A 56,588-nucleotide genomic window follows, 5' to 3' on the forward strand; every position below is an offset into this window, starting at 1 on the left:
CCAAAATGGCCGATATGGTTTATATAACGGCCGCTGTGTCCGTTGCGAGTGCACTGCGCCACTGTAGAAGCGTCGCCCTTGATTCACTTCGACTCAATCGCGCCCTCCGTCCATATGCGCCGCATAATATCCAAAGCCGTTTCCTCCGGAGTTTGCTCCGAGGTATCCAGCCACAGCCCGATCCGCGGGGTTTCGCCCCGCAGCACATCGTCCAGCTCCTGGACGGTCCATATGCCGTAGCCCTTTTTCTCCCGGCCCGCTTCTCTCTGCGCCACGACCTCCGGCCGCGGGCAAAGCACGGCCGTGTACAGCGGCCGATGCGCCACAAGCCGGACAAACTCGCTCAGCAGCCGGCCGACGATCACATCCTGAACGATGACGGTAAAGCCGTCGGCTGCATAAGCATCGGCCGCCTGCGCGGCCAGCCGGTATCGCAAGCGCAGCTGCGCAAGATCGGCGTCGGCCGAATCCGGGCGCACCTCCTGGCGGTTGTTGACAATCATCTTGCGGAATGTATCGCCGCGCAGATGGACCGACTTCTCGAACCGCTCCGCCAACAGCTGCGCTACCGTCGATTTACCGCTCGCCATAATTCCGGTTACGATAATGATGCAAGGTTGATCCACGGTCCAATCACCTTCCCTTCTGACCGTCACTTTACTTCATTGTAACTCGTATCTGCCGTCGTAGAAGGGAAAGTTTCCTTGTAGTCAAGTCCTCGTTTACACCTTAATCTGCTTGACGGCCTCCCGCATATCGTGCGTCATCCCGCTTAAAGCCGCCGCCGAATCGGCGATCTGCTTGACGACATCCAACTGCGTATCGGTCAATGCGCGAATTTCACGCGTCTGATCGGATGAGGCTTTGGCGATATCGGCAATGCCGACGACCGACGCGGCGACCTCCTCCGATCCGGCGTACATCTGCTCCGTGGCGGCGGATATATCGTGAATCTGCTCCGAGACGAATCGGAACATTTCCACCACCCGGGTAAGCGATTCTTCCGCCGCCCCGGACAATTCGGTACCCGCCTTTATTTCGCGGGCCCCGCTTTCCATCGCTTCGCTGATTCGAAGCGATTCGTTCTGTACATTGTGCAGCAGCGTGGAGATCAGCTGCGCCGAATCGGACGCATCCTCCGCCAGCTTCCTCACCTCTCCCGCCACAACGGCGAAGCCAGCCCCGTGCTCGCCGGCCCTTGCCGCTTCGATGGAAGCGTTCAGCGCCAGCAGCTTTGTCTGATTGGCAATATCCGAAATGGCCGTGAGAACGCCTTCGATTTCGCGCGAGTGGTCGCGCAGCACGGTAACCCGACCCACCGTTTCTTCGGCAGCGGAGGCAATCGTATGAATTTGCCGATTCATCTGCCGGATCGTCTCTCTGCCCGTCTCGGCGTTCTCAAGCGCTTTCAGGGAAGCATCGGACACTGTTAGCGAAGCTTCCGATATACGCTGGATGGCTGTCGCCATTTCCTCCATGGAGCGGCTGCTTTCATCCGAGCTTAAGCTCTGGGCTTGCGCTCCGTCGGCTACCCGGCCTACGGCTTTATTGACGCGTGTGTTCATCTCCAGCACCTGCTGCGCTTCCGCGGTAAAGCGGTCCGAGGAGAGAACCAACTGCTCGGACGTCTGCGAGATGTTCGATACGATCTTGCCGATGATGGCGTTCAGGCCGGAAGACATCTGCGTCATCGCCTGATAGACCGCTCCAATCTCATCGGAGGAACGAACCGGATGATCCTGCAGCAGCTGGCTCGCCCGTCCCAGCTCCCCTACGGCAATGCTCTCGGCGCCGGATACGATCCATTTCAACGGGCTGAGCGCGCGGACCAGCACCCATGCGACCAAGCCAAGGCCCGCTAGCGTCATCAAGATAAGCAGTACATAATACGGGATGCCGTCCTTAATTACGCTGGCAGCAATCGAATCGACAACGGCAGCGTCCGTATCGATACCGAGCACCCCGATAACGCTTCCGTCGGCGCGGACAATAGGGGCATAGGACGATATATATTTGCCGTACTGCGGATTATCGATAATCGGGGAGCTGGTCGTCTCTCCCTTCAGCAGAACGTCTACGGATTCAGGGGAAATATCGGTAACTTCGTTAATCGGAGAAGCGGCGTCCGAATCCTTCGGTTGTCCGTCAATCATAATGAGCGGGCGCCGGCTTTCGTCGATACGAACGACATAAACGTATAGCGCTCCAATCTCCTTGCGGAACAGATCCATTTCCTGACGGATCGACCAATATGTATCATTTTCCTCGGGATTCTTCATGAACTGCTCCAGTCTAGCTGCATCCAGTTGCTTGGAATAGCTGTCTGCCATCCGGATGCCGTAACTGGCAATAACCTTCTCGGCTGCCGTTTCGGTATTACGGACTTGCATATACAAGTATCCCGCCGATAATACGATAATGACTGCCATCACCGCAGCGGCGATCCGCAATGCCAGCCTTTTTCTAATCGAAGCAAACCATTTCATTAGTTTTTTACGCTCCTTCTAGGTCGATATGACTACCATTTTCATCGCTTCGATTCAATTCGACATCATCTTCCAATCCCCTTCCCAATACAACAAAAAAGACCGTTATCGGTCTTCTCTCCGATTTCGGCCTTTCTCCCGGCGTCCTCATTATTCCTTCTACAGCCAGCTTACCGGCTTCGTATGCACTTTGGGAACCCTCATTTTACGTAAAAAGCTCTGCTTCTGCTTCTGTTCCAGAATCCGCTTGACTCCGTAAATAAGCAGCTTCGGCCTCATTTCATCCTGATAGCTGAGCTGCTGAAGCTCTTTGTAAAACTGCTGGTTAACATGATCCATCGTTTTCATCGTGTATGTTAACTCCCTCATGTTGTGACAATAAATTCGTCTTAGTTATAGTCGATAGCTGACGACAGTGGAATTTTCAGTACACTGCCTTCCTTAAGCGGATTATTTTCGTCCAAATGATTGAAGCTCGCAATAAACGACGCATGCTTGGCAGATTGATAATATTCCTTGGAGATGCTTGACAGTGTCTCGCCCTTCTTGACGGTATGATCGTGCACCGAGAAATCATAGTCCGGCAGCTTGATCGTTTTCTCTATGGGAAGCTGAGGAATCGTCAGCTTGTCTCCGGCCTTCAGATCGGCCGTTTTTTTGATGTGATTGCTGTCTGCGATCAAAGAAACGTATTGAGGCGAACGATAAAACTGGACCGACAGACTGAATAAAGTATCGCCTGCCTTGACGATATAGCTCGCAGGCAGCTGAACCGCTTTATCGGATTTGGACGCACTGTCCGTTTTCTCTGCGTTATCGGCGCTGCCGGGATTATCCGCTTTGGCCGTGTCGGAGGTCTGGAGCGATTCCTTCGAAAGCCCCTCTGCCTTAAGCGGAGCCTGCAATGAGGACGATGGCGATGGCGATGGTGACGGGGAAGGCGATGCCGGAGCTGCCTTCTCGGCGCTCTTGCTCTTGGCCTCCTTGGATTTATTGCCGGAAGCCCCTTCCGTAACGACGGTGTCTTTAGCGGGCTTATCGCTTTGAACCTGCTTCGGCTTCGCCTGAGACAGGTCGCGGACAACCGCGGAGGATTTGCTCCCGCCTTCTGCCGAGCGGACGGTCGATCCCGCTTCCTGCGCGCTGCCGACGGTCTGAACATCCGCTGCGTCTGCTTCCGCCTGCACTCTCGTCGGCTGGTAATCTGCGGTACCCGGCTGCTCCGATTCGGCAGAAGCGGCGTACGCCAGCGAGGAACCGGCCAATGTCTTCGTTCCGGTCTTGACGGGGGCTTGCTCGGCGGCTTCCGTCTTCGTCAGGCCCGATTCAGCGGAAACCATCGCAATAGCCCCACCGACAATCGCGGTTCCAAGCAGTACGGAGACCACCGTATATAACCGTCTCGATTTCTTTTTGGCATGCAGCACGGTTCGGCTTTGATCCGAAAGAAGCGCCTTTTCTTCCGTTAAGGATTCGACTGCCGAATGTTTGTGATTATTCTCCATCATTCCCTACCTCCATTATCGTAGCTGACCGAGCGTTAATCCCGCAGAAGGCCCCACAAAGCGGCTGCCAAGGCACCGACAAACAAAACAACGCCTGTCATGATCCAAAGAAACTCACTATTGCTCAAGGACCTCATCCCCCTAACCTGCTTTACCATCATCCTGCAATTGGAGACCGGTTCGACGCTCATATAGGACTTACGATCTATTCTTTTATTGATTATAACAAATAAATCTTAAAGAAATCTCAAAAACCGACATTTTGTGTCAAATTTAACAAAAAAACAGCCCGTTTTATAATTCCAACGTCCTATATTTAGACAAAAACCGAGTAGTCATAGGGATCTACGTCTTTTGATTCCAAGCATCGGCCAGACGATCCTTCAGCAGATACGGCGGTTCAATCCCCAATTCCTGAATGTAAGCCGCTTTAAAACGTTTGTAATGCTTCTCGGCTCGGTCTGTCCTGCCCAGCCTTAGGTAAAGCTCCACCATCTCCTGATTGATTTCCTCATGCAGAGGATAATTGTACAAGCAAGCCTGTATCCTCTTCTCTGCCTGCTTGAGATCGCCCGCGGACAAATCGCGCTTCACCAATGCCCGCACAAAAGCGATATATAATTCGCCGTAGGCTTCTTCCATTCGCGACTTCCAGAAGTACCCTTTCTTATCGAACAGAGGGCCCTTATACATAGAGTACAACCGCTCCATCAACGGATTCGCTTCCCCCTCTTTCAGACAGCCGTCCCCGTACTGCTGGAATTCCAGCAGGTCGTACAAATATGTTCCCGTATGCAGCATGTATCCGGTATTTTTCTTTTGAATCACCATTTCAATCTCATGCTCACGTAGTATCTTTTTCAAACGGTATATCGTATTGTGCAAGTTATGGGATGCCCTTTCTTCGTCCATATCCCCCCACAGCAGATCGGCCAGATGCCATTTGTTTAAAATCTGCCCCGGATGGCACAGGAAATAGGCGAATAGCTCCTCCGTTTTCCTTGTAGGCCAGCGAACGGGAATCCCGTCGGCATTGACAACCTCGAACCCTCCGAAGCATTGGATCGATACGGAACGCTTCATTTCGCCGGTCTGCAGCAAGCCCCTCTTCTTCGCCAGCCTTTGAGCAACCTTATCGATGGCTGCAGGGGTAACCGGCTTTAATAAATAGTCGAAGGCGTTCACTCCAAACGCATCCAGCGCATACTGTTTATACGCCGTTGTAAAGATAATTTCCGTTTGATCGGATATTTCGTTAATTTTTCCGGCAAGCTCCAAGCCGCTCATTTTCGGAATTTCCACATCAAGAAAAGCGACGTCCGGTCTCAAGCTCTCCCACTGGGCAAGAGCCTCCGCCGGGTTGGTAAAGACTCCGACAATCGAGTAAAACCCATTCTGAGAGATGATATGCTTCATCAAATCCAATATGGGCTTCTCGTCCTCCACAATAACGACACTAAACAGCTTTCTCCCTCTTCCCTTCATAATATGGCTCCCTCTAGCTCACCGAAATCGGTTAGAGGCAGCTGCATTCTAACCTTGGTCCCTCTGCCGGGCTCCGAGCTGATTTGGAGCGTCGCGCCGGGAATCCCTTCGAACCTCTTGCGAATATTGGGAATGCCGATACCCCGCCTCCGATGCCGCGTCTCGCTCACAGGCTCCGCCGGCTGGTCTGTCATACCGACCCCATCATCCTCTATTATAATGACCATCGTTTCGCCGACCGTCTCGATCTGAAGCAGGACCGTTCCATGCTCTTCTTTCTCGAACAAGCCGTGGCGAATGGCGTTTTCCACGAACGGCTGAATACAGAGGGAGGGCACGCTATGCATCTCCACCCCGTCCTCCACGACAATAAAAAAGTCAAACCGCTCCCCGAAACGGGCTTTCTCAATTTCAACGTAAGCTTCAACCAGCTCCAGTTCCCGGTGCAGCGGTACAAAAGAGGTCGGACGGCCGGCATCCAGAATATAACGCAAATATTGGCTGAGCATCGTTAACAGATGAGCCGCTTTTTCTCCGTCGGTATAGCAAAACGAGATCACGCTGCTCAGCGCGTTATACAGAAAATGCGGTTTTATTTGCGCCTGATGAAATGCCTGCTCATGGCGGACGGCTTCCTGCAAAGAAATTTTCCTTGAGATGAGCGTCTGTATTCTCGCCGTTAATGTCTGCGCATCAAAGGGCTTGGTAATATAATCGTTGGCTCCCGCCCTGTACCCGAGAGCGATATCCTGAGGAGAATCTTTGACCGTAGCGAATATAATCGGCAAATCGAGTACGGAATACTGCTTGCGCAGCATGCGGCACAGCTCGATACCGGAAATCTCCGGCATCATGACGTCGAGAAGAATCAGGTCGATGACAGCCGAATGCTTATGTACCTTCTCCAGAGCTTCCTTGGCGGAAAAAGCGACGACGACGTTATAATGATGCCGCCTCAGAATGTTGAACAAGATGTGGACATTCGCGGCTTCGTCATCGACCACCAGAATGGTGTGCCCCTGCTGCCCCAGCGCATCTTGTACGGCTTGCGGCTGTTCTACCCGCTCCTCGCCATAACGGAGCATACCGGCGCGAGCGGCATCGGAACAACCCGCGGGCTGCTGCGCAGCGGGCAAGCTAAAGGCAATACGGGCCCCGCGGCCCTCTTCCGACCAATCGACCCAAATTTCCCCTTGCATTCGCTCAATAAGGCTTCGGCTAATGTACAAGCCGACTCCCATACCTGAATAGCTGTCGCTGAATCGGTGCTCATCATGCTGCTCCAGAAATATCGACTCGAGCTTCTCCGCTCTGATTCCCGTGCCCGTGTCTTCGACGAAAATAATGATCTTCTCCCCATCAACCCTCGAACGGACTTGAATCCGGCCTTTGCTCGTATGCTTCATTGCATTATGCACCAGATTGTACATAACTTGGCGCAGCCTGTTCTCGTCCGCCTGCACCCAAATATCGTCGCCGACCCGATTGTCCAGCTGCACCTGCTTGCCCGCCAGCTCGAACCGGAGCACATCGAAGACGATTTGCACCAAAGGTTTCATATCGACCGCGGCGGGCTGCAGCCGGAGCTCCCCGTGCTTCAGACGGGACACATCGATCAAGTCGTGGATCAGCATGGACAGCTTGACCGAAATATCCTTAACCAACAGCAAATTCTGTCTTTGATGGGATGACAGCGGGCTGCCCTCTTCTTCTAACAGATGCGATACAATGTTCATGATCCCGTGCAGCGGCGTTTTGATTTCGTGAGAGGTTTGCGTCAAAAACTCGTCCTTTCGTTCATTCAAAGCCGTCATTTGCCGGGACAGCGTCTTGCTCTTCTCGTAGGCGTTAGCGAAGCGAAGCGCCAGCAGCACATTCATGCAAATAATAAAACCGATAATGCCCAGCTTGCCCATGATGTCGGATTTCAGCACATTTTCCGAATACAATATTCCATCTACCAGAAAACATATCAATCCGAAGATCGCCCCGAACAACAGCGCCAGCTCGCTTCGTCCCAGCGAATCTTGACGCTTAACCCCGTACAAGTAGACCATTCTCCCGATCATATAGAGACCTGCAAACCCCAAGTACAGAACGAAAACGTATTTCACTTCCGTCATCACGCCGTAAGGGAGCAAAATCACGGCAGCCAAATAGACGACCATCGGAGCTATCATCCATTTCATTTGGCGCGGCGACATCAACCGGGTATCGATCGTGCAGAAAAACATCGTACTGAAGATTCCGCTGAGAAATTCGCCGATTTCCAGCAGCTTGTAAAAAAAGCCGAACGGGAGCTCCGGGAATGTTCTTTGCAGCAGCTTTTCGCCGAACAGAAGCTGGCAAAGCAGCAGGGAGAGCAGATACAAGCCGCTGAGCAGATACGTCTTCTCCCTTCTCCCGAGGAAGTAAAAGCCGAGATGGTAAGCCCCGAACATACCGAGAACAAGGATCACGGCAATATCGGCGCCAAGCTGAATCGCATCAAGCTGCGCTATATCCGCAGGCAAACCGAGTTGGATGGAATTGACGATTCCCCCGGTTACATAGTCGTAGTTGGCCGCTTGAATAATGATTTCGAGATCGTGATTTTCGGTATGAAAAAAAGTGCTGTACGGGGTATTGGCCGGTCGATGCGCAGCCGGTTCCGCCGCAGGAACTCCGCTGCTCCCCAGCAGGCGGCCATCGATATATAACCGGTGCGACATTCGCACGCTCGCTACTTTCAGCCCCAGCATGTCTACCGAATCATCCAGCTTGACGGTTAACCTATAGGTTCCGAAGCCTTTTCGGCTCATTCCTCCTTCGGGCGTTTGGCCCCTCCATGTACCCGGCACGGTCAAATAAGCGGCTTCCGGACGCACCTTCCCGTTAAAGCTGGACGGCTCCAACAGCTCGCCTTCGTAGAACTCCCATTCTCCGTCAAGAGTGACACGGCCCTGACTTTGAAAATCCCATCCGGTGAGATCGAGAACTCCTTTCTTAGCCGGCATCGCTTGCCGATTCGGCATCGATTCGACATAAACGCTAATAAATACTAAAATAGACAGGGTGAAAAGAAGCATAATACCGAAGAGTCTGCGATTACTCCAAATGTTCAACGTCGATTCCCTTCCTTGCCTGACAGCAGTAGTGATTGTGATTGTATCATTTCATAAATAGAAGCAAGTCACAACCGTCAAAAGGGCGATACTTACCTCATTGTACCGAACAACACTCCCAAAATTCTCACAAAATCCCGGTATTCCCATAGAAACAACCCGTATTCCTCAGGAATACGGGTTGTTACGGGACTTTATACCTATTTCAATTGTTTCATAGCGTATGTATGCCGGTCGTTCTCCTTCTTCAGCTCGGCATTGTAATCCTCTTTCAGTTGGGAGAGCTGTTCCTTCAGCGATTCCAGCTGCTGCTGGGCCACTCCCTTGGCGTAAATCCGGTCGATCTCCGCCTGATTGTCCGTCAGCTGCTTCTCCAGCTCGGCCATGGCCGTCTCCGCGGCCTTGGAGCTGCTGGAGGTGAGAGCGTTGATTTTGTTTAAAATTTCCGTCTCCTTATCCCGCGCCTCAGCCAAAGCTTTATCATAGGTGGCCTGGCTGGAGTAAGCTCCCGGGTTATTCTTGCGGAGCTGAGCAACCTGATCGTCCAGTTCCTTCTTGCTTTGATTATAACGCTCCTTGATGTCGTTGACCGCCTGATCGTGACGCTCGTTCTCCTTATTGCGCGGATCGGTCGGCGAAGAAGGATTCGTATTGGGCAGCACGCTGGTTTCGTCGGTCATTTCGACTTTGCTTACCAGCACATCGTTCGTATATTCGCTGACCGAGAGCAGCGTGCCCTTCTTATCGTAATAATTGATCATGCCGTTTTTCATATCGTTTTTAAAATCGCCGACGACGGTCTCCCCCTTCGAGGTTGTGAAGGTTCCTTTGCCTTCCCGGACGCCCTCCGCGAAGTCGCCCTCGTAGGCATCGCCGTTTTTATAAACCAGTTTGCCGCTGCCGCTCGGCAGGTCGCTTGCGAAGGAGCCGGTATACTTGTCGCCGTTAGCGTAATATAAAGTACCGTTCACACGCTCGCCGTTCGAGAAGGTTCCGGAGAAGATCACGCTGCCGTCCGCGCCGACGACCTTCCCTTTGCCTTCAGGTACGCCGCCGACCAGCTGCCCCGTATACTTGTCGCCGTTCGGATACTCGTAATCCCCTTTCTCCGTCTTCGGGGAATCCGTTCCTCCGACCCCTCCCGAGCTCGTGCTTGAAGGACCGCCGTCGACCGAACCGGAGCTGGTACTGCTCGAGCCTTTGCGGCTTTTCAAATAGGCGGTTGAGCTGCTTTGAACCCAGTTCACATCCTTGCCGCTCGCCTCGCTGACGAATCTTAGCGGCACCAGCGTATTGCCTTCCACCAGCCGGGGCGCCAGCTCCAGCGTGCTCGTAACGTCGTTCACCGAAGCCTCCGTATCGTCGATCACAAGCCGGATCGTCAGCCCCTCCTTCGTTCCCGTTACCGTCTGCGTCTCTTCATCCCAGCCGACCTCCAGACCCAGCTTCTCGAAAATCGGCCGGAACGGAACCAGCGTCGTACCGTTCTCCAGCACCGGGTCGACTTCAAACTTAATTTGTTTGTTGTCGAGAAACACGCGGATCGGCTTGTCCGCCGCCGCGGCCTCCCCCGGCTTCGGCAATAGCAGCGCTCCCGATAACAAGCAAGCGGACAGCAAGGCATACCTGAGCTTCATGTCAATTCCCCCCCATATTGTTCCTTTGGCTACTATTTTACAATATTCTACAGATTGTGTCGAAAAAAGTATTGAAGCCGGCCGCTTTCCCAGTAGATTCGGCTTGTCATAAGACTCGCGGTTATGTCAATATCAATACTATCAGGTTACCAGAAGGGGTTAGGACCCATGAATTTTCAGCAGCTTGTCGCCGTCATTCCCGTTTTCGAACGAATCGAAACCCGCCGCGCCTCCGCAACCATCGAAAGCCCGCCGGATACCCATATGCTGATCGTCGTGCTCCGCGGACACGTTACTATCGCTTCCCGCGGCCGGGAACCCTTCGTCTTTACGCAAGGCTATGCCTGCCGTCCGGATTACGGCCCGCACACCGTTCAAGTGCCCAAAACCAAAGAAGCCGAATATGCCGTCATCTTCTACCGCGTGCTGCCGGAGAACAGCGAATGGTCGCTGCACGGCCCGCAGTATCATCGGGACCAAGCATCAGTGGCTGATTTCGCTTGCGGCTCTGATCGGAGCCGATCTGATGCTGCTGGGCGACTGCCTCGGCCGCATTCTGATCATCCCGCGCGAGGTTCCCGTCGGCGTCATGACCGCCGTCATCGGCGCTCCTTACTTCGTCTATCTGCTGCGCCGGGAACGCATGCGGCGGCTCCGGTAGACGAAGCATCGTCCGCCAGCCACAAGAGCGGGCTCGGGACGGGTACGTATCCGCCCCGGGACCCGCAAACAAAAGGCTCATGCCGCCCGTGACGATTCGGGGGCATGAGCCTCTTCGTGCTGCGCCTTAATCGGCATCCGTGACGATGCCGTGTTCCATCAAGTAATCCATCTCCAGATTAAGAATCGTATCGACGGTCAGCTCGTCCAGCTTCACATCGGGACGGGACATGACATAATCGACGATATCGTCGCTATCGATGTCGACCTCGCCTTTGGCGTTCGCCTTGGCCTTGTCGATAAAGGCTTGCTCGTGCTTCAGAACGAGCTTGATGGCTTTGACGTCGACCTTCGTTTTTTGGGCCAGAAATTGCAAGAGCTCCTGCTCGTTAAACGTTTCGCTCATGGGTGACTCCCCTTCCTGCTTATAAGCTTGGCTTCTATTTGCATGCGGCTGAAACCGTGACCTGCGGCGGTATTGCACACTTCGTCGTATTCCGCTCGGCGTCATCATTGTATCATACGGAGGCTCCGCCCGCTAAGCTAAGATTCGGCGGCGCCTCCCTGGCAGACGCGGAATAGAGAACAAACCGATTCAAGCCGCCTCACGGGCCGCTGACGGCTGCCCGTCCTTGCTTCTCGACAAGATCAGGTTCAGCGCAATCGCCGTTAGCGAGCCGGATACGATGCCGTTTTGCAGCAGCATTTTGGCGAAGTCCGGCAGCTGATCGAACATTTGCGGCAGCGTGGCCGAGCCGAGTCCGACGGCAATGCTGCAAGCGGCGATAAGCAGATTGCTTTCCTTGCGCAGATCGACCTCGGACAAGATCGAGATGCCGGAAGCCGCTACGGAGCCGAACATAACGATCATCGCCCCGCCCAGCACGGCGTTCGGAATGACCGTCGTTAGCGCCGCCAGCTTGGGCAGCAGGCCGAGAACGACCATGATGCCGCCGGCGGCGAAGATCACGTCGCGGGTTTTGACCTTCGTCAGCGAGATCAGCCCGACATTCTGGGAGAATGCGGTATAAGGAAATGCATTGAAGATCCCGCCGAGCATAATGGCAAGCCCTTCGGAACGAAGGCCGCTGACGATCTGCTTCGGCTCGACCTTCTGATCCGTCGCTTTGCCGACCGCAAAATAGACGCCCGTCGACTCGACCATGCTGACGATGTTGACGATAATCATCGTGAATATCGCGGTAATGCTAATTTGCGGAACCCCGAAGTAAAACGGCTGGGCGATGCTGACCCAGGACGCCTGCGATACCGAAGTGAAATGGACGATGCCCATCGCGTAGCCGGCGACGGTTCCGGCGACCAGACCGACGAGCACCGAGATCGAGCGCAGGAAGCCTTTGGCCAGACGGTTGACGAGCAGAATGACGACCAGCGTTCCGAACGCAAGCAGCAGGTTATGAAGCTGGCCGAAGTCCGGGGCTCCTTGACCGCCTGCGGCGTTGTTCATCGCAACCGGAATGAGCGACAGCCCGATAATCGTGACCACAGAGCCGGTGACGATCGTCGGAAAAAACCGGATCAGCTTGCCGTACAGAGGCGCCGCCAACACGACGAACAGCCCGGAAATGATGATGGCTCCGTAAGCGGTAGCCAGATTCGAAGCGGATGCGACCGCGATGATCGGCCCTACCGCCGTAAACGTACAGCCCAGGATCACCGGCAGCCTGCTGCCGAAATATCGGGTCCCGAGCACCTGCAGGATCGTCGCGATGCCGCAGGTGAACAAATCCGCTGCGATCAAATAAGCCATCTGGGCATCGCTCAGCTTGAGCGCTCCCCCGACGATAAGGGGCACGATCACCGCGCCCGCATACATCGCCAGCACGTGCTGGAAGCCCAGCGTAAGCACTTTTCGTTTATTTAACATCCGCATTCTCCTTGAGCCGATCGGCGCTGTCTTCCTCGATGAAATGAACCTCGCCCGGCGCCATCGAAGCGATTCGGGCCAGCGAATGGACGCGCACGCCCCGGCGTTCCAGCAGGCTGCGTCCTTCCTGGAAGCTCTTCTCGATCACGCAACCGACTCCCATCAGCTCAGCCCCCGCTTCCCTCACGATGTCGACCAGTCCGACCAGCGCTGCGCCGGTAGCGAGAAAATCGTCCACGATCAGCACTTGATCCCCCGGGCCCAAATACTTCTGCGAAATGCTCACCTGATACGTTTCTCCGCGGGTAAAAGAATGCACCGGCGCCGAATACACCTGCTCGGCGAGCGTAACGGCTTTCTTCTTCTTGGCATACACGAAGGGAACGTTCAGCGCGATTCCAGCCGCCATGGCGAACTGAATGCCGCTCGCTTCAATCGTGAGCACCTTGGTGATCGGCTTGTCTGCGAAAATCCGCGCAAACTCGCGCCCGATCTCCAGCGCCAGCTGCGTATCCACTTGATGGTTCAAAAACGAGTCGACCTTCAGCACCGTATCGGAGAGAATCAACCCTTCCTTGCGAATGCGTTCTTCCAGCAATTTCATTGTCCGTATACCGCTCCTTTTCCTCATGCAAAAAGGGACAGGCTCCTTGAGCTGTTTCTCTCAAGTGAAGCCTGTCCCTCCGGGCTTTTATCCCTTATGGTGTGGCACGGCAAGGTGCCTGCATCGCTCGGACCCGCCTTTCTTCCCGAAGAGGAAGAAACGAAAGTCCCGGATGCGCTGTCACTCATAGTCGGACAATTGCAGTGGTCGTCCGGTAGAAACTTATGGGCCATATCCCCAAAATTATACGAGTCGTTTGAAGTTATATACATGTATAGTACACACTCTTCAGCACCGTTTCAAGAGGAAATTATCGTTATTCCGACAATATTCGCGCTTTATCGCCCGTTGACTCCGAAAGTTTCGCTCCGCGCGCTGTCCAAGCGGCGAATACGCACCGGCCGCAGCGCGGCCAGCGGCCGGTCTCCGGCCTATTCGGGACGGTTCGCCGTCCCGCTTCCGGTGAGGAAAGGCGTCGTCACATTCTCGTACATCAGATGCATCGTCATACCCGACGCGGCGTGAGCGAGATTGTGGCAGTGATCCATCCAGATGCCGGGGTTATCGGCGCGAAACGCCACTTCATAGACATCCCCGGGCCGCACGTCCAGCGTATCCGACCACCAAGTCCCCTTCACAGGCCTGCCGTTATGCGAGAGCACCAGCATACGATGGCCGTGCAGATGCATCGGGTGATCGACCGCGCTTCGATTGATCAAGGTCGTCTTCACCAGATCGCCTTCGCTCACCATAAATGCGGGCGTATTCGGGAACACTTCTCCGTTCATCGTATACAGCATGTCGAACTGCCCGTTGTAGAAGCCGAGCTTATTATCCAAAATCATCGTGAACTGCCGGTCAAAATGACTGTTCGCATCAAACGGCGTCACAGCCTTATCGCCGTAATCGGACGGATCGAATACGGGCATCGTAGAGGCGCTTGCCGCCGTATCCGGAACGGCGCCTTGCCCGTCCGGGCTCAGGAACAGCCCGACCTTTCCTTTGGCCCCCGCGTCCAAAAACACCGGATGATCCGGCATCGTGAAGGTGACATCGTACCGGCCGCCTGTCGTCAGCGTCAGGAGCACATTCTCCATCAGGCCGGGCCGGTACAGGTCGGTGCCGTCGATAGAAGCGACCTGGAACGGCGTTCCCGCAAGCACGAACCGCTGCCTCGTCCAATCGTCGGTATTGATCAGCCTGAGACGCACGGGCGTCCCCGGCAGCACGCTTACCCGCTCAACCGTATCCGACGCGCCTACGGCTAACGTCTGATCCCATCGATGGGTCATCACCGTAAAATCATATACTTTGGGATCGGCGCCCGCACTCGGCTCGACGATCAAGGAACCGAACAGTCCCTTCTGCACCGCTTCCTTGGACTGCTGATGCGAATGATACCAGAAGGTGCCCGCTTGCTCCGCGACAAACCGGTACGTATGCGTCTGCCCCGGCATAACCGCATCCTGCGTCACTCCGGCCACGCCGTCCTCGGCATTCGGAACATCGAGCCCGTGCCAATGGATCGTTGCCCCCTGCTCGATATTTTTGTTCACCAGCGTAACTTCAACGAGCTCCCCTTGCTTCACCCGCAGCTCCGGGCCGGGAATTTGGCCGTTGTAGGTCCAAGCCTCCACCGTCTGGCCTGAACTGAGCCTGACCGTCTTTTTCTCCGCGGTCAGGGTGAACTTGCGGTCGGGCTCGCCGGTTCGCGGTCCGGTAAGCCCGGTGACGGACACCGTCCCCGCGAAGGCGGCGCTTCCCGACGTAGCGGTATAATGGGCGTGCCCGCCCGCCGCGGCCCAAGCCGGAGCCGCCCCTCCGCCGCCGTAATCGGCGGGCCCGGCCATCATATTGAAGCGCTCGGGCAGCAGACTGTTTAGCATCGCCAGATAGAGCAGCCCCGCTGCGGCCGCCGCCGCGACAGTCGTCATGCCCAGCGCCTTCAGCCCATGCAGCCAAGGGCGGAAGCGAAGCTCCGCATCCTCCCGGCTTGCGCTGCGCGAGCGGCTTCCGTGGCGTACGGCGAGCGCGGCGACAAGCAGAACATATACGGCCAGCGGAATCGCATCCGTCCACTCGAACGGGACCGGCGCCGTAAAGGCCATATAAAGCGCGGTCAACGCCCCAAGCGCCGCCGCCTGAAAGGGCAGGACGATGCCGGGGGCCGCGGCGAGCCCGCGCAAGCCGGGCTGAGGCGCTTCCTCCGGCGCCGGCTTAGCCTGCCTCCGGACGCGCCAGAGCATCGGCAGAGCGATGAAAAGAATCGACAGCGCCGGTATGCCGATTAACGGCGCATGCAGATACACCCGGTCCTGCCAAAATTCCGGCAGCATCGTCTGCATAGCCCAGCCGACGGCCGCCAGAACGCCGGAGGCGGCAAGCACAATAACGGCGGCCCATATCATGAGCCCGCCTGCCTTGCGGTGCAGCTCAAGTCCGGTGGCGCCGTATACGAGACGGTACGCTTTGCTTGCGGCTATCCAGCTTAAGAGCAGTACTATGAGCAGGCCCCCCGGCTCCGCCTGCATAATCATCGTATTCAAAGATAAATCCCCTTTCTTATGCCAACGCTTACGTTCATCTATTCCTGTCATTATTGTAACTGTATACGGAAAGCGCCAAAACCACCCCAGGTTGGAGCCCAACCTGGACTTAAGGCGAGGATGAGCTCCAGTCTTTGGTACGGCGGAATCGAACCATCAGACTTCCTGCGCCGCGGGAAGACGCCGTTTCATCATGAGGGACGGGCATTCTTTTTGTTTGACAATAAACGAATGATCGTTTAATATAAACGCATGAGACTAAAAGACGATAACAAAACCGAAGCAATTTTCGAAGCTACGATTCAGCTTCTGAACGAGATCGGCTTCGCCGAAACCTCCATGTCCAAGATCGCCAAGCGAGCCGGCGTATCGGCGGCGACCATCTACGTTTATTTTCAGAACAAAGAGGATATGCTCGGCAAGCTGTACTTGAATGTGAAGCAGCAGATGAGCCGCCGGATGTTTCAGGGCTTTGCCGACACCGCTCCCGTTCAGGAAGGCTTTGAGCTTGTCGTGCGGAACTATTTGGAGTTTATTTTGAACAACAAGGATGAATTTCTATTCATCGAGCAGTTCACCAACTCTCCGCTTCTGCAAAATCTTTGTCTGGAGGAGAGCGGGTCGTTGTTTAACCCGATTTATGAGCTGTTCGAGCAAGGAAAGCGGCAGGGACTGTTTAAACAAGAGGATACGCGGCTGCTCATTACTTACGCCATGTTCCCGCTGGCGCAGCTGGCCAAAGACCACTACAACGGAACCTTTCCTTTCGACCGCAGCAAGATGTCTACGGTGATTCAAATGAGTTGGGATGCTATCAAAGCATAACAACTTGTTTTTTATCCATAAATAAACGAACATTCATTCATTCATTAATTTTAACTCGGAGAGGAGCTTTTATCTATGTCTGCACAAAAAGTATGGTTAATTACAGGTACTTCTACCGGTTTGGGGCGCAGCTTGGCCGAAACCGTCATCGCCCGGGGCGATATGCTGGTCGCTACGGTACGCAATCAAGGGGCTGGCCGAGAGCTGACGGAGCTGGCTCCGGACCGCGTCAAAGTCGTCACGATGGACGTCACCGACGCCGCGGCTATCCGCTCGTGCGTTCAGGAAGCCTACCGCGCCTTCGGGAGAATCGACGTTCTCGTCAATAACGCAGGCTACGGCCTGTTCGGAGCCGTCGAGGAAATTACGGAGGAGCAAATACGCAGACAGCTGGAGACGAACTTGACCGGCTCGATCCTGATGACCAAGGAAGTTTTGCCTCGGATGCGCGAGCAAAGATCGGGGCACATCATTCAAATTTCCAGCGTCGGCGGGCAGCTGGCCACCCCGGGTCTGAGCATCTATCACGCCACCAAATGGGGAATCGAAGGCTTCTGCGAAAGCCTGGCGGGAGAAGTCGCCGCCTTCGGCATCAGAGTGACGATCGTCGAGCCGGGCGGTATCCGCACCGATTGGGCGGGCCGGAGCATGGATCACGGCGACATCCTCGCCGCTTACGAAGGCACTCCTATCGCCCAAATACGCCAAATGCGAGAGGAGCTCGTCCCTTCCGGAGATCCGGACAAGATGGCCCGCGTGATCGCCGGCCTGACGCTTCGCGACGATGCCCCGCTGCGGCTTACGCTCGGCAGCGACGCCTATACGTTATTGCAGCAAATTTTGCCGAAGCGTCTGGAGCAATTGGAAGCCGAGAAGGAGCTGACTTTATCCACGGACACTGAACATGCAGGAGCCGCTTCGGACGGCTGGAAGCAGCTACTCAAATAAATCGGCGCGAAGACAGCAGCCGCTGCTCCGGCTTCATACGGGGCGGCGGCCGACGTCTGCCATTCACCTCCCGCGTTATAGCTACCGTATTCCGAAGTTCCGCAAGCCGTCAATCAGGCCAAGCTGCCGCTCCCGGCCCCTGCTTCGGCACATAGCGGTACGCCTCCAGATCAATCTTCCCTTCCCCGTTCACCGGAACCCCTTCACCGCTCAGGTGCAGCGTCTGCAGAAACCGGCCCTCTTCATCTTGAATGGCGATCTCCCCTTTGGCGTTGACGACCCGGTGCCACGGCAGCCTATGGGCTTGGCTAAGCGAATGCAGTATCCGCACGACTTGTCTGGCCCCTCGGCGGCTTCCCGCCAGCTCCGCAATTTGCCCGTAGGTCATCACGTACCCTTCAGGAATCGCCTGAATAATCTCAATAACTCTCTTCGTAAAGGGCTGCATCGCCGCGCCTCCTCATTGTCTCGACATACCGCAGTCCATCGCGCCGCTTCCCGGCGCAATTGTTACGGCAAGCGGTGCAGAGCCTGCAAACCGGCCGCTTCATCCGGCAGAAAAAACACCTGCTTGCCTTGGTTGCACTCATAAATAAAATCTTTGAGGCTCTTGCTCTTGTAACCGGAAAAATCCCCGATTATCGCAATTTTGAATTGGTACTGCGTATACTTTTGCAAAATCTCTCCGGCCAGTTTGGTGCTTAAGTCGAAGAACGTCTCCGTGATGCAGCCTTTCTCGATGACCATCTTGTCGCACTGCTCCGTATAACTCACTGTAGACATCAGATCCAGGGCATCTTGCGTGTCCTTGATAAGCACGTCCTTGCTTATGACGACAGCGACCTTCGAATCGCCTTGCCGATCGACGCGAATGTCCATTTTTGCCCCCCCTCTCTCGTTTCAATTTTTTGTAAAATTGAGCGTTTGCTCTATTTTAACATAAACGTCCCGCACGCGAAAAAAACATGCCGGCGCCGGCATTTCCTATACGCCCGAAAAATGAGTAAACTAGAAGTACGACAAGGAGGCGAAATCCAATGGCCGATTCGGCAAACCATATGGAAATTGGCATTAGCACATTTTTGGAGACGACACCGGACCCGGTGACAGGAGAGGTGATCAGCCAAGCGGAGCGGCTGCGCCATGCGGTGGAGGAAATTGTCTTGGCCGACCAGGTCGGGCTCGACGTCTACGGCATCGGAGAGCATCACCGTCCCGATTATGCGGGCAGTTCGCCCGCGGTCGTGCTCGCCGCTGCGGCGGCCATGACCAAGAACATCCGACTGACGAGCGCGGTTACGGTCTTATCGTCGGACGACCCTGTCCGCGTGTACCAATCGTTCTCGACGCTCGACGGCATATCGAACGGCCGGGCGGAGATTATGGCGGGCCGCGGCTCGTTCATCGAATCGTTCCCGCTCTTCGGCTACAGTCTCGACGATTACGACGAGCTGTTCGAGGAAAAGCTGGAGCTGCTGCTCGCAATCCGCGCTTCGGAGAAGGTCACATGGCGAGGCGGCCATCGCCCGGCTATCCGCAATCTCGGCGTGTACCCTCGCTCCGTCCAAGACCCGCTGCCCGTATGGATCGCCAGCGGCGGCAATCCGCAGTCCGCGGTCAGGGCGGGCATGCTGGGGCTTCCGATCGCCTTCGCCATTATCGGGGGCGTGCCGCAGAGCTTCGCGCCGCTGGTCGCCCTGTATAAGGAAGCGGCCGCGCGCGCCGGCCACGATCCGGCCAAGCTGCAGATCGCCACGCATTCGCACGGCTTCGTGGGGGATACGAGCGAGCAGGCCGCCGACCTCTTCTTCCCTCCGACACAGGCGCAGATGAACGTCATCGGGCGCGAGCGGGGCTGGGGGCAGCCGTACAGCCGCTCTACCTTCGACGCCGCACGCAGCCTGCGCGGCGCTCTGTACGTCGGCGATCCCGAGTACGTGGCGGAGAAAATCGTATTGCTGCGCAAAAATCTGGGGGTAACCCGCTTCTTCCTGCACGTCAACGTCGGTACGATGCCGCACAAAGACGTGCTGCGCTCCATCGAGCTGCTGGGCACCCGGGTTGCGCCAATCGTGCGCAAGGAGCTGGCACGAAGCTCGGAATAAGGTGCCTGAGTATTTGTGCGGAGCGTTTCCGCAAGCCTAAACAAAGGCTTCGGAGCGCTTCGCGCTATTTTTTTGCCGTATAACGCTTGCCCGGCTTCCCCATGCGGACGGACACCACACATTGTGCCGTAGCGCTCCTCCCTCAAGTTTTAAAGAAAACGCCTCGTGGAATAATACCTTTACCAATTATTTTATCGTTTAGGAAAGGCGAACTCCGTATGAATAATAAGAAAGGTAGGCGGCTGTCCGGCTCCAGCTCCGGTTCCAGCTCCACATTCGCTGCGACGGTCAAGCAAGCTTTTTCAATTACCCAAAGCCCTCTCCCTTGGGAAAAAGCCATCTGCGCCGCAATAGCTTCCGGCTGTCCGGTCTTAGCAGGATTGCTGCTTGGACATTTGCAATACGGACTGACAGCGGGAATCGGAAGCTTCACCTATCTGTACACCTTTAACGTTCCTTATGCCCATCGAGCCAAGAAACTGTTCTTCACGTTTCTCGCGATGTCCCTGGCCGTTGGACTCGGGACTTTGCTCTCCCCCTTCCCGCTAGCCGCTGCCGCGGCCGTGGGGTTGATCGGAGCGGCAGCCGTATTCGTCTTCGGCGCTTTTCAAATCGCAGGACCTTCGGCCATTTTTTTCGTGCTGGGATTTCTCATGTCGTCCGGCATGCCGGAAGCGCCTCAGTTAGCTCCTCTGCGCGCGGGGCTTGTTTTTCTGGGAGGGGCGTTCTCCTGGATGCTGGCCATGACCGGCTGGTTCGTGCGGCCTCACGGTCCTGAGACCGCGGCTGTTCGAAGGGTGTATACGATATTGGCCGACCTGATGGACTCAGCAGGCACCGAGCGTTTCAACGAAGCGAGGCAACGATTGCTCTCTACGCTGAATGCAGCGGGAAATACTTTATCGGCGGGGCATCTATCTTGGTATATCCCCCATCGGTTCAAAAGGCTGGTACGGTTAAATGATCAAGCTCATACGATATTTTTGTACATCCTTGAGCGCGGGGAACAGCGAACGGATAAACTTCCGCAGTCGCTGGGAGCTTATGCCCGGTCGATCGCGGCCTCGTTAGAACGCAATGATGACCGTGCCGTCGGCGCAATCCGACCGCTAAAGCCGGAAGACGAAGACGCTCAACGGCTGTTTGAGTTGTTGACTTCCACCGAAGCCATTTTGACGAAGCCTTCATCCAAGCTTGATCCGGACATTTTCCTATCCAAGCCGTCTGCGCGGACTCTGCTGGGAGGAGCCTTCGATAAAAACTCCATCGTGTTCCTTACAGCCATAAGATACGGAGTCGTCCTCGCCGCCGCTGCCGTGATCGCCGGTTCCCTCCACTTTCGTCATGCTTATTGGGTGCCTTTATCCTGCGCAGCCGTGATGTCCGGTTCGACTATCGTCGCCACCTTTCACCGCGCCATCCAGCGTTCAATCGGAACGATCGCGGGAATCGTTATCGCAACCCTTATTCTGTCCGTTAAGCCCGAAGGGATGATCATCGTGATTGCATTAATGATATTTACGGCACTGACGGAGTTCGCCATAGTTTTCAATTACGGAATCGCTGCGCTCTTTATCACCTCCAACTCCTTGCTGATGGCGGAAAGTACCTCTTCCTTGTATGATTTCGCCTATTTTGCAACGGCGCGAATCGTCGATGTCGTGATCGGAGCAGCCATCGGCTTGGTCGGCGTTCTATTGATAGGCTCAAGACAAGCGTCAAATCTGCTTCCCCATCTTATAGCCAAAACCATTCGCAGCGAGCAGCAGCTTCTGTTCGCCCTCTTCTCAGGTGAACGAGCGACCTGGCCTGCCGATGCGCGCTCGATAGAGCGAAGCAAAATGCGGACCAATATAACGAATTTGAAAATCGTATATACAACCGCATTGGGGGAGATTCCATCAGACGCCAGATCCTTGGAGCTTCTATGGCCTGCTATGTTTGCCATTGAGCAGCTCGGGTACTTGCTTGAATCGGGTCTTAAACAACTGGACCGCCCGGTTCTCGAGGACAAGAATCTTGCTCAATTGCTGCTTGTTTTTGAATCGATGGCCGGCGCCGCCGAGCAAAAACGTCCTCCCTCCGCAAATCCCGTCCCTCAGATTGAAGGGTTCGCCAATATCACGAAGGAAATGAGCGATTTGCAGCATGCGCTTCAAAAAGGATGGGCCACATAAGGGGGATGGGGAATCCTTCCAAATGGAAAAGGGCACCCCGAGTGAGGGTGCCCTTCTTAGCGGTGAGGAGCCTTGGACGGCTAACCTCCCATAGAACTGCTTGTCCAGCCGCAGCTGAAGCTTAAAAAGCTATGCCGAAGTGGATTAAGCTTTGTTGGAAGAACCGAATTCGCGCATTTTTCCGATAACCGTTTGTTTGATCGCTTCACGGCCTGGAGCCAAAAATTTACGAGGATCGAACACTTCCAAATCGGTCGTCAAAATTTGACGAGCTACTTTCGTAAACTCGATTTGGTTTTCGGTGTTCACGTTGATTTTTGCCGTTCCGAGCGAAATCGATTTCTTGATTTGATCCGTAGGAATGCCTGTACCGCCGTGCAATACGAGCGGCAAGCTTGTACGCTTGCAAATTTCTTCCATTTCCTTGAAGCCAAGGTTCGGTTCGCCTTTGTAAGGACCGTGAACGGAACCCAAAGCTGGAGCCAGACAGTCGATTCCCGTTTGTTTTACCAGCTCGACACACTCGCTAGGATCTGCGTAAATAACGCCGTTTGCCACTACGTCGTCTTCTTGTCCGCCGACCGTACCCAGCTCGGCTTCGACCGAAACGCCGCGCGCATGAGCGTATTCAACCACTGCTTTCGTCGTTTTCACGTTGATATCGAACGGATCATGCGAAGCGTCGATCATAACGGAAGTGAAGCCTGCGTCGATAGCCGCTTTACATTTTTCCACGCTGGAGCCATGATCCAGATGGATAGCTACCGGAACCGTAACTTTCATCTCTTCTACAAGAGCTTTTACAATAGCGGTAACGACGGTGAATCCTCCCATATAGCGAGCGGCGCCCTCGGAAACACCAAGGATAACCGGCGATTGCTCTTCTTGAGCAGCGGCCAGAATGGCTTGCGTCCATTCCAAGTTATTGATGTTGAACTGACCAACCGCATAACCTTCTTGCAAAGCTTTGTTTAACATTTCTTTCATTGATACCAATGCCATAGAGGATTAACCACCTTTTACATAATGTATTACTTCTTCTTAATACTTTACTCTCCAAACACGGGTTGTGCAACCTTTGTTTCATTATAATGACCGAATTTGCAGCCGGTTAACCGCCGGAGCGGCGGTTCATTTTCCCGTATTCGCCCTGCATTTTCACTGGCAATAATCCGGCAGGCCGTGAAAAAAACGCCATAAAGCGGTTTCATATATAAAACCTATGCCGGACATCGCAGGAATCGGTTTCCCATGCAAAAACAGCCACCGCCGGGCTCGGCGATGACTGCTTGTTTCAATAACGGCCCGCTATCAATCGTTTAACGTCACGTTGCACCAAGTGCGCTGGTCGGATGGCGTAATCAGCTCGATGCCGAAGCTTTGCAGGTTCCGCTTCGAATAATCGAAGGCGCCGTCTGCCAGCTTGGCGTGCGGCTCATAATGAAGACGCATCTGCTCGTCGATCCAAATTTTATCCTTGTCCGCTTCATCCATAACGCTCCATTTGGGCGGATATTTATTGTCCGTGTCGATGACCGCTTTGATTTTAAACGCGCTATTGACCTTGGTAAAATCGGTAATTTTATTGTCGCTCGTATTTTGGTATTTATGCCCGAATTGGTCCGTCGTTTGAATAAAGTACTTGAAGAAATTGCTCTCGTCCTTCTGATCCTGGCCGTTAAAGTCGCAGAACCTGAGGAATTCCCAAATCGTCGGGCTGCCGGCCAAATAATCCGCGCCTTTGATTTCTTCGACCGTTCCGTCCAGCTTGCGGATTTTGTAAACGGTGCTCAGATTGAAATTCATCGTCGGGTTTTTGATCGCTACCGCTTTGGCTACCGGCTCCTCATAAACCGCTTCGACCTGCTGCTTCTTCAACGTTTTCTCGCCGCTCGGCGTATGGAACGTGACATTGACGTCGAACAGATCGGACGACGGCTCGACGCCGTACGCTCTATACACGGGGATGCCGTTGGAGTTTACGCCTGGGGCGCCCATCAGCACGCCGTCTTGCGTAGCGGCGATTCCTTGCACGACGGAGACCGGTTTGCCGGCGTCGTCTTTGAGCACTTTCGTAATATCGACTCTGCGCTTTTTATCGTCGGTGGCGATAATGTTGACTTCTTTGCCGTAGTACGGATAGCCGGCATTTACCGCGTCAATATCCGTCGGGCTTGCGATAAGCTTTTGTTCGGACAAATACTTGCCCGCGGCAAAATGCGTTGACAGCATATCCACCTCGTATTTCATCACCGCATCATGGTCATTCCAATTGTACACATCCAGATTGGCCGCTGCCGAAGCGATTTCCTGCCCCGTATCTTGATTGACAACGACGGCGGAAACCTTATAATTGGAGCCTTCCGGATCTACCGGCGTATGGTTGGATTTGATCATAAATTTATAGAAATCCCCGCTTTTCCCGATGGGGAGCTCCCAAGTATGCAAACGCCCTTCCGTTCCGGAGGCAGCCTGCCCTTCGTCCCACGGCGTATCGAAAATCCCCCCTGCGCTTTGCAGACTGGGGCCGCCGGACAGCCGCTCCAGCGCATACTTGATGACGTAATGGCCGGTATCCTGCGAAGACGGCGCTTTAAACACTTTGCCGTACTGATCCTTAACCGTGAAGGTGAAGCCGAGCGGCTGCTCGTTCTCGACCAGCATGGCCATATCCTTCGAGCTGACTTCGATGCTTGCCGGAACGCGCATAGACGATACCTGGAACGTTTGGCTGACGACGGCATTATCCTCCGAAGAGTAAGGCAGCTTGACGGCGATGGTAGCATCTCCTGCCGCCTTCACTTCCTTGACGACAATTTTGCCGAGCCCATTGTCGCTCTGCCCGATGGCCGGGGTATCGAGCATAATTCCGCCCGCGGCCGCAACATCGATGAACCCGCTGCTGTACAGCGTTTCGATCTGGCTCGGCGTAAACTCGTAACGGTTCGGCCCCGTTACTTTCAAGGAAATGACCGGCTGCTGGCCTGTCGTCGTAATTCTCCCTTCAGCGTCATAGTAGGTATCCCCTGCGCTCAGATTAGGGTCCTTCGCGTTCAGTTCGATGCCTGTAGGCGCCACCGGGATACCGGGAGGCAGCGCGGGGTCCGCAGCGTCTCCGCCGCCGTCCGCCGCTCCGGGCGCAGCCTGCTTCGCATTGTAGGCGGCCAACGCCAGCATAAGGCGGCTGGCCTGCTGCCCGCCCCCGAAGCCTCCGTCCGCGGAGCCGTCCATCAGCTTCTTGTCCTTCGCCAGCGCGACATAGCCGTTCGCCCAGTCGTCCACGGTCGCGTCGGCGATCGGGGCCGACTTCTTGGCGGCTGCTTCCCACCCAAGCCCGCGAATCAGGAACGCGGCCAGCTCCTGCTTCGTCACGGGGCCCGCCGGTTCATACTGCTTCCCTTCGGCATCGACGCCGTTCGTAAGGCCTGCCGTTCTCAGCGCTTCGATGTAAGGCAGCGCGTAGCCGTTGGCCGGATCATCCGCATTCACATCGGCAAACGTTGATTGAGTAAGCGTTTTATCCACAGGTAACGAGAAAATGATGGCCGCAACCTTGGCGAATTGCGCCCGGTTCATAGGATCGTCCACACCGAACGCGTCGTCCGAGACCCCGTCGAGCACGCCGCCGCGGATTAAGGCGTCCAATTTATTTTTTACGTCTTGCGGCAAGCCTGCCGTATCTTGGAAACCGGCTGACGACTTCGTTACGGCGCCTTCATCCGAGACCGGAGCAGAACCCGAGGCGACGGCAGCATAGTCCGCATACGCAACAGGAGCTAAGGAAAGAACCATAGAGCTCAACAGTACTAACGACGATAATCGTTTCATATTTCGTGCACACCCTCCGCTTTTTCGAGATTGGAATTTCCGTCTGCAGCTTAGGAAAAGACCGGACTGCCGCCTCCTTCCCTGAACGACTCAATATAAGCATGCTAACAAGTATAACGGGGAATCGAGCGGGCAATGTAAGCGATATCAATCAAAATCATAGGGCTACCGTATCATTTATGCCGAGCGCGGAATATCCTGCTTCTGATTCGGCAAGCCGCATAGCCTCCGGGATAAGGGTCAGGCCGCCCGTGCAGGTAAATTGCGGGTTAGAGGCGAATAATTACCCACCGGTAAATTATGGCGCCGATAATAGCTGACCGGGCAGCACATACCGTTGAAAGGAGAGCGGTCGTTATATGTTTTCATTGTATATAGCGGATGATGAAAGATGGGTTCGGCAGGGTTTACGCTCAACGATCGATTGGCGCTCTGAAGGGATCGAGCCTATAGGGGAAGCCGAGGATGGATTGGAAGCGTTCGATTTTATCACCGCTTATACGCCGGACATCCTGGTAACGGATATTAAAATGCCGGGGATGGACGGTCTGGAGCTTATGGCTAACTTGAAGCAGCGGAATATAAAAACCAAAGTCATTTTTATCAGCGGGTATACCGATTTCAGCTATGCCAAGCACGCCGTCAAGCTGGGGGCCTATGATTACGTCGTTAAGCCGATCGAAGAAGACGTTTTACTCGATGTGGTCCGCAGGTGTACGGCAGATCTCGCTCAAGAGCGGGAACAAAACAAGCGGCTTGAACGGATGGCGGAAAGTATGCGGGAATGCTTGCCGTTAGCCCGGCAGCGCCTGCTCGAAATGCTGCTGTTTAACGAGTCGCATGCTCCGATCGATTTATTGCCGAAGTGGGAGACGCTCGGCATCAAGCTGGACCCAAGCGGCATTCAAGTGCTGGCCGTAGCCGTGCAATGCTGGGGGGAGAAAGGGACGAGCGAGAAGTCGCGCTCGTTGGTACGTATCGGGTTAGCCAATATCGGCGAAGAGATCGGAGGAAGCTGGGGAAGCGTCCTCGGTTGCCCGCTTGATCACCACGAGATCGATGTTATTCTGCTCTTATCTCGCCAAGCTTGCTCCGCGGCGGAATCGCAAGCCTGCGGCGATCCGCTGTTATCGGGCTTATTGCAGTTTGTCGAAGCCGCCAAGCGCTACCTGGGCGTCGATATCAATGTCGGAACCAGCCGCCCCCGGGACGTATCGAATTTATCCGTGTCATGCCATGAAGCGCTGCATGCACTAAGCTGCGGCTTTCTCGAAGGCAGCGGCCGCGTATATGAAGCCGCCAAGCTGCCGTTCATCGACGAGGGCGGCGCCCCGGATTATACCGGTCCCGGCGATGTCTGGATGAACCGGTTCATCAATGCGATCAAGCTGGGCGACGAGGAAAAAATGAAGGAACAGCTGGAGGAGCTTGAACATCATCTTCAGTCTGCGGTCTCCTCCATGAAGCCGCTGCAGTTAAGCCGCGGATTAACGGCACTTGTCAAACAAGTGACGGACAAGCTCGACCTAACCGGAGCGGAGGATGCCGCCGCGCGGGAAACAGTGGCAAGGCTGAAGAAGGAGGCGGCGGCTTTGCGGCTGCAATTGCCCCGCATCAAGGAGCTTCTGCTGCCCTTTTTCATCCAAGCGAGCGCACAGGTCGGCCACAAGGATTCCCTCAAGAGAAATATTCAATTAGCGATCGAATATATTTGCCGGCATGATCTGCAGGATATCTCGATGAACGAGGTCGCAGGCCATGTCCACTTGAACCCGTCATATTTCAGCAAAGCCTTCCACGATGAGACGGGCGAAACCTTCAGCAAATTCATCATGCGCCAAAAAATCGCCAGAGCCAAAAAACTGCTGAAGCTGACGACCATGAAAGTATATGAAATCGCGGCGCAAATCGGTTATACGGACTTACGTCATTTCGTGCGGATTTTTAAGGAGTCGGAAGGGATCACGCCTTCTCAATATCGGGATAAAGGTTGAGGGATAACCCCGAACCCGGCACTTCCTGGCAAGGGAGCGAGCGGTAAGTTATGTTCAAGTGGAGGTTAAACTGGAATTCCGTCGGATTCAAACTATTTATCGTCTATTTCGGCAGCATCGTCATTTCACTGCCGATCATAGGGATGTTATCCTACAATAAATCCAAAGCAACGATCGAATCCAAGGTCGGCGGCTTTGCGCTGGACAGCGTGAAGCAGGCGAATTACCGGCTGAATATGCTTTTGAAAGACTATGAAAACCGTTCGGCGCTCATATTCAGTCTTAAAGAACTGCAGAAGGAAATCAAAAATCAGTTCGACGATAATTACAGTCATATTCGGAATGTCGATTATATCAACAAGTTTTTCAGCGACTTTATTAATTCCCAGAACGATACGGTCAATCTTTATATTTTCGGAGAATACGGCAGCTCGATGCGCTATTCCACGGTATCTACGACGATCTCCATGCCGATCATTAATATATTTCAGGACGAGCCGTGGTACAAGCAGGTACGCGATGCCGACGGAGCCGTTGTTTGGCTCGGCCATCAAGCTCCATTCGCTCCGCATGACGGAAATGAAATGCCGGTCTTTACTTTTGGGCGGGCCATCAAAGATTTGTCGGGCAATATGGATATCATCGGTATTTTCTTATATGACATCAACATGGAGGAAATCGTCCAAATTTTAAGCGATATTAGCGTCCATTCTCCCGGACAGTCCTTCATCATTAACAAAGACGGCGTCATTATCGGCGATTCCGACGGAACGCAATACAAGCAGATGCTGCCGATCAAGCTTCCGGATGACGAGAGCGGGATGGAGACCGTCCAGCTTGACGGCAAGGAGCAGCTGGTCGTTTACGACAGCATCGCGAATACCGATTTCAAAACCGTCAAGATCGCCTCCATCGACGAATTGCTGGAAGACTCACGCCACATCGGCATATACACGGTTTATTTAATCATCACGTTTGCGGTCGCTGGAACCCTGCTAGCTTTCGCTCTGGTGCGTCATATGAATAAACCGATTTACTTGCTGCTGCAATTTATGAATAAGGTAAGAGACGGGGATATGAAAGCGCAAATTACGGATCGCCGGAAAGATGAATTCGGCCTTTTGTTTGAGCATTTCAACCTGATGGTCGCTCATATGAAAAACCTGATTGAAGAGCTGTATATTCAGCAGCTGTTAAAAAAGGACATTCAGATGAAAATGATGGTATCGCAAATCAATGCGCATTTTCTGTACAACACGCTGGATTCTATCCATTGGATTGCGCGGGTTTATAAAGCCGACGAGATCAGCTCCATGATCTTCCACTTGTCCAAATATTTGCGCCTGTCCCTGAATGAAGGCCGGGATATCGCCACCGTCCGGGAAGTGATTGAACTGGTCGAAAGCTACATTTCAATTCAAAAGGTGCGGTATCAAGATAAATTCGACGTGCAGATCGACGCCGCTTCGGACGTGTATGATTGCATGGTGCTTAAGCATATTTTTCAGCCTCTTGTGGAAAACGCCATTTACCACGGCATCGAAAAGAAAAAAGGCAAAGGTTACTTAAGGATCTGTTGGAAAAAAGACGGCGATTCGCTTGTTTTTTCGGTTGAGGACAACGGAGCCGGCATCGCGGAGGCGAAATTGTCGGAAATCAGAAACGTTCTGGAGAACGGAGAATTCATCAGCGAAGGAAACTTCGCCTTGAAAAACATTAATTCCCAAATCAAGCTCGGTTACGGCGAGCCGTACGGATTGGACATCGAAAGCGAGCAAGGAGCCGGAACCCGGGTAACCGTCAAGATTCCGCTAAATGCCGCGCAAAATGCCAAAAATAACAACACTAAAAACAAAATGGGCCCCGTTACCTGAGTTTCATAAAATTCTTACAATATTCCTAGACCCGCTAACCTGTGTCACGACAGCTTGCAAGCGCTGTCACAACAGTCCTTTAAGGAGGTTCTAGGAATGAAGAAACCGTTGAAAACGATTCTGACTGCGGTCGCCTTGACTACGGCATTGGCAGGCTGCAGCAGCGAACCGGCGGCAAGCACGCCGGCAAAGTCGAAAGGCGCAGGGCCGGTGAACCTGACGTTCTGGCATGCTATGGGGGGAACCAATGAAGAAGTTGTCAAGAAGATGGTTCAAAGCTTTAATGAAACCGTCGGCAAGGAGAAAGGCATCGCCATTACTCCGGTGTTCCAGGGAAGCTACGCGGATCTGCTGAAAAAAGTGAAGGCTGTCGTCCAAGCGAAAAACGAAAAGGACTTCCCCGATATCGTGCAAATCCCGGCCTCGGACACCTCGTATATTAAGGATGTGCCCTCCGTCATCTGGGCGCAGGACCTGATTACGAAAGACCCTTCGTTCAAAGCGGCCGACCTGGAGCCCAATACGCTCGCAGGCTTCAGTTTCAAAGGCAGACAAGTCGGCATTCCGTTTGCGAACTCGACGATCCTGCTCTATTACAACAAAAATGCATTTAAAGAAAACGGCCTGGACCCGGACAAACCGCCGCAAACGATCGATGAATTAGGCAAGTATGCAGCGGCGCTAACCAAAAAGACCGGCAGCCAGGTTACCCAATGGGGCTTTGCCGCCAATCCGGACCAGTATCACCTGTCCAGCTGGATCGGCATGCAGGGCGCGTACATCGGCAATAACAAAAACGGCCGCGCCGATGTCATGACCGCCGTCGAATACGATACGAACGGGACGATGAAGAAATTTTTGACCGAGTGGAAGAAAGCCGTCGATGCCGGCGGTATTCTGACCGGCTCCGATGTCAAAGCGGACGAAGAGTTCGCGGCGGGCAAGCTGGCGATGTTCGTCGGCTCGACCGCGTCGCTCAGAGGCACGCTGACCAAGGTCGCCGACAAATTCGAAGTGGGCACGGCCTTCTTCCCGAAAGTCAATGCGTCCGACAAAGGCGGAGTTGCCGTCGGAGGCTCGGCGCTCTATATCATGGACAAGAAGGATCAGGCGGCTGTCGACGCCTCGTGGCAGTTCCTGAAATACGTAACGACGCCGGAATCCCAGTTCGTGTGGCATACGGGTACAGGCTACTTCCCCGTAAATACCAAAACGTACGATCTGCCTCAAATGAAAGAGCATCTGACGAAAAATCCGTTATTTACTACGGCTATCGACCAGCTGCACGCATCGTCGCCGGAAAACCAGGAGCCGATGGGACCGGTTAGCGCCGAGTTCAGCAGAGCGATATTGGAAGAGACCTTGAATTATATTCAAGGCAAGAAGAGTATCGATCAGGCGATTACCGATATGGCTAGCGCAAGCAATAAGGCGTTGAAGGACTATAACCGGGTAAACAATATCAAATAACGCGGGAGGTAAGTCATGGCGACGAATATGACTTTGATGACATTTAATCTGAGAACCAGCCGCGCGCCGGACGGAGATAACGCGTGGATGTACCGTTTCGAACAAGCGGCCGAAATGATCAGGGAGCATGATCCGCTGCTTTTCGGTACGCAGGAAGGGCATGTCGGCATGCTGGAGGATCTTCGGCTAACCGACTATCAATGGGTCGGCGAAGGACGCCTGGGAGAGGACCAAGACGAGCTTAGCGCGATTTTTTTCAAGCCTGGCTTGACGGAGATGGTGGAGCACGGAACCTTCTGGCTGTCGGAGCAGCCCCAGGTTCCGGCAAGCGTCAGCTGGGACAGCTCCCTGCCGCGCATCTGCACATGGGCGCATGTGCGGCATAAAGCAACCGGCGCGGAGCTGCTGTACTTCAACACCCACCTGGATCATCGGGGGCAGCAGGCACGGGAACAGGGAGTCCGGCTTATCTGGAGCCGGATTAAGGAAATGCGGGCGGCCAAGCGGCTCCCCGTCGTTCTGACGGGAGATTTCAACGCGGAGCCGGACAATGCGGCGATCCGCTTCATGAGGGGACAGCTCGCCGGGGAAGCGGAGCAGGCGGAGATGACGGACGTCTATGCCGCCGTGAAGGGGCCTGTCGGCGCGACATTCCATAACAGCTTCTGCGGACGCGAGGAAGGGCAGCCGATCGACTACATTTTTGTCACTCCGGATGTGCAGGTGGAATCCGTGCTCATCGATCGCCGCAAAATCGGCGGGCGTTATCCTTCCGATCATTATCCGGTCGTAGCGCAGTTGGTTATACCTGCGGCGCCGTTATGGAAGGAGCAGGAAGCATGAATGTGAGCGCCCCCGCCAAAAGCACGGGATTAAACTATCATGCCGGCAAAAAAAGATGGAAGGAAACCGTCAAACCGTACTTATTTATGCTGCCGTGTCTTGTCTTCGTTTTCCTGTTCACTTACTATCCCTTTGCCAAGACGTTCTACTTGGGCTTTACCTTGGTCGATTTGAACGGGAACCCGATTGAATTCGTATGGTTCGAAAACTTTATCAATATTTTCGGCGACCATCGATTGCTGCAAACCTTTTTCAACACTCTGAAATATACCGTCATTACGGTTCCGGGAACGTTGATCATCAGTCTCGTCCTGGCCTTGCTAGCGGAAAAGAAACGCAAAGGCATCGGCATCTACCAAATGCTATTCGCTTTGCCGATGGCGGTATCGATGTCCTCGGCGGCTATGATCTTTCAATTGATTTTGAATCCGTCGATAGGCGTATTCAACGCAATGACCGGACTGAGCATCAACTGGTTCGGCGACGAGAAATATGCGATGGTCGGTATCGCCATCGTTTCGATCTGGATGGGCATCGGCTTCAGCTTTCTGTTTCTGCTGGCGGCCGTCCGCAACGTTCCCGAGGAGCTCTTGGAAGCGGCGGAGATGGAAGGAAGCAGTTACGTGCAGTCCCTGCTTCACGTCAAGCTGCCGCTGATGTCCCCCACGCTCTTTTTTCTAATTATTACCGATTTGATTCATTCGCTGATGGTGTTCGGGCCTGTTATGGTGTTAACGAAGGGCGGACCGATGGGGTCCAGCGAAACGATGATCTACCGGATGTACATTGAAGCCTTCGAAAATGCCCGCTACGGCTACGGAAGCGCCGTCGCTATCGTGATCTTTATTATTGTCATGATCTTTACCCTGATTACCTTTGTGTACGAAAAGAAAGGAGTGCATTATTCATGAGAACTGCCGGAACAATGCGTGACTTTCTATTTTCGACACTATGCGTCATCATTGGCATCATCGTCATTTCCCCGGTCATTTATTGCGTCAGCGCCAGTTTCATGAGTCCCGGCGACTTAAGCGCCTTTCCTCCCAGATGGTTTCCCAGCAATGTATTTCTGGACAACTATAAGACCGTTTTTACGTCAACGCCGCTGGTCCGCTTTATATGGAACTCCTTCCTGATTGCGATTGTCGGCACGGCGGGCCGGCTCATTACGAGCAGTCTGGCGGCCTATGCATTTTCGTTCCTTGAGTTTAAAGGGAAGAAGTTCTGGTTCCTATTTATCCTCGGCACGATGATGATTCCCGGCGACATGCTCATCATTACCAACTATATTACCGTGGCCAATATGAAATTGATTAATACTTACTCCGGCGTCATCATTGTCATGATGGCTTCCGCGACGTATATGTTCATCTTGCGCCAGCATTTCCTGACCATTTCGAGAGAATACCGGGATGCGGCCTTTATTGACGGATGCGGCGATTTTCGCTTCTTCACCAATATGCTGGTCCCGATGTCCAGGTCGATCCTGGCGTCGATATTCATTGCGTCGTTTATCGCTTTGTGGAACACCTACTTATGGCCTTTATTGGTTACGAATTCGGAGCATATGCGGACGGTGCAGGTGGGAATTACGATGCTTCAATTTTCCGAGAGCGTTATTTACGGTCCGATTATGGCGGGAGTTACTATTATTCTGGTACCTTCCATTCTCATCTTTTTTATATTCCAGAAGCAGCTCGTTCGCGGAATCACATTAGGGGGATTGAAAGGATAGATGATGGAAGGAGGCTTTAGGCATGGGCAAAATTCAATTGATTGCGCTCGATCTGGACGGGACGCTGCTGAACAAGCATTCCACCGTGTCGGATGAAAATCGTAAAGCGATTGCACAGGCGCGCGCGCAAGGGGTTACGGTGATTGTCGCGACGGGACGGGAAATGCAGAGCGCTAAGCCCTACTGGCGGGATCTGGAGCTCGAATCTCCGCTTGTAACGGCTAACGGAAGCGAGGTATGGACCTCTTCGGGCGAGCTGCATCAACGTCATACGCTGGACGGCACGATTATCAAGGAGCTTCACGATATTTCGCTGGAAGAGGGCTGCTCCTTCTGGGGTTATACGACGGAGGGAATGATCACTGCAGAGAATTGGAGCGGCATTACGGATGAGTCCGTTTGGCTGAAGTTCGGTTATTTCTCGAAAGATCCGATCTTGCTGCAGCGGGTACGCGCAAGAGCGGAGAAGGCGGCTTCGGTCGAGATTACCAATTCCCACCCGAGCAATATTGAGATTAATCCCGCAGGCATCTCCAAGGCGAGCGGTATTCTGGAAGTATGCGGGATGTATGGCCTGGAGATGTCGCAGGTGATGGCCGTAGGGGACAGCTTGAACGACAAGGCGATGCTTCTCGCGGCAGGAATGGGCGTGGCGATGGGCAATGCGCAGGACGAGGTGAAACGGCTTGCGCAAGCGGTTACAGGCAGCAATGCGGAGGATGGAGTGGCGCAGGCGATCCGCCGGTATGTCCTGGAGGCAGCCGACTAAGCGTTTGAACCGAGGGAGGTCAGAATGATGAGACGTCGCCCGAAGAGCTTCTTACCGGTCATGCTCATACTCATGTTCATTCCACTTGTACTTGCTGGATGCAATAGCGCCATCCTGGAACAAACAGCAGATGCAAAAAGCGCGGGGAGAGACAAGAAGCAGCAGGTGACGACCCTTCATTTCTGGTTTTCCATCGGCGGCGAATTTCAAAGGGACTTTCAAAAATACGTTATTGAAGAATTCGAAAAGACGCATCCGGGGATCAAGGTCAAGCTGACGATCGCCGAGGACGCCGATAAAACCCATATTTCGGACAAGCTGCTGGCCGCTATTGCAGGTAAAAGCTCTCCCGATGTCGCCGTCATCGACCGGTTCACGATAGGCTCCATGGCAGCCAAAGGGGCCGTTGAGGATATTAGCGACCTTGTCCGTCGAGACGGGATTCAGGCGGCGGATTACGATCCCGGGGCCTGGGAGGAAGTCCGTTATCAGAACAAGGTATATGGATTGCCCTTTCTCGCCGATACGCGCGCCATGTATTACAATAAGACGCTAATGCGAAACGCCGGGTTGAACCCGGAGCGACCGCCCGGAACGATAGAAGAACTGGACGATATGGTGGAGAAATTATTTATTAAGAACAGGAAAGGAAAGTATGAGCAGGTCGGATTCGTGCCTTGGATGGGCCAAGGGTCTTTATTTACCCATGCCCTTAACTTCGGCGCCCGGTTTGCCGGAGATAACGGCGAATTCGATCTTAGCGAGCCGCAAACCGCGCAGGCGCTGAAGTGGATGACTTCATACGCCAAGAAATACGATATCGCCAACCTGTCGGAATTTAGCGATACGACGGCCCAGATCGGGGTCAGCCCGTTTTGGACGGGAAAGATCGGGTTTGTCTTCGAAGGCAATTGGATTCTGCGGGACCTGGAGAAATACAGGCCGGAGTTTGAGTGGGGCGTGGCTCCTATGCCGTCTGTCCATGACAGCCCGCAGACCTCCTGGATCGGAGGCAACGCCATGATTATACCGAAGGGCGCCGTCCAGCGCGAATTGGCTTGGGCCTTCATCAAGTATGCGGCGCAAAAAGACGGGAATTTCCGATGGGCGGAGCATGCGGGCGGAACAGGCTTGATGACGTCGATGCCCGCGGTCAATGAGCGGCTCGGGCTATCGCAGGACCACAACATGAGGGTATTTCTCGATCTTATGAGCACCTCGCAGATCAGGCCCGTTTCGCCGGCGGCTTCGTTCTATTGGGCCGAAACGTACCGCATTCGCGATCTGGCTATTAACGGAAAAGGCGCACCCGCCGCGCTGCTGCAAGAAGCGAAGGATAACATCGGCGCCGAGCTTGCCAAAATAAAAAGGCAGGAAAAATAAGCGTTACCCTTCGCTTCCGCTGCATGTCCCGCCGAAACCGCGAACCGCTCTGCTCTTTCAGACAAAACGAAAAGGCCTTAGTCCTGTGGAAATCGGGACGGAAGGCCTTTTATCGCTCTACTTCGCGGGCTGCAGCTCCCGGTTCAAACCGAGCGTCCGCGATGTCGACGAATGAATTTGATGGACAAGGTCCGGGTTATTCAATAAGGATTCACCGTAAGAAGGAATCATTTCTTTAATCTTCGGCTCCCATGACTTGATATGCTGCGGGAAGCATTTGCCGATGACTTCCAGCATAACGGAAACGGCGGTGGAAGCGCCCGGAGAAGCGCCGAGCAAGGCAGCGATCGAACCGTCGGCGGCGTTAATCACTTCCGTGCCGAATTGAAGAATTCCTTTGCCTGCGGCCGTATCTTTAATGATTTGCACACGCTGACCCGCTACCAGCAAATCCCAGTCCTCGCTCTTCGCATCAGGGACGAATTCCCGCAATTCTTCCATGCGCTGTTCCTTCGACAGCATTACTTGCTTGATCAAGTATGTCGTCAGCGAAGCGTTCTTCACGCCGGCCGCCATCATCGTTACGAGATTATGCGGTTTGACGGACGTGATCAAATCCATCATGGAACCGAATTTCAAAAACTTCGGCGAGAAGCCGGCAAACGGGCCGAATAACAGCGATTGTTTGTTATCGATAAATCTCGTATCCAGATGCGGAACCGACATTGGAGGCGCGCCTACCGAAGCTTTGCCATATACTTTGGCGTGATGCTTGGCGACGATCTCCGGCTTCTGACAGACCATAAAGAGTCCGCTGACCGGGAAGCCGCCGATGCCTTTTCCTTCGGGAATGCCGGATTTCTGCAGCAAATGCAGGCTTCCGCCCCCGCCGCCGATAAAGACGAATTTCGCCGAATGGCGTTCGACGGCGCCGGTGTCGACATTCCGCACTTTCAGATCCCACGATCCGTCTGCAGCACGTTTAATATCATCTACATTCTGTTTGAATTTTATGTCGACATTCTTACTCTTTAAGTGGGCAAACAATAAGCGCGTTAAAGCGCCAAAGTTAACATCCGTTCCGGATTCAATTCTTGTTGCCGCTATAGGTTTATTGTTTACCCGGTCATTCATCATCAGCGGAATCCATTCCTTCAGTTTGTCCGGGTCGTCGGAAAACTCCATCCCTTCAAACAGAGGATTGGCGGACATCGTTTCAAACCGTTTTCTCAAAAAGTTAACGTCCTGTTCCCCTTGCACAAAGCTCATGTGAGGCACCGACATAATAAAATCTTGCGGATTGCGGATCAGCTTGCTTTCGACCAGATAAGACCAGAACTGTCTGGAAAGCTGATACTCTTCATTGACTTTGATCGCTTTGCTAATATCTATGGAACCGTCCGGTTTCTCAACGGTGTAGTTCAGCTCGCACAGGGAAGCATGCCCGGTTCCCGCATTATTCCATTCGTTAGAGCTTTCCTCTCCTGCCTTAGCAAGTCTCTCGAATACTGTGATTTTCCAATCCGGCACTAATTCTTTCAGCAGTGACCCTAAAGTCGCGCTCATGATTCCGGCACCAATTAAGATAACGTCTGTTTTTGTTTGTCCGTTGCTCATCATTAACCGTCCTTACATGCTAATATTTGAAGAAATAATATAGGCGCTCCTGCTTCGGCTCCATAGCAAGCCAGGGTGCGGACGCAGTCACACACCTTCCCTAGATAGATCAATCAAGTATACCAAACTATTAACGATAGATTAAGATACTTACTATTATATGATAGTTACATGGTATTTGAAAGCCGGAAAATTAAGTGATAACCATCCAATTGCAGAGAAGTAGCGGTATGGCTCCCACAAAACCCTAGGAATGGTATGAAAAGCAGACGATTAACCCGTTTTTTTGGTAAAAGCTATGGTTTGGGCGCGCTCGCTTCCGGCAGATGGCCGGCAGGACGATATTCAATAACGCTGCCCTTGAAGCGCCTCATTGAACCGATATAAAAAGGCACCCGATTCCTATGGGCGCCTTGAAGTATTCTTATATCGCTACCGGCAAGCTTCCCGTCTGTCCGCATCGCCGGTGACCAAGTGATCCTTTACTTTTTGCGCCGCCTCTTCTACCGTATTCGCTTCGATCACAAACCGTTCCTGTTCATATAACTTCATGGCATGCTCATAGCGCGGGTCGTAATAGTGCTTCAGCAGAAGCCGAACCGCATGGTCAAACCGATCTTCCGTCAAGCAAGTCATGATTTCATTGGCAATCGGAGTGTGAATGCGGCTTTTTATTTTCCGGTACGCAAATATCAGCTCTTCTTTATGCTCCCGCGGCCGATATTCTTTGACAATATTCCGAACTCTCTCTTCCATCGGCAATTGAATCCAGATTTGCTTCGCCGCTTCTTTCTTCTCAATGACGAATTTGGGCAGCACGGCTTTGCCGATCCGATTGCTCTCGCCCTCAAGCAGCACATAAGGCGAGTCCTGCATGCTCAGCAAATCGGTGACCAATAAAGAGTCGAACGTTTTCTGATTATTCGCTTCCAGCCCGACTTGCCCGAATATGGAGCCTCTATGCCCCGCCATGCCTTCAAGATCGAGTACCGGAAATCCTTCCCCTTTCAGCCCTCTGAGGATAGCGGTCTTCCCCGTCCCTGTATGCCCCAACAAGGCGACCGCCCGCGGCTTGAACTCCATATGCTCCAGCGTCTCGACGACCCACTTGCGGTAAGTGCGGAAGCCTCCCGTTAACCGATAAGCCCGAATCCCCATTAACGCAAGCACCGTTGCCGCCGTCTTGCTTCGCATGCCGCCGCGCCAGCAAAATACGGCTTTTTGCTCTTTCATTTGCCCGAACGTTTTAATGAATTGGGGCAGCTTCGCCGAGAATATTTCCAGGCCTCTTTCTTTGGCCGCGTGTACGCTGACCTGCTTATAAATGGTTCCCACTTCGGCCCGCTCCGCATCATCGAACACCGGAATATTCAAGCTGCCCGGTATCGTCGAATCCGCAAACTCTGAAGGGGAACGCACGTCGATCAATACGATTTCTTTGCGATTTCGCAGCGCTAACAGTTCGTCTAGTGTAATGTCCTCAAACAACGTATAAGCTCCTTTTACTAAAAGTTCCAGTTTAACTAAAGGACAACGATGCGTCCGGGGTGATCGGCTGTCATCTCCCCGATCATTTCCGCTTCGACGCCCGCCAGCTTCAGCTTGCTCAGCAGCTCTTCCGCCTGATGGCCCGCTACGGAAATGAGCAGCCCCCCGGACGTCACCGCATCGCATAAAATCCACTGTCCGATCTGATCCAACGTGTCGGGAAACGTAATGGCGTCTTGAACATGAGCGAAATTATTTTTCGTCCCGCCCGGAACGAAGCCTTCTTCAGCCAATTGTCTGACTCTCGGGAGCACCGGAACGGCGTCGGCTTGAATCCGAACCCCTACTCCGCTTCCTTTGGCCATTTCCAGCGCATGACCCATGAGTCCGAAGCCGGTAACGTCCGTGCAAGCATGCACCTCGAACGGCTCCATCGTCTCGGCCGCCGTCTTATTGAGCGCCGCCATGACCCCGGTCACGCGCCGGATCTCTTCTTCGGACAGCTTGTCCTTCTTAATCGACGTCGTCAAAATCCCTACGCCGATCGGCTTGGTCAAAATCAGCTTATCTCCCGGTACGGCCCCTGCATTGGTCCGCACTTTGCCGGGATGGACAAGGCCGGTAACGGCCAGTCCGAATTTAGGCTCATTATCGTCGATGGAATGGCCGCCGACCAGCGTAACCCCCGCTTCCTTCATCTTGTCTCCCGCCCCGCGCAGTATCTCCGCCAGCACCTGCTTATCGAGCGTGCGGATCGGAAACGCGACGATGTTCAGCGCCGTAAGCGGTTTGCCGCCCATAGCATAAATATCGCTAATCGCATTGGCGGCCGCCACTTGGCCGAATGCGTACGGATCGTCGACGATAGGGGTAAAGAAATCGACCGTCTGAACGAGCGCCAGCTCTTCGCTAAGCTTATAAACGCCGGCGTCGTCGCTCGTATCAATGCCTACGAGCAGGTTCGGGTCGGGAGTCGAAGCCGGGAGCGAGCGAATCACTTGAGACAGGTCGCCGGGACCGATCTTGCATCCGCAGCCTCCTTTGGTTGAAAATGAGGTCAGTTTAATTTTTTCCGTATTTGACACAAGACTTCACCCTTTCCATCGATATGAGGTTATATGAATACTATTTTTTCCAAGATTCTCTTTACTAAGTCTATTTTACCTTAAGATAAGAACCGCTGTAAAAAAGTTTCGGCGGCTTACTCTCATGACCTAGCCTATGAAACCCGTTCAACGGATGGTAAAATCAGGTTGGACACATGCCGCGAAATTCCTAGCAAAGGGAGGTCAGGTCATCATGGAACCTCGTAAAGTGGATGAGATCATTCGTCTATTCCCTTGTTTCTCATATCTCTCCGCCCAGGACTGGGCCCAAGCCGACACGATCCGCGTAGCGCCGTCGACTCTTCACCCGATAGCGGAAGGCCATTATTTGAAGCATGCGATCTTCGTCCTGTCGGGTTGCATTCGCATTTATAAGATCGGCGCCTCGGGAAGAGAAGTTACGCTTTACCGCGTTCGCTCGGGGGAATGCTGCGTTCTCATGATGGCCAGCATTTTGGGAGAAACGCCTTACGAAGCTTCCGTACAGATCGAATCGGAAACCGACATTGCGCTATTTCCGGTAGAGCCGTTCAGAAAATGGATGCATGACGTTCCGTCGGTACGGAAATTTATTTACAGACAATTTATGGATCGATTTATCCATGTGTCCGCCTTGCTGGAACAAATCGCTTTCGGCTCTGTGCAAGAACGCGTCGCCGCATATATTATGCAGCGCCACGAAGAACGGGGAAGCGATTCGGAATGGATCGTGCTGACTCATGAGCAGATGGCTGTGGACCTCGGCACCGCCCGCGAAGTCGTCAGCCGCATGCTGAGAAGCTTCGCTCAAGAGGGCGCGATTATCGTACGCAGAGGGAAAATCGCCGTCGCCGATACGGGCAAATTAACGTCCTACGCTTCGCCTTTGTGACTTTATCACGGAAACCTCCTTCCCAGGCCGCTACAATGAGAAGGCAAGATCAGAGTGCCTGAGGAGGTATGTCCCATGAGTCATTACTACAGCTATGCCGACCTGAAAAAAATCCCCGAGCTGGTGACATTAGCCCCGCAAGCTTCAGCGTCCTTTTTCGCCTTTGAAAAAGAGGTCTACACGTCGACCGGAGCGATCCCGCTCAAGACCAAAGAGCTTATCGCCGTCGCGGTCGCGCATGTGACCGGTTGTCCTTACTGCATCGACACCCATGTACAAAGATACAAGGCATTAGGCGGAACGCGCGAAGAAATCGTCGAAGCCGTCCTTGTTGCAGCATCTACGAAAGCCGGAGCCGCGCTCAGCCATGCCACGCAGGCTCTAGCCTCCTTCGAACGCAGCGGCCCCTTGCCCGATCCCGATAAGGGGGAAGACGATCGCGCGGCTCCCGAGTGCTTTTGCTAGGCTGCAGCACCTGCTTCGAGTCTTGAAACGCACGAAGACCCCTTCTGCGAGGGGTCTTCGGCTTGCTGCTGCGGCGATGGATAGTTAGCTTGACCGGTGGAAACAAGAAGCGGCGCGGTTACCTGGGTCCGGGTTGCAGCTTCAGTCGCCATACCGGTCGAAACGGCGATCATGGGGAGTCGGGGAAAACCGAACGGACACAGCACAGAGGCAGGAACACATTCAGCCCGGCAAATGCGTTCCGTACTTAGGTAAAATAGTCTCCTTCGTATAGTCGTCTACTTGACGAAGCGAATCGACAATGTTAGGCATATCCAGCGCTTGAATAAGCTCGTGAATCGCTTGAATCCCTGCGTCCGCATGCGCTTCCCTTTCTTCGGGCGTTTGCAAAAGCGGTGTCGCCATATGATCGGACGGCTCATAAAAGTAAGACCCTACTGCACCGGATTGATACGCATACTTGCCTAATCGATTGCCTGGGTTTTTATTCATTCCCGCCAGCATATGTTGAACATCATAAGTAACGGAATGAGATTCAGGTTCATTTAATGGCACATCTTCTAGTCTGCCCAGCATTTTATACGCCCCGATCGTCATATCGTGGAACCGGTCTATCAGATCGAAATTTACGCTTTCTGCCGCTTTTAACAGGTCCATGTACAGGATCGGCACTTTCGTTTCATCAAAGAAGTCACGCGCCATACCGCTTACGGTTAAATAAGCCGGACCATGAGCCGTAATATAGATTTGCCGTCTAAAGCCTTGATTTAATAGCGACTTTGCAATCTTATCCAAATAAGACATCCCGTCTTTTACACTCATTTGAATCGTACCCCGAGCGACGATCGTTCCGCCAGGAAAGAAATAGGGCAGATTGTGCAGCACCAGCCCGTCCGAGGCTTCGGCCATTGTATAAGCTACAGCTTCTGCCAGAACAGTCTCGGCATCCAGCGGCAAAGCACCGTGGGTTTCCGTGACCCCGACAGGAACATATATGATATCATTTCGATTTAAATACTGCTCTGCTTCGCCATTCGTCATTTTTGAAAGAAATCGCGTACGCATGGACAACTCCTCCCCTACTCTTTTATTTGAAGCGCTCTTCTTTCTTTTAACGCTTCATACATTTCATTCGTTTTCTTGGCATTGAGATTATAGATGAAACCTACACCGACGATGATTAACAGAAATGAGAGTATCGGCATGCCCGTATACATTTTTAATACGCCATTTGCTACTTCCGGCGATTGCGACTTGGCTCCCGATACAAAACCTACCCACCCTAAAGCGTAGCTTCCGATAGCCGCGCCTAATCCCATCCCTACTTTACGGGCAAAGGAATATAAAGAATACATCGTTCCCTCATAATGCTTTCCCGTCTGAAGCTCTGCATAATCAATACAATCGGTCACAAGAGCCCACACCACCATAACAAAGACAGAAGAACCGACCGTTGCCATGTTATACAAGGCCATGAACACGTATACATTTTCAAACGTTACCAACGTTAATAACAGGGTTGCAGCTAAACTAAAGATGGCTGTCGCGATCACCAGATTCCTTTTGTTGAACTTCTCTACTAATTTGGGAACGATAACGAATAGGACAAGCGTCACGCCAATGCTGATAAACGAGTTAATCGTAAAGGCGCCGGGCCGATGATAGCGTTCCGCAAAGACGATAGGCGCTAGCTGGCTTACGCCGTTGATCATCAGAAGCGAGCCGACGGAGGCTACCATCATCCCAAGCAACGGCCTGTTTGTGATGGCTGCCGTAAAGGCCTCCTTGAACCGGTAGCCGGATTCCATGTCCGCCGGTTTATCGTCACGAACGCGTTCTGTCGTTAAACGCACTAGCCCCGTATAAGCCAATACCGATAAAATGCTAAACACAATGGCAATTTGGAAAAACGCTGCCGGAATCACCGTGCCGGAGTGATCGTAAATGAACATCGGAACGAAAGATAAAAATCCCAGTCCGACAATCATTCCGCCGATAGCCCGCGCCCGGGATAATTTGGTACGCTCGACAGGATCGTTGGTTATCACAGACGCAAGAGAACCGTACGGGATCGAATCCGCCGTGTACGCGACGCAAAAGAAGAGGTAGACGAACACGACCCAAACATGCGTTGCCGTGGAGCCCAGACTGGATATATCAGCAAAAGATAATAAGCAGGAAGCTGCCAATATCCATTTGGAAATGGAGATGTACGGCAAAAATTTATCGCCCGATTTCCCCAGCTTCCAGCGATCCGGAATCGTCCCCATAATCACATTGCACGCTGCATCGAAAAATTTACCCAATAAAAATAAAGTACCCATGAAATACGGGCTGACGCCTAAGACATACGTGCAAAAAATCAAGAAAAATCCGCCTATATACAGGTTGACGAAGCTGCCCCCTATATCTCCCAGCGCATATCCGACCTGGTCTCTAACCCCGAACTTTTTCATGTGTGACCTCCTCTGTATTCTTGCTAAAGTAAGCGCTTTAATATGAATTTTTATAAGTATACCTCCAAATGGCAAACCGCTTTTGCATTACAATTGCATGTTTTTATAGTATAATTGCATCATTTTTATGGAAGGGCACAAAAATAGACGCATCCGTAACGATGCGCCTTAAGAATCATTCATTTGGCATTCCTTTTTTTAAACTCCAACGGAGTGATTCCCTCCGCCTTTTTGAAAAAATTCGAGAAATACTGGGAATTCCCGAAACCGACCATAATCGCAATCTCCGTCATGGACAAATGGGAGAACAGAATCAGCTGTTTGGCTTCCTTCAATCTGCGCTGATTTCGGTAATAACTGATGGTCATTCCTTTTTCCTTTTTAAATACCCGCATTAAATGTGAAGGATGCACATGCAGCTTGGCCGCCATTTCATCCATGGAGATGTCCTCTGCAAAGTTCATTTCAATGTATTTCTCCGCTTTTTCCACGATGGTGAGGTTATCGCTGCTGCTGGATTTTCGGATGGACGGATCGGAATACTCCTGCACCATATTCGAATGGAGCTTATCCAGCTCGGCAATCGTTGTGGCATGCTCGATCATGATCGCATATTTCTCGGATATAAAGTGCGACTGCCACGCGCTCAGCCCTCCCCTTTCGGCCGAATAGCTGTAGAGCGTGTTATGAGACAGTAAAATATTTTTAAAAGAGCGCACTTTATCGTTGGGGACCCGGTTCAAAATATTTAATTGCTTATCCCCGAATTTCCGGCTCATCTCCCCTTCGAATTGACCGATATAATCCAGATCGCTATGTTGAATGGCGCTCAGAAACCGTTCCCTTTGCTTATGAGCGGCTTCAAAATATTCCGGCGTCGATGGATTCCGATCTTTGTTTACGTCCCCGTCATCTGCCATACGATTTTCCCTTCATTAAAAAGATTTTTTACAACTCTTGTGATGATCTATGTATAGGCATACTCCAAATCCATTATCAACTTTCATAAGTCGCGGCGGTCGACGGGGAGGCAGGTTGATTATACCCCTCCAATATAATGGAGCTACCGCGCCCCCTTACTTACCGATATACTCAAATTAAATTTATTAAAAAAAGCGAGGCTTGGGGAAATGGACTTCAAAATTAACCTTAAAAAATTAATGAAGGAGCAGGATTTGACGTTCTAGCCTTGCCATTTTAGCTCAAGTTCTTGATTGCAGCATAAAAGACCTTATTGAGGATGATCCGGTTATTCTGAATTATGACAAAATAGCACAGGAAAATAAAGATGTACCTCTTTATAGTCGTAATCAAGTTTTTAGCCCTGATAATAACGAATATTTAAGACAATTGCTTCTCCAAGTTGGTGCGGCGTGCCATATCTCTTCCTATAGCCGCTATAGAACTGCTTACGTTAAAAGTGAATATTATTTAAGCTCGATACAAATCGACCTTAATTTACGTGTTGTCGAAGCTCAGGGTAAGCCCACTCTGGAAGTAATTAATTTTTATGTTTGCGTTAATCAACGATTACAAAATGAAGCTGTCATCAAAGACGCTATTATCAAAGTACTGGAAATCTATGCCCGAAAATTAAATATCAGCGAAATCAGCTTCATCATTTCTCAGAGCTTGGACAAGGAAACTGCCTTCATTTTGAACGCCAATTCGGAACTACCGGCTGATTTCTCCTATACCTTAGGCACCGCATCTGTGCTGTTTACCCAAAATAACTATAGACGTTCTCCATGTGACTATTTTCAAGACTTTCAGACGGTGTGGCACAAGGCATTAGGCTAGGATTTTGAGGATTTTCGCAGGTTCAGTTACATTTCATGGGTGGCAGAGCGAAGGCAACGTTTATTCGTATATGAGTATAAACGGCTGGCAATATGCCAGCCATTTAATTATTTATGAACATAAGATAAATAGCTTTATAAGTAACAGAATTATTGTACTGGTCCCCATACCAGAATGCACAGCGAAAGGAATAAGCATTAGAAATCAACGTGAACAATCAGATTGCGAGCATGCCCTCATCTGGCCCCGCTACTTCAGCCGTTCCTCGATCAAGCCGATCAGCAGCGCCTTCTCTTCGTCAGGAATCCATTCGCATAATCGGGCTGCGGCAACCGGCAGCGTCCACGCCTCAATATCGACGAGCTGCAGACCGGAATAGGAAAGATACTGCTGCAAATAGATGCCGTTGATCTTTTCTCTCATTCGTTCCAGCGCATCTTTAACGTTCTGCGGCGCCTCCTCGGGCAATGTGCCGAAACGGAATAGCAGCAGCGTGCGGGCGACATCGCCGGCTGGATTTCCGATCATGCCTGTCATCCAATCGATAATCCAGCTGCGCTGCCCGATCATCACATTTTCCGGGTGAAAATCGCCATGGCATAAATAGTTTCCATCCGGCAGCTTTTCCAAATCATCGATGATCTTTGCTTTCATCTCGTCCGATAGCGGCGCAGCATTGCGGATATTGCGAGCCAGCACCGCTTTCTGCTTAAGGACAGGAGAGGCTCCAACGAGCTCCGTATCCAGTTCATGCTTATGTATCTGATAGTGCAGGTCGGTAAACTCGGCGATCAGGCGATCCAGGTCATCAGGGTGCTGTATGCCCATGCGGAGTAAGGTCTCGCCTTCAATCCGTTCAAATACGATCCCGCTTCTATCGTCAACATCGATAATATCGTACGTTGCTGGAGCCGGAATCCCTAAGCGGGCGACAATCCGGTTGACTTCATATTCATATTTTACCGCTTCCTTAGGAAATCCGTTTCTGTAAAGCTTCAAAATTTTCCCCTGATCTTGTGTAAAAACCTCGGCCGTCCGACCCTCACTCAACTTTGTCATGGTATCCATCATCTCCTGCTTGGGCATCGATTTTGCTTTGTTAAATTACCTAATATCCTATTCGTGATGAAGGATAGGACTCCTTTTCAACGGCCGCTAAAAATATGCTTATTTTGGAAATAAATAAGAGCCTGCCGCGGCAAGCTCTATTAACAATCGGTACCCATGCAAGCCCATTAGGCTTCGCGTTCCCATTCTTCCTCATCATCTTCAGGAAAGGACATGATTGCCATGACACGATCAATAATACCGATGAAAAACTCCGATTCGGGATCAACCCTACCAATGACAATGGCGTTCCTCGCCGCAAGATCAACAGTTCTAACATTGTTGATAAGAACCACGCCACTTAACTCTGAAAACCGATTTTGCGGCGCCAGCACATGCGTTCCCGGTGTCCCAATCCCTCGGGGAACGGGAAATTCAAACGTGTGTCCCATGATTTGCGTCGTCACCGGAACGGTTAACGCAATCTGGTTTAAGGTAGGATCGATGATTCCATCTGAGATTACGATGGAGGCTCGATAGCCATTTTGCTCGTGGCCTCTGGTCGGATGATGATTAAACCAGACGATACTGCCTCGTTCTGCAATTCCTGTGATCGGCGTTAAAACATTTCATCTCCCACCGAATCATCAATAAGAATCCCTTGTGATAATTCCGATTTGTTTTTGCCACGCATGGATAATAACAGCTTACGCAGTTCACGATTGGATTTGCGCTTACTCTCGGTCATTGGCTTCAAGAGGATACCTTGTTCAGGGATCAGTTGAATTTCGACTTTTGTGCCCAACCCCAAATGCATGGTTTCCAAAAATTCTCGCGGAATGCGAACGCCCATGCTGTTTCCCCATCTTCCAATGGTTGTCGTCGTCACATGCACCAGCCCTTTCTTGCAGTCTTAAACAAAATAATACCATATCCTTCCTTCAATGTTATCGACAATCGCTTTTGAATGAACTATTTCTTCGAAACTCCAAGAAAAAAATCCCTTCAGTATATACTTTCTGAAAACACACACTATCGTCTCTTGGCAGAATCGTCTAGCTACTCTATCGTTGGTTTAGAATGACTGCTGTGAAAATGAAGAAAGGACGAGCCCCATGAGAGTATTGTGCATCTTCCCCGACGATTCAACGACGGATATATACGTTTCGGAAATCGGAGAATTTCTGCGCCTCACCCAATTAGTAAATGCCATAACGATGGAGGGGATCAATTACGGCGTGGCTCATACCGAGCTGATTGTGGAAAAAGAATCGTTCTACGTCTCCATGTTATTGAAGCATCGGCATACACCATAACCCCCTATACGTAAAATAAAGGAGCAAGCCGCAGCCGCTCCTTCTTTCATAATGAGATATGACTTTTTGCCCGCAAGTTGTTAGGCAATCGGGTTTAAGATAAACACAATGACGCTTCTATCCTTTTGAAAATTCCAGCCGACAAAGACGTCAACAATCCTCGTATTCAGTATTTGCTCCACGTACTTGTTGTCTTGCAAATGTTTTTTTTCGAGATAAGTCAGCGCCTGCTTTAAATGATCCTCATCGCGAAGCTGAATCAATTCTTTGCTAAGATCGATTAGAACGCCGGAACGAACAATTAGAAGCGTTCTTTTATTAATCATGCGAGAGTAGATTTGATCCGGCCTTTTTTGGATTCGATGACTCATACAGCTAATTTCATGATGAAGCTCCTCTTTCCCTGCATACTGCTCCTGCGATGCGGACGCCAATGAGGAGGAACCTTCGAACTGACACGCAACAAATATGCCGGAGTGATTATGCAAATCCCAGTCATAATAAAATTCCTTAATATTCATTCCGGTTAACAGCAGCAGATAGACCTTGATTTCAGGAACGATCGACTTCATCACGACATCTCTTGTATGTTGAATGGCTCGAATTTGTCCTTGCTTTAACAGGATTTTTTCTGTTGGCGTCAGAAAGTTTCGTAAATATACGACAACAAATAGACGGTCCATACTTACATAAATGGATTGTGGCCCTTTACCGAATGCATCTCTGAGTATTTTGCCTATATGGCTTGCAATTTCATTCTGGAAGTGATTTTCATTCATCAAAAATTCATCCTCGGTCCAGGTAAAAACATCCTCGCTTTACCTTAATTAGTAGGATAGTAAATTCACCGTAGATTTTTGCCCTAAACCCCCCTAGTAACAAAAAAAAGCCTAAATAAAAGCTGCTAAGCAACTTTAATTTAGGCTTATGTCCAGCGCTATCTCTGGTTCATTACGGCCAACTAGATCCTCATTCTTGTTGGTATTGCACAAAACAACTGTCGGTTCCCCACATATAATTGATAAGGCAAAAGCGTCATATCTATTACCCAACCCTCATTTTAATAATTTTATCCCTGTTTAGCAAGGTTAAAGCTGATTACCATTTGGCGCGGGCTCAAGGACTTGCTGCAAGGTCCCTCTCGTCTCCACTTTTTCATGCAGAGCAATGCCTAATTCAACCAATGTATGGGTAACTTCGGGCCGTATACCGGTGATGACGGCTCTACACCCTTGAATGGCGGCAGCATTCACGATTTTAATCAGATTCGACACCATCGCCGTATCCACAGAGGAGACGCCGGATAAGTCAATGACGATTTGTTTGATTTGCAGCTGATAGATGCGATCTAGTATGTACCCCTGAATTTTTTTGGTGCGAAGCGTGTCCAGCGCGCCAACAACGGGGAGTATGGCTATATGATCGGAGAGGGGAATAACAGGTACGGGCAGATCCTCATTCACCCCTCGTTGAAATTGGATAACCTCATTCTTATACTCGGAATAACTGGATGCAAAATGTTTCAAATAGGAGTCCAAGTTAAAATTGACCTGCCGTTCCAATTCGAAAAATTGCTTCTGATTTTGTTCGGCGCTCTCGTAAAAATTATAAAGGAAATCCCAGTACGTCTTACGCAGCATTTGAATCCATTCGAGCTTCAGTATTAAATCCAAATTATGTCTCGCCCAATTCCTGCCGTGCTCTTTGGCATGCACAATCAAGCCGTGCTCATTGCGTTCATTAAGCAAGAGCACTACCTTGTCCGCCGATTCAAGGATAAAATCGGTGTCAATTTCCGTCGATTTGATGGTTTCAATCAGCTCTCTGCCTTGCTGCTTAAGCAATCCGAAAAAGACATCTTGATTATCCGTATAAAAATCCGAAAAATTTTGATTCGGGGTTTGCTTTAAGTTCAATGAAACCACTCCTAACTCATCTGTCGTAGTTTGAATCGGAAATTGTACCGAGAATTCAGTGCCTACCCCAACCTCGCTTCTCACATGAATGGTCCCGTGATGATCGTGAATCGTCGTAAACACTTGCGCCAATCCCATGCCGGTGCCTTCCGTCTTGGATGTATAAAAAGGAGTGCCCAGCAATTGCAATTTGTCATCAGGTATGCCGCTCCCGGTATCCGAAACCTTGATGATTACGTTCTCATCCGATTTATAATGTTTAATTGTAATAGTTCCATGATCAGAAATAGCTTCAAACGCATTTTTTAAGAGATTAAAAAAAGCTTTTTTCAACTGATTCCTTTTTCCGTATACTCTCGCATCCGTATCCGAAAATTGTTTATGTATGGTGACTTGATAGGACCGTTCTTGAAAAAGATACAGTAAAGATTCCAACTCGGAACAAAGATTGATGTAATCGAACGGTTCTTGTTCCAAATCCGGTTTAGAAACATGCAATAAATTTTGCAATGTGGAAATGGCGTTCTCCAATTCCGAATAGGCATGATCAAGGTATTTATGCGGTGCTTCGTCCTTAAGCAGCTGCAGGAACCCTTTAACCGCGGTTAAAGGGTTTTTGACCTCATGAGCAATACCCGCGGCGATTTGACCGACCGAAGCCAGACGGTCCAACTTAAGGTCGGACTCGTTTACTTGATTATTTCCATTTAGAGCAGACAATTTGCGCATCCTCCTTATCCGTTGTGATTCCAGATTCCCCGTCATTTACATCGCATCGGAAGCCCTTGCCCGTCTTCTTTCATTAGGAGCGGAATGAAAAAAGCCTAAATAAAAGCCGCTTCTCGCAACTTTTATTCAGGCTTATGTCCAGCGCAATCTCTGGCCCATTAATCCCTTTTTACTAAATAGGATCTAGCACAAAAACAATGACGCTTTTATCCAATTGGAAATCCCAATCCACAAAAGCATCGATAATTTTCATATTTATTACGGATTCCAGATGGTTGTTGTTATGAAAGCGGCTTTTTTCCAGATTTCGTTTCGCCAGCTTTAAATTCCCTTCAAAACCAAGCCGGATTAACTCTTTCTCAATATTGATCAGAATGCCGTTTCGAATCACGAGCAGCGTCCGATCGTTCAGCATGCAGGAATACGTTTCTTCCGGAGTTTTCTGCACGACATGACTTATATTTTCGATTTCCTGCTGAAGCGCTTCTTTTCCGGGATACTCGCCGTGTTTGATGGCTGCTGCGCTTTCATCATCCGATTCAATCCCTACGAATACACCCGAAACATTATGCAGTCCCCAGTCATAGTAAAATTCCTGAAAATGAATGCCCGCAATTAATGACGTGTACGCTTTTATTTCGGGAATAAGCGTCTTCATCAGCAAATCCCTAGTATGCTGTACGGACAAAATCTGATCCTGCTCTAGCAGTATCTTTTCCGTAGGAGATAATAATCCCCGCATGTAAAACACGACAAATGGCCGTTGAATGCTTACAAAAATGGATTGCGGCCCCTTCCCGAATGACTCCCTAAGCAATCTTCCGACGTGGCTGGCTAATTCCGATTGGACCGTTTTTTCTTGTTCCAGAGCAATCATATCCTAACATTAAGGCAAAAGCGTCAAATCTTTCACCCGTTCTCATTGTACCTATATTTTGGATAGCAAGCAACCACGCTGCTATCATTGACCTCCTTATTCTATCTTATCCTGATCGGTTCTAGATATACTCTTGCTTGTGCCGGCTTGGTTCAGTCTATGTATGTTCATTCGTTGATTTCATATACTTAACTTCGGAATTGTTTCTGATAATCAGCTGCTCATTCATAAGCTTATGATCTTTCCTGCTTATTTCCAGCCTCCATATTTCATTTCCTCTATACCACCTGTTTTCATTTTGGTAAAACCGATGATTTCTTTCTTCCACTTTGTACACAAATTCCGGCTCCGCGTTACATAATAGGGCCCCTTCCAGAAACTCCTCGGATACCCTTATCTTATATTGAAAGGTCAGATGTGTCGGGTTATAAAATCGCAGATCGACATAATTGTAAAAAACGCTCGTTCCCGTCCCAAATGGAATTACTCTTCGATCATCGGGAAATAGATCAAAACTATGATGATGACGTTCCTTGATCTCCAGCGGCGTATGAAGAGCCAGCCAAAACAGCATATTGGCCAACTGGCATAATCCGCCCCCCGTTCCCGTCCGAACTTCTCCGTGCGATAGCATTAGGCCTTCGATATAGCCTTTAGCTTTTGTTGTTTTGCCTATCAATTTCCAGAACGAAAATGTTTCCCCCGGATGTATGACGATCCCGTCAATATGTTCAAGAGCAATGTTTAAATTTTTTATTTTATTTTCTTGCAATATCGGGTCCGAATTAGCCAAGACTCTTCTTAGAACGGATTTGTGCTTCTTACAAACAAAGCTAAACTCATCAGGCCTTCTGCCGCGCGCGTAGGTGATGTTCGGATTTAAATTGCTAAGATGCCTGTTCCATATAAGTTGTTGAACTCTCCACTGGTATAAAAAGGGGAAATACTTCAATAATGTTTTTTTCATGCGAAGGCCCTCCCGATTTCTAAGAGTCTAAGCTTCAGCCTCTTCAATCATACCATAATTAGGAAATAACGGTTCGTCGATAAATTCCCTAACCTATTGACTTTTATTGTTTACAACCGTAAACTTAGACTATCGTTTACACGTGTAAATCATATTATTGGAAAAGGTGACGACGTTGAACAGTACCCCTCATATTACCGAGGCCGAGAGCGAAGTGATGAAGCTGCTATGGCAGAAGGAGCCATTGACGGCTGTCGAGATCATCAGCCAATTGAAGGATCGAATGGACTGGTCGGACCAGACGATCAAAACCTTCCTCAATCGGCTTCACAAAAAACAGGCGATCCGATTTGAAAAGTCAGGCAGGAACTACTTGTATTATCCGCTGGTTACCTACGATGAATATGTCAAGGCCGCGAACCGATCGTTCCTGGACCGGATGTATAACGGCGCCGTCGGAATGCTGTTCGCCAAGTTTCTGGAGGAGGAGAAGCTCTCCGAAGGCGAAATTGAGCAGCTTCAGCAGCTATTGGAGCAGAAGAAAAGAGACGGCAGCTAAGAGCGGCGGACAGCATCTGTGATGAGGACGCAAGAAGGAGAAGGAATTATGAAATGGATTGAAACCGCATTTGATCTCATGTGGACGGCATCGCTGGCATCCACGATCATCATATTGCTGCTGCTCTTGATGCGCAGGCTGCTGTACAAGCGTCTCGGCCCTCGCATCGTTCATGTGCTGTGGCTTCTTGTGTTAATCAAGCTGCTTGTTCCTGTTGCGCCGCAAAGTCCGGTCAGCTTCTTGAATCTGGTGCCGCAGAACATGCAAAATCTATCCTTTTGGCCTAAATCGTTTAAGGGGGAGCATCCCGCTTCTTCAGCAACCGAAATGGCGGCAGCGAGTAGCGAGACTGCGGATGGCAACCCTGCTCCTGTGCCGCAGCTGACGGAAGAGCCGGCCGGCAATGCGAAGCCTTCCTCTTTCTCTTCGGCCTATCCCTACGAACAAGCTCGGGACAAGCAGCCGACATGGTTCGCGATGGGCTCCCTGGTATGGCTTGCAGGAATGCTGTCTTTGATGATGTACTACCTGGTTGTTGCTCTGAGATTCCATAGAAAAACGGACGCATCCCGCAAGCTCGATAACGCCGAGGCGCTCGCCGTCCTGGAGGCGTGCAAGGAGAAGCTCGGCATCACTGCCGCTATTCCAGTCTATGAGACCGATTGTCTCCATAGTCCGTACATTTACGGCTTGTTCAAGCCGAGAATTTATATCCCCGCGGACATTGTTACGATCGCCGATTCCCGTCAGCTTACGCATATTCTTCTGCATGAGCTGACCCATTACAAGCGGAAGGATCTGTGGTTCCATTTTCTATGGACATGGGCGGCCCTGCTCCACTGGTACAATCCGGTTGTCTGGCTATCTGTGAAAAAAGCAAGAGCCGACCGGGAAGTCGCATGCGACGCGGGCGTGCTTGAGGTGCTGGGTGAGCAGGAATCCTCCTCCTACGGCAGGACGCTTCTCATGCTGTCGCGGTTATTTAGCCGCAGCGCTTCGCATCGGGTCACTCTTTCGCATTTTTCAGAAAACAATAAAGAAATGAAACGGAGAATTACGATGATCGCGACATTTAAAAAAGGGGCTTATAAGCTGTCCGCGGCTGCCGTTATTCTAGTTGTCGCCTTAAGCGCGGTGATGCTCACGAATGCTTCGGAGAGTGCTTCCTCATTGAAGATTCAAAGGGTGAATGACTGGTCCAAATGGTTTCATAATCTAGAGAGAGCCAATGCGTTTGCCGGCTTCCCGTTCAAAGTCCCCGATGATCTTCCCGACGGCTATCAATTGGCCAGTATTAACGTTGACGAGAAGATCGTGAATCACACGGACAATCAGGTTACGATCAACTTCGTATCCAAGCACGGTACCGATGACGAGAAGCAATTCGAAGTGATCGCCTCTACGGGAAATATAATTCATACAGCACTCTCTCAGCGACTCGAAGGAGGGGAAACGAGGAAAATCCCGGATCCGTCATGGGGCGAAGCGCAGCCTCAAACCTATATACAAGACGAGGTTACGTATGCGAATAAGAGAGGGATTCTAGTAACGACCGTACAAAAATACGAGCATCATCAGCCGGAAATCGAAAAAACCTTCTTTTGGCGCGATGACGCCTTATACTATGCCATTCGATACTATAGCGAAGATCATACGCTGGAGGAAGGGCTGCCGCGCAATCGGAGAAATCTTACGCAAGACGAATTGGAGCGTATTTTGCAATCGTTCCGATACCCGCAGCAGCTCCGGCATGTCAGCTACGACGGCAAGGGCAATTCATTTCCGATCTATGATCAGAAGGATTTGGCGGAGGCGGAGCGGCTTCTGGGCTTTACAGCGAAATTCCCGCTCGCGCTCTCGAATAACGGACTGAAGCTTGCGGATTCGCTCATGCTCCAGGCGGGGGATCAGAACACCGACTATGCTTTCCGGCACACGGTGAATGCGCTGAGAAATTTCTACTGGGCAGCAGACGATTCGGGTAAAGGGAGCCTCACGGTGTACCAGAGCCAATCGCCGCTTATCGATGGATCGCAGTTAGCGCTGAATCGCACTTTGGACATGAACGGCATCCGCCTATCGGTCTATAAGGACGAACATCATGTCTATGGCGGACCCTATTACCGCGGCGCCGACCATGCGGAAATCATAACTGAAACTTACTACATATGGAAGCAGAATGGCATTTATTACGCCGCCAATGTAGACGATCGCGATATCAAGGAAGAGGCCTACGATGATCTTGTGCAGTCTTTCCTGCTCGCGTCTGAATAAGGCTGAACGTGAAAAGATAGGAATCATGAACTTGTTCGCTGGGGATTGCCGGCCGCGAGGATGAAATATACCAAAAAGCTTTTGCTCACGGAGCAAAAGCTTTTGTCGAACCGAACCGTCTCGCACTGGGAGAACCGCCGCTTATAGTAAGAAATGCCCTAGTTCATAGCCCTAACGGAGAAGTGATCGAGTTTATGGAGAACGTCGCTTTCGAGCCTAGGCCAATTCCGCCAGCAGCTCGCCAAGCCGGTCGAGATTCTGTTCATTAGCTTCTATACAGATCGGCTTAGCTTGCTCAAACTCTTCCTTTTCCTTGAAAAGTTGACGGAAAGTGACCCTGGTGCCGCCTTCGAAGCTCTCGAAGGCAGCCGTTATCCGAAATTCGTGGCCGGATAAATGATCAAGCACGACCCGCTCCGACGGCATGATCTCAACAAAAACGTTAAGATTAGGATAATCCACGCCGCCCGGTCCGTGCATGGTGAACCGCCAAGTGCCTCCCGGCCTCATATCGCACTCGTGAATCGTATTCGTGAAGCCTCGCGGCCCCCACCATTGAGCCAGTAAATCGGGGGTTGTCCAGGCCTGAAACACGAGTTCCCGCGGAACATCGTACTCGCGCACAGCAATAAGTTCATTTTCACCTGCGGTCATGCTCATAAATCTCCTTCTACTGCCTTGCCCAGAGCGTCCAGCATGATGTTTGTACCGTGCTCCCGTATTTCCGGGGTATCGTGTCCGTCAAAGAACGCACCCTGCTCCGTGAAAATCAGCTTCGTTACGCCCTCCAACTTGATCAGCTCGACCGTTGTGATCGAGACGGAGATGCGTATGTCTCCCGAATCCAGCGTGTACGTATAGACAATGCGCTGCTCCGGAACTAGCTCTTGGTAAATGGCGTCGAAGGTAAAGATCGGCCCTTCCAGCGGCCCGCCGCTGCTGTACTCCCGTCCGCCAACCCGGAAATCGAAGATGTCCGGCTTCGAAAACCACTTGGCTTTGGCCGTCGGGTCGGCCCATGCCTGATACACCCGCTCCGGCGAAGCGGCATAAGTCCGCTCTACGACGAAAGTTCCATGCTTGACAAATCGTTCGTTCATTCATTTTCCTCCTCGTATAGTATTTCTAGAACCAAGTTTTAAGCCGATTTCCAGTTCCCATGGGAACTGGCCGCAAACTTTTCGATTTCCAGTAAATCGCACCTTGAAAATTGCAAAAGGGACTGGACTTTCCC

Annotated in this window: 49 protein-coding genes, 2 pseudogenes and 1 riboswitch; of the genes and pseudogenes, 20 read left to right on the forward strand and 31 right to left on the reverse strand. The window is 51.8% G+C overall.

The window, feature by feature from the left end:
* Nucleotides 1-83 precede the first annotated feature (83 nt).
* The 8 genes from N0M98_RS05855 to N0M98_RS05890 form a co-directional block, all read right to left on the reverse strand.
* A complete protein-coding gene (locus N0M98_RS05855) occupies nucleotides 84-626 on the reverse strand; it encodes a phosphotransferase-like protein (RefSeq protein WP_259617217.1) in 543 nt (180 codons plus the stop codon).
* Nucleotides 627-722: 96 nt separating this feature from the next.
* Nucleotides 723-2,486: a methyl-accepting chemotaxis protein gene (locus tag N0M98_RS05860; protein WP_259617218.1), complete on the reverse strand. Its 1,764-nt coding sequence runs from the start codon at nucleotides 2,484-2,486 to the stop codon at nucleotides 723-725.
* A gap of 159 nt (nucleotides 2,487-2,645) precedes the next feature.
* Nucleotides 2,646-2,834: a hypothetical protein gene (locus N0M98_RS05865; RefSeq protein WP_259617219.1), complete on the reverse strand. Its 189-nt coding sequence runs from the start codon at nucleotides 2,832-2,834 to the stop codon at nucleotides 2,646-2,648.
* Between the two features lie 41 nt (nucleotides 2,835-2,875).
* Nucleotides 2,876-3,994, reverse strand: coding sequence for a LysM peptidoglycan-binding domain-containing protein (locus N0M98_RS05870; RefSeq protein ID WP_259617220.1), 1,119 nt, complete (start codon nucleotides 3,992-3,994; stop codon nucleotides 2,876-2,878).
* A gap of 342 nt (nucleotides 3,995-4,336) precedes the next feature.
* Nucleotides 4,337-5,476: a response regulator gene (locus tag N0M98_RS05875; protein WP_249860415.1), complete on the reverse strand. Its 1,140-nt coding sequence runs from the start codon at nucleotides 5,474-5,476 to the stop codon at nucleotides 4,337-4,339.
* Nucleotides 5,473-8,580 carry a sensor histidine kinase gene (locus N0M98_RS05880; RefSeq protein WP_259617221.1) on the reverse strand — a complete coding sequence of 1,036 codons (3,108 nt, stop codon included), beginning with the start codon at nucleotides 8,578-8,580 and terminating at the stop codon, nucleotides 5,473-5,475. The genes N0M98_RS05875 and N0M98_RS05880 overlap by 4 nt, the downstream gene beginning before the upstream one ends.
* 200 nt (nucleotides 8,581-8,780) lie before the next feature.
* The gene (locus N0M98_RS05885; protein ID WP_259617222.1) at nucleotides 8,781-10,217 is read right to left on the reverse strand and encodes a stalk domain-containing protein; all 1,437 of its coding nucleotides are present in this window, start codon (nucleotides 10,215-10,217) and stop codon (nucleotides 8,781-8,783) included.
* Nucleotides 10,218-10,376: 159 nt separating this feature from the next.
* Nucleotides 10,377-10,553, reverse strand: coding sequence for a hypothetical protein (locus N0M98_RS05890; protein WP_259617223.1), 177 nt, complete (start codon nucleotides 10,551-10,553; stop codon nucleotides 10,377-10,379).
* 121 nt (nucleotides 10,554-10,674) lie between these two features.
* On the opposite strand from N0M98_RS05890, the pseudogene N0M98_RS05895 reads away from it, so the two are divergent.
* Nucleotides 10,675-10,878 (forward strand): annotated as a pseudogene (locus N0M98_RS05895) (iron chelate uptake ABC transporter family permease subunit); the annotation flags it as partial.
* 126 nt (nucleotides 10,879-11,004) lie between these two features.
* Here the strand turns inward: N0M98_RS05895 and N0M98_RS05900 are convergent.
* The 4 genes from N0M98_RS05900 to N0M98_RS05915 form a co-directional block, all read right to left on the reverse strand.
* On the reverse strand, nucleotides 11,005-11,283 hold the full coding sequence (locus N0M98_RS05900; protein WP_259617224.1) for a hypothetical protein: 279 nt from the start codon (nucleotides 11,281-11,283) through the stop codon (nucleotides 11,005-11,007).
* A gap of 189 nt (nucleotides 11,284-11,472) precedes the next feature.
* The gene (locus N0M98_RS05905; protein WP_259617225.1) at nucleotides 11,473-12,765 is read right to left on the reverse strand and encodes a nucleobase:cation symporter-2 family protein; all 1,293 of its coding nucleotides are present in this window, start codon (nucleotides 12,763-12,765) and stop codon (nucleotides 11,473-11,475) included.
* A complete protein-coding gene (locus N0M98_RS05910; protein WP_249860410.1) occupies nucleotides 12,755-13,369 on the reverse strand; it encodes a xanthine phosphoribosyltransferase in 615 nt (204 codons plus the stop codon). The genes N0M98_RS05905 and N0M98_RS05910 overlap by 11 nt, the downstream gene beginning before the upstream one ends.
* A gap of 167 nt (nucleotides 13,370-13,536) precedes the next feature.
* A riboswitch (purine riboswitch) is annotated at nucleotides 13,537-13,640 on the reverse strand.
* A gap of 160 nt (nucleotides 13,641-13,800) precedes the next feature.
* Nucleotides 13,801-15,906, reverse strand: coding sequence for a multicopper oxidase domain-containing protein (locus N0M98_RS05915; protein ID WP_259617261.1), 2,106 nt, complete (start codon nucleotides 15,904-15,906; stop codon nucleotides 13,801-13,803).
* A 261-nt stretch (nucleotides 15,907-16,167) separates the two neighbouring features.
* Between N0M98_RS05915 and N0M98_RS05920 the strand changes: the two genes are divergently transcribed.
* Nucleotides 16,168-16,740 carry a TetR/AcrR family transcriptional regulator gene (locus N0M98_RS05920; protein ID WP_259617226.1) on the forward strand — a complete coding sequence of 191 codons (573 nt, stop codon included), beginning with the start codon at nucleotides 16,168-16,170 and terminating at the stop codon, nucleotides 16,738-16,740.
* 75 nt (nucleotides 16,741-16,815) lie between these two features.
* Nucleotides 16,816-17,688 carry an SDR family oxidoreductase gene (locus N0M98_RS05925; RefSeq protein WP_259617227.1) on the forward strand — a complete coding sequence of 291 codons (873 nt, stop codon included), beginning with the start codon at nucleotides 16,816-16,818 and terminating at the stop codon, nucleotides 17,686-17,688.
* Between the two features lie 109 nt (nucleotides 17,689-17,797).
* Here the strand turns inward: N0M98_RS05925 and N0M98_RS05930 are convergent, their stop codons facing one another.
* Both N0M98_RS05930 and N0M98_RS05935 read right to left on the reverse strand, forming a co-directional pair.
* Nucleotides 17,798-18,136: an MGMT family protein gene (locus N0M98_RS05930; protein WP_249860407.1), complete on the reverse strand. Its 339-nt coding sequence runs from the start codon at nucleotides 18,134-18,136 to the stop codon at nucleotides 17,798-17,800.
* 62 nt (nucleotides 18,137-18,198) lie between these two features.
* A complete protein-coding gene (locus tag N0M98_RS05935; protein ID WP_249860406.1) occupies nucleotides 18,199-18,567 on the reverse strand; it encodes a DUF4180 domain-containing protein in 369 nt (122 codons plus the stop codon).
* A 158-nt stretch (nucleotides 18,568-18,725) separates the two neighbouring features.
* Between N0M98_RS05935 and N0M98_RS05940 the strand changes: the two genes are divergently transcribed.
* Together N0M98_RS05940 and N0M98_RS05945 are read left to right on the forward strand one after the other, a co-directional pair.
* Nucleotides 18,726-19,793 (forward strand): LLM class flavin-dependent oxidoreductase, encoded by a 1,068-nt coding sequence (locus N0M98_RS05940; protein ID WP_249860405.1) that lies wholly within the window; start codon nucleotides 18,726-18,728, stop codon nucleotides 19,791-19,793.
* Nucleotides 19,794-20,011: 218 nt separating this feature from the next.
* Nucleotides 20,012-21,970, forward strand: coding sequence for an FUSC family protein (locus N0M98_RS05945; protein WP_259617228.1), 1,959 nt, complete (start codon nucleotides 20,012-20,014; stop codon nucleotides 21,968-21,970).
* A 144-nt stretch (nucleotides 21,971-22,114) separates the two neighbouring features.
* Here the strand turns inward: N0M98_RS05945 and N0M98_RS05950 are convergent, their stop codons facing one another.
* Nucleotides 22,115-22,972 (reverse strand): class II fructose-bisphosphate aldolase, encoded by an 858-nt coding sequence (locus N0M98_RS05950; protein ID WP_259617229.1) that lies wholly within the window; start codon nucleotides 22,970-22,972, stop codon nucleotides 22,115-22,117.
* Between the two features lie 309 nt (nucleotides 22,973-23,281).
* Nucleotides 23,282-25,798: an S-layer homology domain-containing protein gene (locus N0M98_RS05955; protein WP_259617230.1), complete on the reverse strand. Its 2,517-nt coding sequence runs from the start codon at nucleotides 25,796-25,798 to the stop codon at nucleotides 23,282-23,284.
* Nucleotides 25,799-26,157: 359 nt separating this feature from the next.
* On the opposite strand from N0M98_RS05955, the gene N0M98_RS05960 reads away from it, so the two are divergent.
* The 8 genes from N0M98_RS05960 to N0M98_RS05995 all read left to right on the forward strand — a co-directional run bounded on the left by N0M98_RS05960 (nucleotide 26,158) and on the right by N0M98_RS05995 (nucleotide 35,866).
* Nucleotides 26,158-27,792, forward strand: a complete 1,635-nt coding sequence (locus N0M98_RS05960) for a response regulator transcription factor (RefSeq protein WP_259617231.1) — start codon at nucleotides 26,158-26,160, stop codon at nucleotides 27,790-27,792.
* A gap of 50 nt (nucleotides 27,793-27,842) precedes the next feature.
* Entirely contained in the window at nucleotides 27,843-29,666 is a 1,824-nt protein-coding gene (locus tag N0M98_RS05965) for a sensor histidine kinase (RefSeq protein WP_259617232.1), read from the forward strand.
* A 96-nt stretch (nucleotides 29,667-29,762) separates the two neighbouring features.
* On the forward strand, nucleotides 29,763-31,136 hold the full coding sequence (locus N0M98_RS05970) for an ABC transporter substrate-binding protein (protein WP_259617233.1): 1,374 nt from the start codon (nucleotides 29,763-29,765) through the stop codon (nucleotides 31,134-31,136).
* Nucleotides 31,137-31,151: 15 nt separating this feature from the next.
* A complete protein-coding gene (locus N0M98_RS05975; protein ID WP_259617234.1) occupies nucleotides 31,152-31,979 on the forward strand; it encodes an endonuclease/exonuclease/phosphatase family protein in 828 nt (275 codons plus the stop codon).
* Nucleotides 31,976-32,890: a carbohydrate ABC transporter permease gene (locus tag N0M98_RS05980; protein WP_259617235.1), complete on the forward strand. Its 915-nt coding sequence runs from the start codon at nucleotides 31,976-31,978 to the stop codon at nucleotides 32,888-32,890. Before N0M98_RS05975 ends, N0M98_RS05980 begins: the two co-directional genes overlap by 4 nt.
* Nucleotides 32,887-33,714 (forward strand): carbohydrate ABC transporter permease, encoded by an 828-nt coding sequence (locus N0M98_RS05985; RefSeq protein ID WP_259617236.1) that lies wholly within the window; start codon nucleotides 32,887-32,889, stop codon nucleotides 33,712-33,714. The genes N0M98_RS05980 and N0M98_RS05985 overlap by 4 nt, the downstream gene beginning before the upstream one ends.
* A gap of 22 nt (nucleotides 33,715-33,736) precedes the next feature.
* Nucleotides 33,737-34,483, forward strand: coding sequence for a Cof-type HAD-IIB family hydrolase (locus tag N0M98_RS05990; RefSeq protein ID WP_259617237.1), 747 nt, complete (start codon nucleotides 33,737-33,739; stop codon nucleotides 34,481-34,483).
* 24 nt (nucleotides 34,484-34,507) lie between these two features.
* Complete coding sequence (locus N0M98_RS05995) at nucleotides 34,508-35,866, forward strand: ABC transporter substrate-binding protein (RefSeq protein WP_259617238.1); 1,359 nt, start codon at nucleotides 34,508-34,510, stop codon at nucleotides 35,864-35,866.
* A gap of 117 nt (nucleotides 35,867-35,983) precedes the next feature.
* Here the strand turns inward: N0M98_RS05995 and N0M98_RS06000 are convergent, their stop codons facing one another.
* The 3 genes from N0M98_RS06000 to selD all read right to left on the reverse strand — a co-directional run bounded on the left by N0M98_RS06000 (nucleotide 35,984) and on the right by selD (nucleotide 40,056).
* Complete coding sequence (locus N0M98_RS06000) at nucleotides 35,984-37,483, reverse strand: malate:quinone oxidoreductase (RefSeq protein WP_259617262.1); 1,500 nt, start codon at nucleotides 37,481-37,483, stop codon at nucleotides 35,984-35,986.
* A 432-nt stretch (nucleotides 37,484-37,915) separates the two neighbouring features.
* The gene (gene mnmH / locus N0M98_RS06005) at nucleotides 37,916-38,971 is read right to left on the reverse strand and encodes a tRNA 2-selenouridine(34) synthase MnmH (RefSeq protein WP_259617239.1); all 1,056 of its coding nucleotides are present in this window, start codon (nucleotides 38,969-38,971) and stop codon (nucleotides 37,916-37,918) included.
* Between the two features lie 35 nt (nucleotides 38,972-39,006).
* On the reverse strand, nucleotides 39,007-40,056 hold the full coding sequence (selD, locus tag N0M98_RS06010; protein ID WP_259617240.1) for a selenide, water dikinase SelD: 1,050 nt from the start codon (nucleotides 40,054-40,056) through the stop codon (nucleotides 39,007-39,009).
* Nucleotides 40,057-40,270: 214 nt separating this feature from the next.
* Between selD and N0M98_RS06015 the strand changes: the two genes are divergently transcribed.
* Both N0M98_RS06015 and N0M98_RS06020 read left to right on the forward strand, forming a co-directional pair.
* On the forward strand, nucleotides 40,271-40,948 hold the full coding sequence (locus tag N0M98_RS06015) for a Crp/Fnr family transcriptional regulator (protein WP_259617241.1): 678 nt from the start codon (nucleotides 40,271-40,273) through the stop codon (nucleotides 40,946-40,948).
* 75 nt (nucleotides 40,949-41,023) lie between these two features.
* Nucleotides 41,024-41,413 (forward strand): carboxymuconolactone decarboxylase family protein, encoded by a 390-nt coding sequence (locus N0M98_RS06020; protein WP_259617242.1) that lies wholly within the window; start codon nucleotides 41,024-41,026, stop codon nucleotides 41,411-41,413.
* Nucleotides 41,414-41,635: 222 nt separating this feature from the next.
* Here the strand turns inward: N0M98_RS06020 and N0M98_RS06025 are convergent, their stop codons facing one another.
* The 3 genes from N0M98_RS06025 to N0M98_RS06035 all read right to left on the reverse strand — a co-directional run bounded on the left by N0M98_RS06025 (nucleotide 41,636) and on the right by N0M98_RS06035 (nucleotide 44,789).
* Nucleotides 41,636-42,478 (reverse strand): creatininase family protein, encoded by an 843-nt coding sequence (locus N0M98_RS06025; protein ID WP_259617243.1) that lies wholly within the window; start codon nucleotides 42,476-42,478, stop codon nucleotides 41,636-41,638.
* Between the two features lie 14 nt (nucleotides 42,479-42,492).
* Nucleotides 42,493-43,869, reverse strand: a complete 1,377-nt coding sequence (locus N0M98_RS06030) for an MFS transporter (RefSeq protein WP_259617244.1) — start codon at nucleotides 43,867-43,869, stop codon at nucleotides 42,493-42,495.
* 179 nt (nucleotides 43,870-44,048) lie between these two features.
* Nucleotides 44,049-44,789, reverse strand: a complete 741-nt coding sequence (locus N0M98_RS06035) for a helix-turn-helix transcriptional regulator (protein ID WP_249860387.1) — start codon at nucleotides 44,787-44,789, stop codon at nucleotides 44,049-44,051.
* 430 nt (nucleotides 44,790-45,219) lie between these two features.
* On the opposite strand from N0M98_RS06035, the gene N0M98_RS06040 reads away from it, so the two are divergent.
* Nucleotides 45,220-45,669 (forward strand): hypothetical protein, encoded by a 450-nt coding sequence (locus N0M98_RS06040; RefSeq protein ID WP_259617245.1) that lies wholly within the window; start codon nucleotides 45,220-45,222, stop codon nucleotides 45,667-45,669.
* Nucleotides 45,670-45,918: 249 nt separating this feature from the next.
* On the opposite strand, the gene N0M98_RS06045 is transcribed toward N0M98_RS06040, so the two are convergent.
* The 3 genes from N0M98_RS06045 to N0M98_RS06055 form a co-directional block, all read right to left on the reverse strand.
* Nucleotides 45,919-46,755, reverse strand: a complete 837-nt coding sequence (locus tag N0M98_RS06045; protein WP_310943226.1) for an aminoglycoside phosphotransferase family protein — start codon at nucleotides 46,753-46,755, stop codon at nucleotides 45,919-45,921.
* Nucleotides 46,756-46,904: 149 nt separating this feature from the next.
* Nucleotides 46,905-47,330 carry a type II toxin-antitoxin system PemK/MazF family toxin gene (locus N0M98_RS06050; RefSeq protein WP_310943233.1) on the reverse strand — a complete coding sequence of 142 codons (426 nt, stop codon included), beginning with the start codon at nucleotides 47,328-47,330 and terminating at the stop codon, nucleotides 46,905-46,907.
* Between the two features lie 5 nt (nucleotides 47,331-47,335).
* Nucleotides 47,336-47,605: an AbrB/MazE/SpoVT family DNA-binding domain-containing protein gene (locus tag N0M98_RS06055; protein ID WP_259617247.1), complete on the reverse strand. Its 270-nt coding sequence runs from the start codon at nucleotides 47,603-47,605 to the stop codon at nucleotides 47,336-47,338.
* 226 nt (nucleotides 47,606-47,831) lie between these two features.
* On the opposite strand from N0M98_RS06055, the gene N0M98_RS06060 reads away from it, so the two are divergent.
* A complete protein-coding gene (locus N0M98_RS06060; RefSeq protein WP_259617248.1) occupies nucleotides 47,832-48,032 on the forward strand; it encodes a hypothetical protein in 201 nt (66 codons plus the stop codon).
* Nucleotides 48,033-48,112: 80 nt separating this feature from the next.
* Here N0M98_RS06060 and N0M98_RS06065 read toward each other — a convergent pair whose 3' ends face one another.
* The 4 genes from N0M98_RS06065 to N0M98_RS06080 all read right to left on the reverse strand — a co-directional run bounded on the left by N0M98_RS06065 (nucleotide 48,113) and on the right by N0M98_RS06080 (nucleotide 52,521).
* Nucleotides 48,113-48,811 (reverse strand): Na-translocating system protein MpsC family protein, encoded by a 699-nt coding sequence (locus N0M98_RS06065; protein ID WP_259617249.1) that lies wholly within the window; start codon nucleotides 48,809-48,811, stop codon nucleotides 48,113-48,115.
* A 309-nt stretch (nucleotides 48,812-49,120) separates the two neighbouring features.
* Nucleotides 49,121-50,677 carry an ATP-binding protein gene (locus N0M98_RS06070; protein WP_259617250.1) on the reverse strand — a complete coding sequence of 519 codons (1,557 nt, stop codon included), beginning with the start codon at nucleotides 50,675-50,677 and terminating at the stop codon, nucleotides 49,121-49,123.
* 172 nt (nucleotides 50,678-50,849) lie between these two features.
* Complete coding sequence (locus N0M98_RS06075; protein ID WP_259617251.1) at nucleotides 50,850-51,554, reverse strand: Na-translocating system protein MpsC family protein; 705 nt, start codon at nucleotides 51,552-51,554, stop codon at nucleotides 50,850-50,852.
* A 157-nt stretch (nucleotides 51,555-51,711) separates the two neighbouring features.
* Nucleotides 51,712-52,521 (reverse strand): VanW family protein, encoded by an 810-nt coding sequence (locus N0M98_RS06080; protein ID WP_259617252.1) that lies wholly within the window; start codon nucleotides 52,519-52,521, stop codon nucleotides 51,712-51,714.
* Between the two features lie 166 nt (nucleotides 52,522-52,687).
* Between N0M98_RS06080 and N0M98_RS06085 the strand changes: the two genes are divergently transcribed.
* From N0M98_RS06085 to N0M98_RS06095, 3 genes and pseudogenes are all read left to right on the forward strand, one after another.
* A complete protein-coding gene (locus N0M98_RS06085) occupies nucleotides 52,688-53,080 on the forward strand; it encodes a BlaI/MecI/CopY family transcriptional regulator (RefSeq protein ID WP_310943234.1) in 393 nt (130 codons plus the stop codon).
* 48 nt (nucleotides 53,081-53,128) lie between these two features.
* Nucleotides 53,129-55,354: a M56 family metallopeptidase gene (locus tag N0M98_RS06090; RefSeq protein WP_259617254.1), complete on the forward strand. Its 2,226-nt coding sequence runs from the start codon at nucleotides 53,129-53,131 to the stop codon at nucleotides 55,352-55,354.
* 59 nt (nucleotides 55,355-55,413) lie between these two features.
* Nucleotides 55,414-55,623: pseudogene (locus tag N0M98_RS06095) on the forward strand (hypothetical protein); the annotation flags it as partial.
* Here N0M98_RS06095 and N0M98_RS06100 read toward each other — a convergent pair.
* Entirely contained in the window at nucleotides 55,571-56,008 is a 438-nt protein-coding gene (locus N0M98_RS06100; RefSeq protein ID WP_259617255.1) for an SRPBCC family protein, read from the reverse strand. The pseudogene N0M98_RS06095 and the gene N0M98_RS06100 sit on opposite strands and share 53 nt — an antisense overlap.
* A gap of 2 nt (nucleotides 56,009-56,010) precedes the next feature.
* Nucleotides 56,011-56,454, reverse strand: a complete 444-nt coding sequence (locus tag N0M98_RS06105) for an SRPBCC family protein (protein ID WP_259617256.1) — start codon at nucleotides 56,452-56,454, stop codon at nucleotides 56,011-56,013.
* Nucleotides 56,455-56,588 lie beyond the last annotated feature (134 nt).

This window comes from Paenibacillus doosanensis (assembly GCF_025060755.1).
Lineage (GTDB): Bacteria > Bacillota > Bacilli > Paenibacillales > NBRC-103111 > Paenibacillus_S > Paenibacillus_S doosanensis.

Excerpts from the sequence above, each read along its gene's own strand:
- N0M98_RS05860 (WP_259617218.1), bottom strand. The coding sequence starts at position 2,486 with ATGAAATGGTTTGCTTCGATTAGAAAAAGGCTGGCATTGCGGATCGCC.
- N0M98_RS05865 (WP_259617219.1), bottom strand. The coding sequence starts at position 2,834 with ATGAAAACGATGGATCATGTTAACCAGCAGTTTTACAAAGAGCTTCAG.
- N0M98_RS05870 (WP_259617220.1), bottom strand. The coding sequence starts at position 3,994 with ATGATGGAGAATAATCACAAACATTCGGCAGTCGAATCCTTAACGGAA.
- N0M98_RS05875 (WP_249860415.1), bottom strand. The coding sequence starts at position 5,476 with ATGAAGGGAAGAGGGAGAAAGCTGTTTAGTGTCGTTATTGTGGAGGAC.
- N0M98_RS05885 (WP_259617222.1), bottom strand. The coding sequence starts at position 10,217 with ATGAAGCTCAGGTATGCCTTGCTGTCCGCTTGCTTGTTATCGGGAGCG.
- N0M98_RS05900 (WP_259617224.1), bottom strand. The coding sequence starts at position 11,283 with ATGAGCGAAACGTTTAACGAGCAGGAGCTCTTGCAATTTCTGGCCCAA.
- N0M98_RS05905 (WP_259617225.1), bottom strand. The coding sequence starts at position 12,765 with ATGTTAAATAAACGAAAAGTGCTTACGCTGGGCTTCCAGCACGTGCTG.
- N0M98_RS05910 (WP_249860410.1), bottom strand. The coding sequence starts at position 13,369 with ATGAAATTGCTGGAAGAACGCATTCGCAAGGAAGGGTTGATTCTCTCC.
- N0M98_RS05915 (WP_259617261.1), bottom strand. The coding sequence starts at position 15,906 with ATGATTATGCAGGCGGAGCCGGGGGGCCTGCTCATAGTACTGCTCTTA.
- N0M98_RS05920 (WP_259617226.1), top strand. The coding sequence starts at position 16,168 with ATGAGACTAAAAGACGATAACAAAACCGAAGCAATTTTCGAAGCTACG.
- N0M98_RS05925 (WP_259617227.1), top strand. The coding sequence starts at position 16,816 with ATGTCTGCACAAAAAGTATGGTTAATTACAGGTACTTCTACCGGTTTG.
- N0M98_RS05930 (WP_249860407.1), bottom strand. The coding sequence starts at position 18,136 with ATGCAGCCCTTTACGAAGAGAGTTATTGAGATTATTCAGGCGATTCCT.
- N0M98_RS05935 (WP_249860406.1), bottom strand. The coding sequence starts at position 18,567 with ATGGACATTCGCGTCGATCGGCAAGGCGATTCGAAGGTCGCTGTCGTC.
- N0M98_RS05940 (WP_249860405.1), top strand. The coding sequence starts at position 18,726 with ATGGCCGATTCGGCAAACCATATGGAAATTGGCATTAGCACATTTTTG.
- N0M98_RS05945 (WP_259617228.1), top strand. The coding sequence starts at position 20,012 with ATGAATAATAAGAAAGGTAGGCGGCTGTCCGGCTCCAGCTCCGGTTCC.
- N0M98_RS05950 (WP_259617229.1), bottom strand. The coding sequence starts at position 22,972 with ATGGCATTGGTATCAATGAAAGAAATGTTAAACAAAGCTTTGCAAGAA.
- N0M98_RS05955 (WP_259617230.1), bottom strand. The coding sequence starts at position 25,798 with ATGAAACGATTATCGTCGTTAGTACTGTTGAGCTCTATGGTTCTTTCC.
- N0M98_RS05960 (WP_259617231.1), top strand. The coding sequence starts at position 26,158 with ATGTTTTCATTGTATATAGCGGATGATGAAAGATGGGTTCGGCAGGGT.
- N0M98_RS05965 (WP_259617232.1), top strand. The coding sequence starts at position 27,843 with ATGTTCAAGTGGAGGTTAAACTGGAATTCCGTCGGATTCAAACTATTT.
- N0M98_RS05970 (WP_259617233.1), top strand. The coding sequence starts at position 29,763 with ATGAAGAAACCGTTGAAAACGATTCTGACTGCGGTCGCCTTGACTACG.
- N0M98_RS05975 (WP_259617234.1), top strand. The coding sequence starts at position 31,152 with ATGGCGACGAATATGACTTTGATGACATTTAATCTGAGAACCAGCCGC.
- N0M98_RS05980 (WP_259617235.1), top strand. The coding sequence starts at position 31,976 with ATGAATGTGAGCGCCCCCGCCAAAAGCACGGGATTAAACTATCATGCC.
- N0M98_RS05985 (WP_259617236.1), top strand. The coding sequence starts at position 32,887 with ATGAGAACTGCCGGAACAATGCGTGACTTTCTATTTTCGACACTATGC.
- N0M98_RS05990 (WP_259617237.1), top strand. The coding sequence starts at position 33,737 with ATGGGCAAAATTCAATTGATTGCGCTCGATCTGGACGGGACGCTGCTG.
- N0M98_RS05995 (WP_259617238.1), top strand. The coding sequence starts at position 34,508 with ATGATGAGACGTCGCCCGAAGAGCTTCTTACCGGTCATGCTCATACTC.
- N0M98_RS06000 (WP_259617262.1), bottom strand. The coding sequence starts at position 37,483 with ATGAGCAACGGACAAACAAAAACAGACGTTATCTTAATTGGTGCCGGA.
- N0M98_RS06015 (WP_259617241.1), top strand. The coding sequence starts at position 40,271 with ATGGAACCTCGTAAAGTGGATGAGATCATTCGTCTATTCCCTTGTTTC.
- N0M98_RS06020 (WP_259617242.1), top strand. The coding sequence starts at position 41,024 with ATGAGTCATTACTACAGCTATGCCGACCTGAAAAAAATCCCCGAGCTG.
- N0M98_RS06025 (WP_259617243.1), bottom strand. The coding sequence starts at position 42,478 with ATGCGTACGCGATTTCTTTCAAAAATGACGAATGGCGAAGCAGAGCAG.
- N0M98_RS06030 (WP_259617244.1), bottom strand. The coding sequence starts at position 43,869 with ATGAAAAAGTTCGGGGTTAGAGACCAGGTCGGATATGCGCTGGGAGAT.
- N0M98_RS06035 (WP_249860387.1), bottom strand. The coding sequence starts at position 44,789 with ATGGCAGATGACGGGGACGTAAACAAAGATCGGAATCCATCGACGCCG.
- N0M98_RS06045 (WP_310943226.1), bottom strand. The coding sequence starts at position 46,755 with ATGCCCAAGCAGGAGATGATGGATACCATGACAAAGTTGAGTGAGGGT.
- N0M98_RS06060 (WP_259617248.1), top strand. The coding sequence starts at position 47,832 with ATGAGAGTATTGTGCATCTTCCCCGACGATTCAACGACGGATATATAC.
- N0M98_RS06065 (WP_259617249.1), bottom strand. The coding sequence starts at position 48,811 with ATGAATGAAAATCACTTCCAGAATGAAATTGCAAGCCATATAGGCAAA.
- N0M98_RS06070 (WP_259617250.1), bottom strand. The coding sequence starts at position 50,677 with ATGCGCAAATTGTCTGCTCTAAATGGAAATAATCAAGTAAACGAGTCC.
- N0M98_RS06075 (WP_259617251.1), bottom strand. The coding sequence starts at position 51,554 with ATGATTGCTCTGGAACAAGAAAAAACGGTCCAATCGGAATTAGCCAGC.
- N0M98_RS06080 (WP_259617252.1), bottom strand. The coding sequence starts at position 52,521 with ATGAAAAAAACATTATTGAAGTATTTCCCCTTTTTATACCAGTGGAGA.
- N0M98_RS06090 (WP_259617254.1), top strand. The coding sequence starts at position 53,129 with ATGAAATGGATTGAAACCGCATTTGATCTCATGTGGACGGCATCGCTG.
- N0M98_RS06100 (WP_259617255.1), bottom strand. The coding sequence starts at position 56,008 with ATGACCGCAGGTGAAAATGAACTTATTGCTGTGCGCGAGTACGATGTT.
- N0M98_RS06105 (WP_259617256.1), bottom strand. The coding sequence starts at position 56,454 with ATGAACGAACGATTTGTCAAGCATGGAACTTTCGTCGTAGAGCGGACT.